52 protein-coding genes (2 of these 52 running past the window's edge) are annotated in these 57671 nt (G+C 58.5%); 26 read left to right on the top strand and 26 right to left on the bottom strand.

Features of this window, described 5'->3' with window-relative positions; translation table 11 throughout:
- The 4 genes in view from IPM20_08535 to IPM20_08520 are tightly spaced (at most 35 nt apart) and all read right to left on the bottom strand, a layout consistent with a single transcriptional unit that may run on beyond the window.
- On the bottom strand, nt 1-503 hold the 5' portion of the coding sequence (locus tag IPM20_08535) for a hypothetical protein (GenBank protein ID MBK9131661.1). 4 nt of this gene lie to the left of the window's left edge; the window shows 503 of its 507 coding nt (coding positions 1-503); the start codon lies at nt 501-503; its stop codon lies beyond the left edge, outside the window.
- Between the two features lie 8 nt (nt 504-511).
- A complete protein-coding gene (locus IPM20_08530; GenBank protein MBK9131660.1) occupies nt 512-2503 on the bottom strand; it encodes a cytochrome C in 1992 nt (663 codons plus the stop codon).
- A 35-nt stretch (nt 2504-2538) separates the two neighbouring features.
- Entirely contained in the window at nt 2539-4110 is a 1572-nt protein-coding gene (locus IPM20_08525; protein MBK9131659.1) for a cytochrome c3 family protein, read from the bottom strand.
- Between the two features lie 16 nt (nt 4111-4126).
- A complete protein-coding gene (locus tag IPM20_08520; protein MBK9131658.1) occupies nt 4127-5035 on the bottom strand; it encodes a hypothetical protein in 909 nt (302 codons plus the stop codon).
- Between the two features lie 437 nt (nt 5036-5472).
- Here IPM20_08520 and IPM20_08515 point away from each other — a divergent pair, with 437 nt between their 5' ends.
- The gene (locus IPM20_08515) at nt 5473-6771 is read left to right on the top strand and encodes an NAD(P)-binding domain-containing protein (protein MBK9131657.1); all 1299 of its coding nucleotides are present in this window, start codon (nt 5473-5475) and stop codon (nt 6769-6771) included.
- Nucleotides 6771-8810, top strand: coding sequence for an ankyrin repeat domain-containing protein (locus IPM20_08510; GenBank protein MBK9131656.1), 2040 nt, complete (start codon nt 6771-6773; stop codon nt 8808-8810). The genes IPM20_08515 and IPM20_08510 overlap by 1 nt, the downstream gene beginning before the upstream one ends.
- 20 nt (nt 8811-8830) lie before the next feature.
- Here the strand turns inward: IPM20_08510 and IPM20_08505 are convergent, their stop codons facing one another.
- The 4 genes from IPM20_08505 to IPM20_08490 all read right to left on the bottom strand — a co-directional run bounded on the left by IPM20_08505 (nt 8831) and on the right by IPM20_08490 (nt 13662).
- Nucleotides 8831-10315 (bottom strand): FAD-binding protein, encoded by a 1485-nt coding sequence (locus tag IPM20_08505; protein MBK9131655.1) that lies wholly within the window; start codon nt 10313-10315, stop codon nt 8831-8833.
- Between the two features lie 153 nt (nt 10316-10468).
- Nucleotides 10469-11686 (bottom strand): HDOD domain-containing protein, encoded by a 1218-nt coding sequence (locus IPM20_08500; protein MBK9131654.1) that lies wholly within the window; start codon nt 11684-11686, stop codon nt 10469-10471.
- A gap of 49 nt (nt 11687-11735) precedes the next feature.
- Nucleotides 11736-12824 carry a cyclic nucleotide-binding domain-containing protein gene (locus IPM20_08495; protein ID MBK9131653.1) on the bottom strand — a complete coding sequence of 363 codons (1089 nt, stop codon included), beginning with the start codon at nt 12822-12824 and terminating at the stop codon, nt 11736-11738.
- A 148-nt stretch (nt 12825-12972) separates the two neighbouring features.
- The gene (locus IPM20_08490) at nt 12973-13662 is read right to left on the bottom strand and encodes an alpha/beta fold hydrolase (GenBank protein MBK9131652.1); all 690 of its coding nucleotides are present in this window, start codon (nt 13660-13662) and stop codon (nt 12973-12975) included.
- A 162-nt stretch (nt 13663-13824) separates the two neighbouring features.
- Here IPM20_08490 and IPM20_08485 point away from each other — a divergent pair, with 162 nt between their 5' ends.
- The 4 genes from IPM20_08485 to IPM20_08470 are packed head-to-tail and all read left to right on the top strand — an operon-like array spanning nt 13825 to nt 17789.
- Complete coding sequence (locus IPM20_08485) at nt 13825-13971, top strand: lipoprotein (protein MBK9131651.1); 147 nt, start codon at nt 13825-13827, stop codon at nt 13969-13971.
- Between the two features lie 6 nt (nt 13972-13977).
- Nucleotides 13978-15225, top strand: coding sequence for a diaminopimelate decarboxylase (lysA, locus tag IPM20_08480; protein MBK9131650.1), 1248 nt, complete (start codon nt 13978-13980; stop codon nt 15223-15225).
- A gap of 22 nt (nt 15226-15247) precedes the next feature.
- The gene (locus tag IPM20_08475; GenBank protein MBK9131649.1) at nt 15248-15934 is read left to right on the top strand and encodes a class I SAM-dependent methyltransferase; all 687 of its coding nucleotides are present in this window, start codon (nt 15248-15250) and stop codon (nt 15932-15934) included.
- Between the two features lie 31 nt (nt 15935-15965).
- A complete protein-coding gene (locus tag IPM20_08470) occupies nt 15966-17789 on the top strand; it encodes a glycosyltransferase family protein (GenBank protein MBK9131648.1) in 1824 nt (607 codons plus the stop codon).
- Between the two features lie 18 nt (nt 17790-17807).
- On the opposite strand, the gene trmL is transcribed toward IPM20_08470, so the two are convergent.
- Nucleotides 17808-18272, bottom strand: a complete 465-nt coding sequence (gene trmL, locus IPM20_08465; protein MBK9131647.1) for a tRNA (uridine(34)/cytosine(34)/5-carboxymethylaminomethyluridine(34)-2'-O)-methyltransferase TrmL — start codon at nt 18270-18272, stop codon at nt 17808-17810.
- Between the two features lie 45 nt (nt 18273-18317).
- Here trmL and IPM20_08460 point away from each other — a divergent pair, with 45 nt between their 5' ends.
- Nucleotides 18318-19292: a dihydroorotate dehydrogenase gene (locus tag IPM20_08460; protein ID MBK9131646.1), complete on the top strand. Its 975-nt coding sequence runs from the start codon at nt 18318-18320 to the stop codon at nt 19290-19292.
- Between the two features lie 92 nt (nt 19293-19384).
- On the opposite strand, the gene ntrC is transcribed toward IPM20_08460, so the two are convergent.
- From ntrC to IPM20_08425, 7 genes are all read right to left on the bottom strand, one after another.
- On the bottom strand, nt 19385-20827 hold the full coding sequence (gene ntrC, locus IPM20_08455; GenBank protein MBK9131645.1) for a nitrogen regulation protein NR(I): 1443 nt from the start codon (nt 20825-20827) through the stop codon (nt 19385-19387).
- The gene (glnL, locus tag IPM20_08450) at nt 20814-21881 is read right to left on the bottom strand and encodes a nitrogen regulation protein NR(II) (GenBank protein ID MBK9131644.1); all 1068 of its coding nucleotides are present in this window, start codon (nt 21879-21881) and stop codon (nt 20814-20816) included. Before glnL ends, ntrC begins: the two co-directional genes overlap by 14 nt.
- 264 nt (nt 21882-22145) lie before the next feature.
- Nucleotides 22146-22709, bottom strand: coding sequence for a DUF4124 domain-containing protein (locus IPM20_08445; protein ID MBK9131643.1), 564 nt, complete (start codon nt 22707-22709; stop codon nt 22146-22148).
- Between the two features lie 96 nt (nt 22710-22805).
- Nucleotides 22806-24212 (bottom strand): glutamate--ammonia ligase, encoded by a 1407-nt coding sequence (gene glnA / locus IPM20_08440; protein ID MBK9131642.1) that lies wholly within the window; start codon nt 24210-24212, stop codon nt 22806-22808.
- A 184-nt stretch (nt 24213-24396) separates the two neighbouring features.
- Entirely contained in the window at nt 24397-24630 is a 234-nt protein-coding gene (locus IPM20_08435; GenBank protein MBK9131641.1) for a sulfurtransferase TusA family protein, read from the bottom strand.
- Nucleotides 24627-25673, bottom strand: coding sequence for a tRNA (5-methylaminomethyl-2-thiouridylate)-methyltransferase (locus tag IPM20_08430; GenBank protein MBK9131640.1), 1047 nt, complete (start codon nt 25671-25673; stop codon nt 24627-24629). The genes IPM20_08435 and IPM20_08430 overlap by 4 nt, the downstream gene beginning before the upstream one ends.
- A 132-nt stretch (nt 25674-25805) precedes the next feature.
- A complete protein-coding gene (locus IPM20_08425; protein ID MBK9131639.1) occupies nt 25806-26372 on the bottom strand; it encodes a hypothetical protein in 567 nt (188 codons plus the stop codon).
- Nucleotides 26373-26682: 310 nt separating this feature from the next.
- Here IPM20_08425 and glyQ point away from each other — a divergent pair, with 310 nt between their 5' ends.
- From glyQ to IPM20_08405, 4 genes are read left to right on the top strand one after another with little or no spacing between them, the layout of a single operon-like run.
- A complete protein-coding gene (gene glyQ, locus IPM20_08420; GenBank protein MBK9131638.1) occupies nt 26683-27615 on the top strand; it encodes a glycine--tRNA ligase subunit alpha in 933 nt (310 codons plus the stop codon).
- Nucleotides 27612-29705 (top strand): glycine--tRNA ligase subunit beta, encoded by a 2094-nt coding sequence (locus IPM20_08415; protein ID MBK9131637.1) that lies wholly within the window; start codon nt 27612-27614, stop codon nt 29703-29705. The genes glyQ and IPM20_08415 overlap by 4 nt, the downstream gene beginning before the upstream one ends.
- 20 nt (nt 29706-29725) lie before the next feature.
- Nucleotides 29726-30274 carry a D-glycero-beta-D-manno-heptose 1,7-bisphosphate 7-phosphatase gene (gene gmhB, locus IPM20_08410; protein MBK9131636.1) on the top strand — a complete coding sequence of 183 codons (549 nt, stop codon included), beginning with the start codon at nt 29726-29728 and terminating at the stop codon, nt 30272-30274.
- A 4-nt stretch (nt 30275-30278) separates the two neighbouring features.
- Nucleotides 30279-31013 carry a 1-acyl-sn-glycerol-3-phosphate acyltransferase gene (locus tag IPM20_08405; protein ID MBK9131635.1) on the top strand — a complete coding sequence of 245 codons (735 nt, stop codon included), beginning with the start codon at nt 30279-30281 and terminating at the stop codon, nt 31011-31013.
- Here the strand turns inward: IPM20_08405 and rsmA are convergent.
- From rsmA to lptD, 4 genes are all read right to left on the bottom strand, one after another.
- A complete protein-coding gene (rsmA, locus tag IPM20_08400; protein MBK9131634.1) occupies nt 30993-31784 on the bottom strand; it encodes a 16S rRNA (adenine(1518)-N(6)/adenine(1519)-N(6))-dimethyltransferase RsmA in 792 nt (263 codons plus the stop codon). The genes IPM20_08405 and rsmA overlap by 21 nt on opposite strands.
- Nucleotides 31785-31788: 4 nt before the next feature.
- A complete protein-coding gene (gene pdxA, locus IPM20_08395; GenBank protein ID MBK9131633.1) occupies nt 31789-32769 on the bottom strand; it encodes a 4-hydroxythreonine-4-phosphate dehydrogenase PdxA in 981 nt (326 codons plus the stop codon).
- Between the two features lie 54 nt (nt 32770-32823).
- Entirely contained in the window at nt 32824-34095 is a 1272-nt protein-coding gene (locus IPM20_08390) for a peptidylprolyl isomerase (protein ID MBK9131632.1), read from the bottom strand.
- Between the two features lie 64 nt (nt 34096-34159).
- On the bottom strand, nt 34160-36382 hold the full coding sequence (gene lptD, locus IPM20_08385) for an LPS assembly protein LptD (GenBank protein MBK9131631.1): 2223 nt from the start codon (nt 36380-36382) through the stop codon (nt 34160-34162).
- A gap of 560 nt (nt 36383-36942) precedes the next feature.
- On the opposite strand from lptD, the gene IPM20_08380 reads away from it, so the two are divergent.
- Nucleotides 36943-37743, top strand: coding sequence for an HDOD domain-containing protein (locus IPM20_08380; GenBank protein MBK9131630.1), 801 nt, complete (start codon nt 36943-36945; stop codon nt 37741-37743).
- A 67-nt stretch (nt 37744-37810) separates the two neighbouring features.
- Here the strand turns inward: IPM20_08380 and moeB are convergent, their stop codons facing one another.
- The 3 genes from moeB to IPM20_08365 all read right to left on the bottom strand — a co-directional run bounded on the left by moeB (nt 37811) and on the right by IPM20_08365 (nt 40935).
- Nucleotides 37811-38980: a molybdopterin-synthase adenylyltransferase MoeB gene (moeB, locus tag IPM20_08375; GenBank protein ID MBK9131629.1), complete on the bottom strand. Its 1170-nt coding sequence runs from the start codon at nt 38978-38980 to the stop codon at nt 37811-37813.
- Nucleotides 38981-39183: 203 nt separating this feature from the next.
- The gene (locus IPM20_08370) at nt 39184-39966 is read right to left on the bottom strand and encodes a HesA/MoeB/ThiF family protein (GenBank protein ID MBK9131628.1); all 783 of its coding nucleotides are present in this window, start codon (nt 39964-39966) and stop codon (nt 39184-39186) included.
- A 30-nt stretch (nt 39967-39996) separates the two neighbouring features.
- The gene (locus IPM20_08365) at nt 39997-40935 is read right to left on the bottom strand and encodes a hypothetical protein (GenBank protein MBK9131627.1); all 939 of its coding nucleotides are present in this window, start codon (nt 40933-40935) and stop codon (nt 39997-39999) included.
- Nucleotides 40936-41590: 655 nt separating this feature from the next.
- On the opposite strand from IPM20_08365, the gene moaA reads away from it, so the two are divergent.
- The 9 genes from moaA (at nt 41591) to IPM20_08320 (ending at nt 48590) form a co-directional block, all read left to right on the top strand.
- Nucleotides 41591-42712 carry a GTP 3',8-cyclase MoaA gene (gene moaA, locus IPM20_08360; GenBank protein ID MBK9131626.1) on the top strand — a complete coding sequence of 374 codons (1122 nt, stop codon included), beginning with the start codon at nt 41591-41593 and terminating at the stop codon, nt 42710-42712.
- Nucleotides 42713-42773: 61 nt separating this feature from the next.
- Nucleotides 42774-43265: a cyclic pyranopterin monophosphate synthase MoaC gene (moaC, locus tag IPM20_08355; protein ID MBK9131625.1), complete on the top strand. Its 492-nt coding sequence runs from the start codon at nt 42774-42776 to the stop codon at nt 43263-43265.
- A gap of 49 nt (nt 43266-43314) precedes the next feature.
- Nucleotides 43315-43548, top strand: a complete 234-nt coding sequence (moaD, locus tag IPM20_08350; protein MBK9131624.1) for a molybdopterin converting factor subunit 1 — start codon at nt 43315-43317, stop codon at nt 43546-43548.
- Nucleotides 43549-43551: 3 nt separating this feature from the next.
- Nucleotides 43552-44025, top strand: coding sequence for a molybdenum cofactor biosynthesis protein MoaE (locus IPM20_08345; GenBank protein MBK9131623.1), 474 nt, complete (start codon nt 43552-43554; stop codon nt 44023-44025).
- A gap of 294 nt (nt 44026-44319) precedes the next feature.
- The gene (locus IPM20_08340; protein ID MBK9131622.1) at nt 44320-45114 is read left to right on the top strand and encodes a DUF4198 domain-containing protein; all 795 of its coding nucleotides are present in this window, start codon (nt 44320-44322) and stop codon (nt 45112-45114) included.
- Nucleotides 45115-45153: 39 nt separating this feature from the next.
- Complete coding sequence (locus tag IPM20_08335) at nt 45154-45891, top strand: hypothetical protein (protein ID MBK9131621.1); 738 nt, start codon at nt 45154-45156, stop codon at nt 45889-45891.
- Between the two features lie 75 nt (nt 45892-45966).
- A complete protein-coding gene (cbiM, locus tag IPM20_08330; GenBank protein MBK9131620.1) occupies nt 45967-46611 on the top strand; it encodes a cobalt transporter CbiM in 645 nt (214 codons plus the stop codon).
- A gap of 42 nt (nt 46612-46653) precedes the next feature.
- A complete protein-coding gene (cbiQ, locus tag IPM20_08325) occupies nt 46654-47442 on the top strand; it encodes a cobalt ECF transporter T component CbiQ (protein ID MBK9131619.1) in 789 nt (262 codons plus the stop codon).
- A gap of 38 nt (nt 47443-47480) precedes the next feature.
- Entirely contained in the window at nt 47481-48590 is a 1110-nt protein-coding gene (locus IPM20_08320) for an ABC transporter ATP-binding protein (GenBank protein MBK9131618.1), read from the top strand.
- A gap of 83 nt (nt 48591-48673) precedes the next feature.
- On the opposite strand, the gene IPM20_08315 is transcribed toward IPM20_08320, so the two are convergent.
- Genes IPM20_08315 through IPM20_08305 form a run of 3 tightly spaced genes read right to left on the bottom strand, consistent with a single transcriptional unit; the run spans nt 48674 to nt 51658 of the window.
- A complete protein-coding gene (locus tag IPM20_08315; GenBank protein ID MBK9131617.1) occupies nt 48674-51151 on the bottom strand; it encodes a copper-translocating P-type ATPase in 2478 nt (825 codons plus the stop codon).
- 13 nt (nt 51152-51164) lie between these two features.
- The gene (locus IPM20_08310; protein MBK9131616.1) at nt 51165-51458 is read right to left on the bottom strand and encodes a metal-sensitive transcriptional regulator; all 294 of its coding nucleotides are present in this window, start codon (nt 51456-51458) and stop codon (nt 51165-51167) included.
- Nucleotides 51455-51658, bottom strand: a complete 204-nt coding sequence (locus IPM20_08305; GenBank protein ID MBK9131615.1) for a cation transporter — start codon at nt 51656-51658, stop codon at nt 51455-51457. Before IPM20_08305 ends, IPM20_08310 begins: the two co-directional genes overlap by 4 nt.
- A gap of 318 nt (nt 51659-51976) precedes the next feature.
- Between IPM20_08305 and nikR the strand changes: the two genes are divergently transcribed.
- The 5 genes from nikR to IPM20_08280 all read left to right on the top strand — a co-directional run.
- Complete coding sequence (gene nikR / locus IPM20_08300; protein ID MBK9131614.1) at nt 51977-52438, top strand: nickel-responsive transcriptional regulator NikR; 462 nt, start codon at nt 51977-51979, stop codon at nt 52436-52438.
- A 131-nt stretch (nt 52439-52569) separates the two neighbouring features.
- Entirely contained in the window at nt 52570-53193 is a 624-nt protein-coding gene (locus IPM20_08295; GenBank protein MBK9131613.1) for a histidine phosphatase family protein, read from the top strand.
- Nucleotides 53194-53482: 289 nt separating this feature from the next.
- A complete protein-coding gene (locus tag IPM20_08290; protein MBK9131612.1) occupies nt 53483-54436 on the top strand; it encodes a hypothetical protein in 954 nt (317 codons plus the stop codon).
- Nucleotides 54437-54692: 256 nt separating this feature from the next.
- Nucleotides 54693-55577: an outer membrane lipoprotein-sorting protein gene (locus IPM20_08285; protein ID MBK9131611.1), complete on the top strand. Its 885-nt coding sequence runs from the start codon at nt 54693-54695 to the stop codon at nt 55575-55577.
- A 534-nt stretch (nt 55578-56111) separates the two neighbouring features.
- On the top strand, nt 56112-57671 hold the 5' portion of the coding sequence (locus tag IPM20_08280; GenBank protein MBK9131610.1) for a hypothetical protein. 48 nt of this gene lie beyond the right edge of the window; only the first 1560 of its 1608 coding nucleotides appear in the window; the start codon lies at nt 56112-56114; the stop codon falls past the right edge of the window.

Genomic DNA, 57671 nt, shown 5'->3' with positions numbered 1-57671 from the left:
GGGGGCATACCGGCGGCCGGGTCAACACCCGGCAAACAGGGTTGCGCATCATCCTGCGCCGAGGCGCGCACCTGAATCGTCAGGCTCCTGAAATCGCTGTTTGGCCCCACGGTATAGGTGACCGGGTGCGTGAACTGGACAATAAGGTGCGGATCAAGGGCGTCGCCTTCGTAGGTGACGTCCACGAGCGGAGACCCGTGGGTGTGACTCGGTCGTGCCGATTCCCGGAAATTGTAGATGTCTGTAACTTCGGAGCCGGATAGTGCCGGCTTGAGTCGGATGCGAAGCAGGTCGGCCCGTTCCGGGGGAAAGTGGCTGATGTACTGCAGCGGGAAATTAAATGTGATGACAATGCCAAAGCATTCCGGCTGGCGCACGACTGTCACCTTGTCGAGCACTTGTCCGGTAGCCGGTTCTGCCTGTGCCGGCGGCGTCGACGGCAAACCGGCCAGCAGACCCAGGCCGAGAGCCGCTCCGAGGAGGCCTCGAGAAATGTTTCGCATATACGGGTTCAATCCCAGCTTCTGTCGCTGACGCGGTGTTCCGGCGTGGACTTGTGGCAAGTGCCGGCGCAGTTGCGGTTGGTGCTTACGGTGGCATTCTCATGCTTGCCGGGCCGGTAATCTCCCGCATGGCAGGCCGCGCAATCCGGCTGATAGGCCGAGTTTGGCCAGGGCACGATTTCGGCATTGGTCTTGTGGCAATCCACGCAGCTCAGGCTGGTACGATGATCGCCGGGATAGGCGGTGCTGCTGTGGCGGAATACGAGCGTGGTCCAGTTGTTGGTGTTGTGACAGATATTGCACTGCTGGTTGGTCACGAAGTGCCCCGCCGGTTTTCCGGTGGCCGAGCTGCCGTTATGGCAACTGGAGCAGGAACCGGTTACCGAGCTATGGTCGAATGAGGCCGGCGTCCAGGCAGTGGTCGTATGGCAGATGTCGCACTGGGCCGAGGTGGTGACGTGATTGTTCGGCTTGCCGGTGGCGGTGGTGCCGTTGTGGCAGCTGGAGCAGGTTCCGGTGACGCCGCTGTGGTCGAAGCTGGCGGGCGTCCAGGCACGGGTCGTATGGCAGGTATCGCACTGGGCTGAGGTGGTGACATGATTGTTCGGCTTGCCGGTGGCAGTAGTGCCGTTGTGGCAGCTGGAGCAGGTTCCGGTGACGGCGCTGTGGTCGAAGCTTGCGGGGGTCCACGCATTCGTTGTATGGCAGGTGTCGCACTGGGCCGAGGTGGTGACATGATTGTTCGGCTTGCCGGTGGCAGTAGTGCCGTTGTGGCAGCTGGAGCAGGTTCCGGTGACGGCGCTGTGGTCGAAGCTTGCGGGGGTCCACGCATTCGTTGTATGGCAGGTGTCGCACTGGGCCGAGGTGGTGACATGATTGTTCGGCTTGCCGGTGGCGGTGGTGCCGTTGTGGCAGCTGGAGCAGGTTCCGGTGACGGCGCTGTGGTCGAAGCTTGCGGGGGTCCACGCATTCGTTGTATGGCAGGTGTCGCACTGGGCCGAGGTGGTGACGTGGTTGTTCGGCTTGCCGGCAGCGGAGGTGCCATTATGGCAACTGGAGCAGGTGCCGGTAATGCCGTTATGGCTGAAGTTCGCCGGGGTCCAGGCCGTGTTCGAGTGACAGGTGTCGCAATCGTTTGACGTAGTGATGTGTTTGGCCGGTTTCCCGGTGGCAGAGGTGCCGTTGTGGCAGCTGGAGCAGGTTCCGGTGACGGCGCTGTGGTCGAAGCTGGCGGGCGTCCAGGCGCGGGTCGTATGGCAGGTGTCGCACTGGGCCGAGGTGGTGACGTGCTTGGCCGGTTTCCCGGTGGCAGAGCTGCCGTTGTGGCAGCTGGAGCAGCCGGCGGTGACGCCGCTGTGGTCGAAGCTCGCCGGTGTCCAGGCGCGTGTGCTGTGACAGTCATCGCACTGAGCGCTGGTGCGTATGTGATTGGACGATTGTCCGCTTGCCGTCCTTCCATTGTGGCAACTGGAGCAGGTGCCGGTAACCTGGGTATGGTCAAATACGGCGTTTGAAAATGTGCTGGTGGTATGGCAATCGTCGCAATTGTTCCCGCTGGTGATGTGGTTCTGTCCCTTGCCCGGTGCAGTGCGTCCATTGTGGCAGCTCGCGCAGGAACCGATGACCGAGAAGTGATCGACCTTGTAGGTCGGTTTCCAGCCGGACGAGGTATGGCAGTCCTCGCAGAAGTCCGTGGAGTCGATATGGGTTACAGGTTTTTTCGAAGCTGAAGAAAGGCCGTTGACGGTGTGGCAAGCGGCGCATTGGCGTGAGGTGCCCTTGAATATTCCGCGCATATGGCAGTCAGAGCACGCGGCCTGACGATGCCCGCCGGTCAGCGGGAACCCGGTCGAGAAGTGGTCAAATTTCCCGTCGGGCACGGTCGGGGCCGGTTGCGCGAAACAGGTCACGGTGACCAGAGATAGCACGATCAGGATCCATGCCGGATTCCTCCGTACTCCGGTGCGGGAAGTGGTTTTGGCGAATATTTGCTTCCACATGATTTTGGCCCCAATACGATCGGAGTACTGTTTGTCTAGTTGATGGTGATATGACTGAAATCATAGGTGTCGTGGCAGCGCTCGCAGCGCGACCCGAATCCACCAGAATGAATGTCATCTCTTTGGTGGCATGAACTGCATTCCCTGGATTGTTTTACTTCCTTTTTCATTCGCGTGGTGTGACAGGAATGGCAGTTCAGGTTTTCATGCTTCCCGACCAGCTTGAAATCTGTCTGCTTGTCATGATCGAAAATCCATAATGACCATCCGTTGGGGTTGTGGCAGTTCCCACATTCGGTTCCGAGCCGCCCCTTGTGCTCATCATTTTTTTCATGGCAGGAACTGCAGTCACGCTTTGTATCCTTGAAGCTTGCGGTGAGGTGGCATTCCTCGCACGATGTCACGGCGTGAGCCCCGATCAGGGGAAAATGTGTCACGTCATGATCGAACAAGATTTTCTCGCCCCATGAATTCTCGTTATGGCATCGGCTGCACTCTTTCCCCTGCTGTTCCTTGTGCACGTCGTCTTTTTTATGACATTCGAAACAGGCCGTTGGCAGCTTCTGCTTGTAGATATCGCCGCCGTGGCACTGGCTGCATCCGAGTTCCTTGTGTCTTCCGCCAAGCCTGAATTTGGTGTCCTTGTCGTGGTTGAAAGCGTTCTTGTTCCAGTTGAATACTGTGTGGCAGTCCGCGCATTTTTTGCCAAACTGACCCTTGTGGTTGTCGTCGCCAGAGTGGCAGTCCACGCACGCCGTGCTGGTCTTGTCCTTGTATAGATCACCTTTGTGGCAGCTGTCGCAGGCAACCTTTCGGTGGCGGCCTTCCAGCTTGTATTTGGTCGATTTGTCGTGATCGAACATGATCTCGGTCCACTTTTTTTCCGTGTGACAGTCATGACATTTTTCGCCGTAACGTCCCCTGTGAATATCGTTCATTCGGTGACAGGCGATACAGTCCCTCGCGATATTCTTGTATCGCTCATTGGGGTGGCAGCTATTGCAGGTCGCGTCACGATGTTTCCCCTTGAGCGGAAATTTTGTCTTGTCATGATCGAAGGCGGATCTTTTCAGCCAGGATTCCTCGTTGTGGCAGCTCTCGCACTTGGTGCCGAGATCTTCCCGGTGCGGGTTTTTACTCTTGTGGCATTCAATGCACTTGAGGCCGGCCTCGTGATATTTCTTGTCGCTGAGATGACAGGATTGGCAACGGGTCGAGGCATGCATTCCCTTGAGCGGGAAATCGGTCTGGGTGTGATCGAATGTCTGTGTGTCAAGGTGAACGATGTCCGCATCCCTGCCGAGATGGTCGCCATGGCAGCGCTTGCAATTGATATCCCCGGGCGTGATGACGCGCCCGTGATAGCCGGTCTTCTGCCTGATGTCGTCCGCGATATTCTTGTGATCATGACAGTCGATGCAGCGCTGGCTCTGGGTATGTTTGCTGAATGCCTCGTGGCAGCTCTTGCAGTCAGTTTCGAATTTCGCATGACCCTGGATCAGCTCGCCTGGCATCAGTATCGTCTCCAGCGTCGAGCCGAGAGCGGTTCCCAGCAGCAGCAAGGCGCTTAATCCAGTAGCCAGCAGCAGGCCGTGGCGGACGCGCATGCGCTGGCCGCCTTGGTCAATACATATGGACGGCGATCACATGGATGACACCGGTGATCACCATCATGATAAACAGGGGCATATGGAGCAGGTGCCAGAGCGAAAACATGCGTTCGAAGAAGCTGAAACCGGCCACCTTGCGGGTGGCGGCGAAGAATTCTCCGAGGTAACGCCGCATGATGAGGCGCTGCGCCCTTGTCCACTCGGCGGACTTTCCCGATACCTGGGCATGTGAGCTGATGGCCCGATTCGCCAGGATGAGCAATTTGAGCTGTAACCAGTGGCTGTGGAGCCCGAACAGGATGATCCTGATGCCCGCCACCACTACGCCGCGGTCGACGCGAGCCTCCCATGTCTGTATGGCCTGCAGCTGTTGCTTTATGCGCGGGAGCGAATCCAGCGTGTCCGCAAGGCGAATTTTCCGGAGCGCCTCGTTGTCCAGCAGTTCCTTGAGGCTGGCGCGGTTTCCATACAGCCCGTGATGGATCTTGCGGTAGAAATAACGTCCGATCAGACCGCTCGACGCAACGGTGAGCATGCAGATGAGGGCGATATTGCTGTTCATCGATCCCAGCTTGAAGCTGGCATGATAGAGAATGCAGATTGGACCCACTACGCCAAGGAGCATGTGGCTCCGAAACCAGAATTTGACCGGCCCCAGATGGCGCATGAACCGCACCCGTTTCCTCAGTGGATACAGCAGGAGCAGAAGCATCAGCGAGGCACCGATGATGCCGAGCGCGTAACCCGGCCCGGATTCTGCGGTCAGGTAGGTCTCGGACCGATTGCTCCAGCCCGCGTAGATCAGCAGAATCATCGCGGCGGCGAACACCGTCGTGGCGAGGTTCTCCACTCCGCCCACTCTGTTGCTGCGGCCGGCCTCCTGCAGCGTGCTTGCGGGGGCTTTGGGGGCGGGATTGCTCATGCCGGGATCCGTGCCGCCAGGCGAGGGCGCGGGTTCACGCTGGACAAGACTCGATGGTGAGCCCGTGCTTCGCTGTCTGTCAGCTGGCGTCGAGGTTTGACGAGATGGAGCCTGTCTAATGATCGAGCTATCTTTGTTGTTCGTAAGGAACATGTGCTCTGTGCGCCGTGATGTCCGGTTTGAATGAAGTAACGCCCAAGTTATCGGCGCCGGTCGGACACTAGACACGACAAAATCCACAATTTTTGCTTAAGGAAAGCTTAAGGGAAGCTTAAGGCACCAGATTCATCGAATGCGGCGGATTACTCAATTTCATTGATTATGTATATACGGCCCGATGTGCCGGGCCGATACAATCACGTCACCCGCCTGGCTGACAAGGCCTAATCCGGGCGAGATACGGAAATGATTTCAGAGAGAAGCAGATGTCCATTGGCATGACAATTCAGTTCGTGGTCTATGGCGCACTGCTTACTTTGATCATGGTGTATTTCTATAACCGGCGCATACGCAAGACGCAGACGGCGTTGCGTGCCCTGATGGAAGAGGAAAAGGCGGGCGGGGTGGGGCCGGTCTCCCTGCATCCGCTCATTAATGCCACCCGATGTATCGGCTGCGGCGCCTGTGTAAATGCCTGCCCTGAAAATCAGGTACTCGGGCTGATTGACAACAAGGCGGTACTGATTCGACCTTCCCATTGCATCGGTCACGGTGCATGCAAGGCCGCGTGTCCGGCAGACGCAATCACCCTCGTCTTTGGCAGCGAGACTCGCGGAGTGGATATACCGGTAGTGAGTCCCGACTTCGAGACCAACGTCCCCGGGCTCTATATCGCCGGGGAACTTGGCGGCATGGGCCTGATCCGGAATGCCGTCGAGCAGGGACGGCAGGCGATGGACTCTATCCGCCGGAAGCGTGGGCGAGGGGAAGGCGGTCAACTCGATGTCCTGGTCGTGGGGGCTGGTCCCGCCGGGTTTTCGGCGTCGCTGGCGGCAATGCAGCACAAGTTGCGCTGCGTGACGCTGGAGCAGGATTCTCTCGGCGGCACCGTCGCACATTTTCCGCGCGGAAAGCTGGTTATGACATCTCCAATGGATATCCCCCTGGTCGGCAAGGTACGAATGACTGAGACCAGCAAGGAGGCCCTGTTGAAGCTGTGGCAGGACATCGAACAAAAGACCGGTATCCGGATCAACTATCACGAACGGGTAGAGAGGATTGAGCCGGTTGCGAACGGATTCCGCGTCACGAGTTCGCGCACGACGTATCAGGTGCGGTCGGTGCTGCTCGCTATCGGCAGGCGCGGGACGCCGCGAAAGCTGGATGTGCCGGGCGAGGAACTTTCCAAGGTGGTTTATCGTTTGATAGATGCGGAGCAATACCGCGGGCAGCATGTGCTGGTGGTGGGAGGCGGTGATGCCGCGCTGGAGGCGGCAGCCAGCATTGCGGACGAAACCGATGCCAGGGTTACGCTTTCCTATCGTTCGGAGTCGTTCTCGCGGGCCAAGGAAAAGAACCGGCGCCGACTCGATGATCTCGTTGCAAGTGGCCGCATGCAGGTGTTGATGAAGTCGAATGTGAAGTTAATCCAGCCCGACAGGATCTTCCTCGATCAGGAGGGAAAGCTGCTGCAGTTACACAACGATGCGGTGATCGTCTGTGCGGGCGGGGTTTTGCCGACTGCCTTTCTTCAACAGGCTGGCATCGCGGTGGAAACCAAGTACGGTACGGCCTGATGAGGGCGCAGAAGTGGGTCCGCACAGTTGGCGCCACGATGATCATGGTGGTGATGAGCGTTGTCGCGCCGGTGAGCGGTAGCGCAGCAGACGATGCGGCGCGCATGGAGGAGGTAAACGCCGCGATTCGTGTCCGCGATTATTCCCGTGCGGCCGATCTTCTGCGGGAACTCGCCATGGCCGGCGATGCCGAAGCCCAATATCAGCTGGCATCGTTCTACCGGTCCGGACAGGGCGTCGCCAAGGATCACGCCGAGGCGGCCGGCTGGCTCAGAAAAGCCGCGGAGCAGGGACACGTCAAGGCCCAGTACAATCTCGGTGTTATGTACGAAAACGGGTGGGGCGTGCCTGTCGACGAAGCGCAGGCGCTTGTGTGGTTCAGGAAATCGGCGGCCCAGGATTATGACATGGCGAAAAAGCGACTGGCGGCAGCCGGTCCGCCTGCCGGGAATGACTCCCCCGTCGACGCCCGCGCGCAGGTGGAGGTTTTGCTGTCCGCCATTCGCAAACGCGATAGCTCGGGTCTTGAACGGCTGCTGCGGGGAGGGGCCTCGCCGGACGTTGTGGATGAGTTTGGGAACACCCCGCTGATTGAGGCGACGCGGCAGAATGAGCCAGATATGGTCAAGGTCCTGATCGGCGCCGGGGCCCATCCCGACACCGTCAACCGCTACGGTGACAATGCGCTGCTCATTGCTGCCCAGCACGGCTGGCGCGAGATCGTCGGCGTTCTTCTGGAGGCCGGCGCCAGGGTGGATGTCGAGGACCGAAACAGGAATACACCACTGTTGCTGGCCGCCATGGAGAATCACGAGCGCATTGTGGAAATGCTGCTGGCCCGCGGCGCGAATGTACACCACAGGAATCAGAAAGATTGGACGGCCGTGCACGCCGCCCGCGCCAGAGCTTATGGCGCGGTGGAGGAATTGCTGCTCGCGCACGGTGCGGAGCCGATTGACAATCAGCCGAAACGTGCGGTGTCCGGTCCATTTCCGATGGAGGATCCCGCTGCCGGCGCCGAAGGTGATACGCGACCCTATGCCGGTTGGTCTCCGCTGATGATCGCGGCCTGGCGCGGCCAGCTCGCGCTGGTGAACGAGCTGCTGGCACAGGGCGCCGATCCGGCAAAACGCGATATAGACGGACATGACGCCCTGAGTCGCGCCGCCTGGCGCGGCCATGGAGCCATCGTACAGCGTCTCCTCGCAGCCGGCGCCGATCCCGCTACTGAGGCGAGAAATGGCAAAACGGCGCTGATGCTCGCCGCCGAGAATGGCCATACCGAAGTCGTTTCACAGCTCCTTTCTGCCGGCGCCCCGGTGGATGCTGCGCGCAAGACTGACGGTCTGACGGCCTTGATGGCCGCCGCCCAGGCGGGCCATGACGCGGTTGTTACCAGTCTCGTGCTCGGTGGTGGCGACCCGAACCGTCCCGGGAATGACGGCAGGACCGCTTTGATGTGGGTGGCACAGGCCGGGAACGATGCCATCGTTACGACGCTGCTGGATCACGGTGCGCGCGTCGATGCCGCCGACAAGGTTCGCCGCACCGCGCTGTGGTATGCCGTCAGCCAGGGCCATGAAGACACCGTGCGCCTGCTGATCCAGCACGGGGCCCGCCTGGATCTGGCGGATGCTGATGGCACAACGCCACTTGCCCGTGCCGCTCAGTCTGGCAGGGTGGAGGGGTTCCGAATCCTGCTGGCAGCCGGAGCCACGCCCGATGTGCGCAGCCTGTCCGGGAATACCCCCCTGATGTTTGCCGCCGATGGCGGATTCGGCGAGATTGCGGTGGAACTGATTTCACGCAGGGTCGATCTGGATGCGCGTAACGATGTCGGTGATACCGCGTTGATCATCGCGGTCAAGCGCGGCCATATCGAGATCGCGCGCCAGTTGCTGGAAGCGGGGGCGAATCCCGATATCCGCAACAACCGGCGCGAACAGGCCTGGACGCTGGCGGAGCGGGCCGGCGACCGTGCCATGGCTGCACTCATCGACGGCTATCGCGGGAAGCGAAAGACCTTCGGTCTGTTCTAGCGGAATGGACCGCCGCGGGCTCAGAAACGCTCGAGCTCGGGGAAGGGTGTCTTCCCGGCATGCACGTGCATGCGCCCGAGTTCGGCGCAGCGATGCAGGCTGGGAACCGCCTTGCCCGGGTTGAGCAGCCGGCGCGGATCGAAGGCGTCCTTGATCAGATGGAATTGCCGCAATTCGTCGGCGCCGAACTGCGCACACATCTGTGGCAGTTTCTCCACCCCGACACCGTGTTCGCCGGTGATGGTGCCGCCGACGGCGAGACACAGTTCGAGGATCCGGCCGCCGAACTCCTCGGTGCGCTCCAGTTCTCCGGGTTTGTTGGCGTCGTACAGAATGAGCGGATGCAGGTTTCCATCGCCGGCATGGAACACGTTCGCAACGGCCAGCCCGTATTCCTCCGACCAGGCCGCGATCTGGCGGAGCACCTCGGGCAAGCGGCGGCGGGGGATGGTCCCGTCCATGCAGTAATAATCGGGCGCGAGGCGGCCCACGGCGGGGAAGGCGGCCTTGCGGCCGGCCCAGAACCGTTTGCGCTCGGCAGCATCGGTCGCGAGCCGGATTTCTTTTGCGTGGGCCGCCAAGAGACAGGCGCGCACGCGTTCGACCTGCGCGGCGGCCTCCGCTTCATTGCCGTCGAGTTCGCACAGCAGGATGGCGGCGGCATCGACCGGGTAGCCCGCATGGGCATAATCCTCGGCGGCGCGTATCGCCGGATTGTCCATCAGCTCGAGTCCCGCCGGGACAATGCCGGCAGCGATCACGGAAGCCACGGCGTCAGCCGCCGCGGTGACGCTGTCGAAGGCGGCGAGCAGTACCCGCGTGCTTTCCGGCGCCGGCAGCAGACGGAGCGTCACCTCGACGATGACCCCGAGCAGGCCCTCGGAACCCGACATGAGGGCAGGCAGGTCATAGCCGGGGCTGTCGAAGGCGCGTGCGCCGAGTTCCAGCAGGTGACCGTCGCAGCTGAGGATTTTCATCGCCGCGATGTTATGGACCGTGAGGCCGTACTTGAGGCAATGCACCCCGCCCGAGTTTTCCGCCACGTTGCCGCCGATGGTGCAGGCGATCTGGGACGACGGGTCGGGGGCGTAATAGAGTCCATACCGGGATGCCGCCTCGGTTACGGCGATATTGCGCACGCCCGGCTCCACGCGCGCGAGGCGATTGACGGGGTCGATTTCCAGAATGCGGTTGAATTTCGCCAGGCTGAGCAGGACTCCCTCAGCGAGGGGGAGGGCGCCGCCGGAAAGCCCGGTCCCCGCCCCGCGGGCGACCACCGGGACACCAAGCTGGTGGCAGGTACGCAGTACACCCTGGACCTGGTCGATGGTTTCCGGCAGGCATACCAGCAGGGGGCACTGCCGATAGGCGGTCAGGGCGTCGCATTCGTAAGGACGCAGAGATTCCGCTTCACTCAGCAGGCAATGTTCGGGCAGGAAGGCGCGCAGGGAAACGATCAGGGAATCCCTGTCCACGGCGATCACTTCGGTCGTTTCCGTATCCATATGATGTGCGGGGGCCGGGATCTTCCCCGGTCTGGCGGTCGGCCGGCGCCCGGAGGGATTTTACACGATTGTGCCGTCGCCGGTTCAACGGCGCCGGATGGGACCGTCGGTGATGCCGGCGTGAGCGCGGGAACTGGGTACGCGCGGCGCGGACTAGTGCGCCGATTCGACCTTGATCTCCTGCATGATGGCATCCGCCCAGTGCAGGGAATTCAGGTAGATCTCCGTGATGGTTTCCCTGCTGATGGTGGATTCGACCTTGTCCCATTCGCCGTGTTCGTAGGCGATGACGCTGTTCAGGATGGCCGCATACGGTCCCTTGCGGCTGATCAGGGCCTCCGTGATCTCCGGGCTCAACGGGAGGGAGCCGAGGATTTCTGGCAGCGGCAGATCCATCATTGCATCCAGGGTGGAGAATAACCCGACGATGAAGGCAGGATCCTTGCTCGCCGAGCCGCAGCTTTCCGCCAGCAGTTCGCACATTTTGCTGCGGATCAGCGAGGTTGTGATGAGCTCGTCCGGTTTGTCATCGATGCCGGTGAGGGCGATCAGTGTCGCCCAGCGCTTGATCTCCTTTTCACCGAGATAGACGATGGCATGGTGAATGGAGTCGACCTTCTTGCTCAGGGTGAAGGCCGCCGAATTGATATAGCGCATGAGTTTGTAGCTCATGGTCGGGTCGTGGGAGATCAGGGCTTCCAGTTCCTTGATGTTGATGGAGGGGTTCTGCAGCTCGGCCATCATGCGCAAGGTATTGACGCGGTTGGCGGGCATGCGGCGCCCGCTGAGTATTCGGGGTTTGCACAGGAAGTATCCCTGAAAATAATCGAAGTTGAGTTCCTTGCAGCGGTCGAACATTTCCGGCGTCTCGATCTTCTCCGCCAGCAGCTTGATCGGATATTTATTGAGTATCGAAACGTGTTCCGCGAGTTCAACGTCGTTGAGCGCCTGCACGTCGAGCTTGACGATATTGGCCTCATTGACCAGGGGCTTGAGGTCGGGATGGAAAATGAAGTCATCGAGGGCGATGAGGTGGCCCATCTGCTTGAGCTTGCGCACCGCCTTGATGATGGTTGGGTCGATCTCGATATTCTCGAGGATCTCCAGCACCAGTTGCGAGCTCGGCGGCGGCAACAGATCGATATTGGTGATGAATTGACGGGTGACGTTGATGAAGGCCTGGTGATTGCCGACCACCTGCTCCAGGCCCATCTCGAGAAAGCTGTTGATGAATACCTGTGAGGTCGCCTGATCGCCATCGATCACCGCGGCCTGGCTGGTCTGTTCCTGCCGGCGGTAAAGCAGCTCGTATCCGATCACGTTCTGCTTCACATCGAAAATGGGTTGTCGGCCTATGTAGTAATTCTGCATGGTCGTTTCTGGTGTGTGTGCGTCGGATTTTTATGCGTTCCCTGCTGGCTCAGACGTGCAGCGACCTGAAGCCGCGCGCACCAGCGACGGGATTGTCGCGCCGTTCCGTTCTGCCCGCATCGCCGAGCAGTCGGCCCTCGATGCCCTGGCAGGCGAGCAGGAATACCGCCGTGCTGGCGTCGCCGGGCCTGTCCGCATAGATGATGTAAGCGGGGCCGCGGTCGAGCAGGCAGGCGACCTGACGCAGGATCCTGAGCGGAAGGTTGATGCTGCCCGGTAACCGGCTACGCTGATAGGCACGGGCGGGGCGCACATCCAGAATCATGGTCCCGGCGCGCCGCTCGGGCGCGATATCGGAGTAATTGACCCAATGGAGCAGGGGTCTGACCAGCAGGGTTAGGAACTCTCCCTTGGAGAAACCCGCCACGCAACTGTCTTCCAGGGCGGATACCGTGGCGTCATGACGGCCGCTGGTGAGCAGACCGTATTCTCCGACGCCCGCGCCGGGACCGGCCTCCATCAGCAGGGTCTCGCGGCGTCGGCTCCGCCGGGTCAGGCGGAGGCGACCCCGCTCGATGAAATAGTAGGAGCGCGCCGGCTCGCCCTCGCGGACCAGTGTCTTGCCGGCGGGGATCTGAATCCGTGTCATGCGGTGTTTCAGCACCTGCCGGTGGGGTTGGGGCAGGCGTGCGAACAATGGGGCGCTGAACAGCCTGTCATCGGCGGCCTCATCATCGTACGGAGTCACGGGGGAGCCGCCTCCGGAGCCTGAGGGTTTCTCGCCGCGCTCCAGCAGGGTGGCGAGCAGTTCCGAATCCACGCTGAGAATGGTGACGCTGGTGCGCGCCAGCGCGGTCACCCGGCGGGGGTTGTGCGGATCGATGGGCGCGCTGGCCTCGCGTGTATCGGCGCGCAACATCCGCGCCTCCTGGCCGTCGGACAGTAGGGCGAGCTGACCGCTTATCAGAAACAGTGTGCGCGTGCTCATGTCTTCGCGTTGGAACAGGCAGCGCCCGGGAGGCAGCCGCTCAATGCTGGAGGCGCGCACGAGCTCCTCGCGGGATGCGAGATCCAATTGATTCAACAGTGAAAAATGGCTCAAACGGGTATCGCCGATGATTGGTTGTGTTACACCCATCGGAAGCTCCTTTGCCCGGACAGAATATCCGGCCCTCTCTGTAGCACTGTAACGGCGCCGGACGGCCGGTTCTTAAAGATTTATTTTTTGAAAAGATGGTCTTGCGGGTGCTTCCACTGGCCGGGCGGAGTGGCTATGGCAGTACGTTTTATGGGGAATCCGGGTGTCCAGGCAGGATCTTGGATCGCAGCCAGGCCGAGATATCGGTGATCTCCTCGGCGCAGAGGCTGTGTGGCATGGGGTACAGGCGCCAGTCCACCGGATACCCCAGTCGGATCAATTCCTCGCAGGAACGGCGCGCCCTGGGCAGCGGGATGATGGCATCCTCGGTCCCATGGGCCATCAGGATCGGGATGCCGGCGTTGGCGGGCTGGGCCTCCCGTTCCAGCGTCCCGGCGAGCGGAAGGTAGGTGGACAGGGCCAGCACGCCGGCCAGGGGTTCGGGGTAGCGCAGTCCGGTGTGCAGCGCGATGGCGCCGCCCTGGGAGAAGCCGGCCAGCACAATGCGCGTGGACGGGATGCCGGCCGCGATCTCGCGTTCGATCAGGAGCCGCAACGCCTGTTCCGATTCCCGGATACCCCGGTCGTCCTCGCGCGGCGGGGTCGCGCCGCTGATGTCATACCAGGCGCGCATCCGCATGCCGCCATTGATGGTGACCGGCCGTTGAGGGGCGTGCGGGAAGATGAAGCGCACCCCACTGTCCGCGGGCAGGCCCAGATGGGGGACCAGCGATTCGAAGTCATGGCCATCGGCGCCCAGGCCATGCAGCCAGAGGATGCTTGCCTGCACGGACGTCGACGGCTCCAGGACAACCGCAGGCAACAGGCCCGTATTCATACGTCGCCGCTGCGATCCTGCTGGGCGGCGCACGAATACTGGTGGGGGTCAATTAGCCTGTGTCGCATTAACCGATTATACTGGGACGAATTTCAACGTGGTCGATAACGCCCGCTGCGGGCGGTACCCATCCATCCTGTCTTCGCGGTTAAGCTAGCAAAAATGCATGGGATTGAACAGAAGCGGCGTGCCACGGGGCGCTGGGCGATGATCGGGATGTTATGCCTGTTACTGCTCGCCGCCTGCGGTCAGAAAGGCGACCTGTATCTGCCCACTCATGAGCGGGCGGATTCACGGCAAAGCGGATGAATCCAAATGGCTGATTTTTCCTATCAGGACGGCGTCCTGAATGCGGAGGGCGTCGATCTGCGCACGGTCGCCGCCGAGTTTGGCACCCCCTGCTACGTGTATTCGCGCGCCGCGATAGAGCGGCAGTGGCGGGCCTTCGACCAGGCCTTTCAGGCCCGCGAGCATCTGGTCTGCTTTGCCGTGAAGGCCTGCTCCAATATCGCCGTGCTGAACCTGCTGGCGCGCCTCGGCTCCGGGTTCGACATCGTTTCCCTCGGTGAGCTGGAACGGGTTCTGACCGCCGGCGGCGATCCCGGCAGGACGGTGTTTTCCGGCGTCGGGAAGACCCGGCAGGAGATCCGCCGCGCCCTGGAGGTCGGCATCGCCTGTTTCAACGTCGAGTCCTCCGCCGAACTCGATCGCATCGACGCCGTTGCGGGTGAGGCCGGTCGCCGCGCACCGGTTTCCCTGCGGGTGAATCCCGACGTGGATGCGCGCACACATCCGTATATCTCGACCGGGCTCAAGGAAAACAAGTTCGGTATTCCGGTGGCGGAGGCGGAGGCGTTGGCGGATCGCGCCGTTCGCCTGAAGCATGTCGATCTGATCGGGCTGGATTGCCATATCGGATCCCAGTTGACCTCGACCGCGCCCTTTGAAGATGCGCTGGATCGGTTGCTCATGCTGGTCGACAGGCTCGCCCGTCGGGGCATCCATCTCCATCACCTGAACCTGGGCGGCGGGCTCGGTGTGCGTTATCGCGCCGAACAACCGCCGTCGCCCGCGGAATACGCAGCCGCCCTGTTATCCCGCCTCGACACCCGGCCCGGCCGGCTGTTCATCGAGCCGGGCCGGGCCATCGTCGCCAATGCCGGCATCCTGCTGACGCGCGTCGAATACCTCAAGCCGGGCGAGGAAAAGGACTTCGCCATCGTCGATGCCGCGATGAACGATCTGATCCGGCCCGCCTTGTATGATGCGTGGCATGAGATCCTGCCCGTTGTGCCACGCCATGATGAGCCGGTCCGGACCTACGATATCGTGGGCCCCGTCTGCGAGACCGGAGATTTCCTGGGCAAGGGGCGCGCGCTCGCATTGCGATCCGATGACCTGCTGGCGGTGTGTTCCGCCGGCGCCTACGGCTTCGTGATGAGTTCAAACTACAATTCCCGTCCGCGCGCCGCCGAGGTCATGGTCGATCGCGGCCGCGTCCACCTGATCCGCGAGCGGGAGACCCTGCCGATGCTGTTCGCGGGCGAGCGCCTGCCGTTCTGAGCCGGGTTCGAAGGCCGCCGGCATGAAACGCGTGCCCGAACCCGAACTGATGGAAGACGAAGCGCAGGCGCGGGCCTATTCCGAGGCCGATTTCTCCGAGCCGCATGCAAGATTCGTCCGCTTGTGCGGCGAGGCATGGGAGGGAAGCGAGCCACGTGGTCGTATGCTCGATCTCGGCTGTGGCCCCGCCGACATCACGGTGCGTCTGGCGGAAAGTTTCCCGCGGCTCACCATCGATGGCGTGGACGGTTCGGCCGCGATGCTCAAGTACGGAGCCGGGCGTGTGCGCCGGCACGGGCTCGAGGGTCGCGTCCGGCTCATCCAGGGTCGCCTGCCGGCCTGTCCGCTGCCGGTGGATTACGATGCCGTCGTCAGCAACAGCCTGCTGCATCATCTGTCCGAACCCGACGTGTTATGGGAGGCGGTCAGGCGCTGCGCTCGTCCGGGCGCGGTGGTGTTTATCATGGATCTGATGCGCCCGGAGGACGAGACGCAGGCGCGCGCGCTGACGGAGCGCCACGCGGCGGATGCGCCCGCGGTCCTGCGGCGCGATTTCTTCCATTCCCTGCTGGCCGCCTATCGCCCGGAAGAGGTGCGTGCGCAGCTTGCGGAGGCGGGGCTGGAGGAGTTCGACGTGCGCGCGATTTCGGATCGCCATCTTGTCGTATGCGGCCGCATGTTGTCTCCGGTCCGGAACCAGAGTCGCTGATCAATCATCGACTGCCGTATCAGGGGGAGTGGTGTCGAAACGTTCGAAAGGGGCAGGCGCGGGACGCGGAGGCGGTGCGGAAGATGCCGCCGGCAGGGTTTCCCGGGCACTCCGCCAGGCGCGGTCGCTGCACCGGGCCGGCCGGCCGGCGGAGGCGGCGGCGCTGTGCCAGGATATCCTGCGGAGCGTGCCCGATCACCTTGAGGCCCTGCATCTGCTGGCCGCACTGGCCCTCCAGCTCGGACAGCCCGGTGTATCGGTCCGCCTCGCCGAGCGCGCGGCGGCGGTCGATCCGCATTCGGAGCGCGCGTTCATTGCCCGCGGCATCGCGCTGCAGTCGCTGGCCAGCTATCCGGAGGCACTGGCCAGCTACGATCACGCCCTTGCGCTCGCGCCGGAATGCGGCGAGGCCTGGTATCGCCGCGGCAATGTCCTGCATGATCTGGGTCGCCGTGAGGATGCCGTCGCCAGCTACGATCACGCCCTGGCACTGATGCCGGATTCCGTCGAGGCCGTGTACAACCGTGGACTGGTGCTGCAGGAGCTGCAGCGTCATGAGGAAGCGCTGGTGTGCTACGACCGGGCGCTCGCGCTGCGGCCCGATCTTGTCGACGCCCATTACAATCGCGGCCTGATCCTGCATGAGCTGCGGCGTTATGATGAAGCCCTTGCCAGCTATGCGCGCGCGCTCGATTTCCGACCGGACATGTACGAGGCGATGAGCAACCGCGGCAACACGCTGCGCCGGCTGAACCGCTACGGGGAGGCCTTGCGCAGTTTCGAACGGGCGCTGCGCTTGAAACCGGATTATGTCGAGGCGCTGATCAACCAGGGACTGGTCTTGCAGGACCTCGATCGCTGTGATGAAGCCTTGCAGAGTTTCGGCGCGGCCATCGCATCCAGGCCGGATTCGGCGGCAGCCCACTGCGGCGCCGCGCTCTGCCGACTGTCGCTGGGTGACTTCGCGGCGGGATGGCGGGAATACGAATGGCGCTGGAAAAATCCGCAGGCGAAGGCGACCCGGGGTCTTGCCGAACCGCTGTGGCTGGGACAGGTGCCGGTGGCGGGACGTACCCTGCTGTTATGGGCCGAACAGGGTTTCGGCGACACACTCCAGTTTTGCCGCTATGCGGGATTTCTGGCCGAGGCCGGGGCCACGGTGATCCTGGAGGTGCAGCCCGCCCTGAAATCCCTGCTGTCGCGCCTGGAGGGGCCTGTCCGCATCTTGGCGCAGGGCGAGGCGTTGCCCGATTACGAGCTGCATTGCCCGCTGCTGAGCCTGCCACTGGCGTGCGGCACGAGCCTGGCCGACATCCCCGCCGCTGGGGCTTATATTGTGGCGGCCCCCGGGAAGGTCCGCGACTGGCGAACCCGCCTCGGGGAGGCCAGGGGCCCGCGCGTTGGGCTGGCGTGGTCAGGGGATCCGCGTCACCCCAATGACCATAACCGCTCGCTCCCTCTGTCCCGTTTGCAGGCCTTGTTCGGCATGCAGGCGACGTTCATCAGCGTACAGAAGGAGCTGCGTGCGGAGGATTCGGACTATCTGGTTGCGCACCCAGAGATCCGGCACTTCGGTGACCGGATCGCGGATTTCGACGATACCGCGGCCATCATTGCCGGCCTCGATCTGCTGGTCACGGTGGATACCTCGGTCGCCCATCTGGCCGGGGCCCTGGGCAAGCCCGTGTGGATCCTGTTGTCACACAATCCGGACTGGCGCTGGCTGCGCGGGCGTGACGACAGCCCGTGGTACCCGTCGGCGCGGCTGTTCCGGCAGCCCGCGCCGGGTGATTGGGATCCCGTGATCGAGCGACTGGCCGGTTCCCTGCGCGAGTTTACGCGGTCGGACGGCTGATCATCGAGCCCCGTGATGCTAGCTGCCAGCGACAAAGCCCCGTTGCCGCCAGGCCTCATAGACGATCACGGCGACCGCATTGGAGAGGTTGAGGCTGCGACAATGCGGCGCCATCGGTATGCGGATGATCTGTTCGGGTGGATGGCTAGCGAGCAATTCCGCCGGCAGGCCGCGGGTCTCGGGTCCGAACAGGAACGCGTCTCCGGGCGCGTATTCCTGCTCAGTGTAGGGCGTTGCACCACGGGTGGAGCAGGCGAAGACGCGGCGCGGCGCGGCCGCGCGCAGGAACGCGGAGAAATCCTCATGCTCACGCACGGAGGCGTATTCGTGATAGTCCAGGCCGGCGCGCCGCAGCCGGGCGTCGTCGAGCGCAAAGCCGAGCGGGTGGATAAGATGCAGGGCGGTGTGGGTATTGGCGCACAGGCGTATAATGTTGCCCGTGTTGGGCGGGATCTCGGGCTGGAACAGGGCGACGTGAAACATGCGGCAGGCGGCTCCGGTAGATTCTGATGTAATAACCTCTGTGCGATGGGTGGTCAAGCGGTGAACCAGGATGACAAGCGGGCGCTCGAGCTCGATTTCTGCGGCATGCATTTCGCGACGCCGCTGGTGCTGTTATCCGGCTGTGTCGGCTTCGGCGAGGAATACACCCGTGTCGAGGGCTTTTCGAATCGCGATGTCGGCGCGGTATGTCTGAAGGGGACCACGCTCAATCCTCGTCTGGGCAACGCGCCGCACCGTGTCACCGAGACGCCGATGGGCATGCTCAACGCCATCGGCCTGCAGAATCCGGGTGCGCACCATGTGGTGCGGGAGATCCTGCCACGGCTCGATTTCTCCGAAACCCGCTTCATCGCCAACGTTTCCGGTTCCACCATCGAGGAATATGTCGAGGTGACGCGGATCTTCGACGATTCTCCGATCGACGCCATGGAGATCAACATCTCCTGCCCCAACGTCAAGGAGGGCGGCGTGCAGTTCGGCAACGATCCCGCCATGTCGGCGCGCGTGGTCGAGGCCTGTCGCGCCGTTACCGAAAAGCCGCTGATCACCAAGCTGTCGCCCAACCAGACCGATATCGCGGAGAACGCGCGCCGCTGCATCGAGGCGGGTACCGATGCCTTCGCCGTCATCAACACACTGACCGGCATGGCCATCGATATCGAGCAGCGCACACCGGTCATCGGCAACAACCAGGGCGGGCTGTCCGGGCCGGCGATCAAACCCATCGCCGTTCTCAAGGTCCATCAGGTGTATCAGGTGTGCCGGGCGCACGGCGTGCCAATCATCGGTCAGGGCGGTGTCTGCAGCGCGGAAGACGCGCTGGAGTTTCTGATCGCGGGAGCGACCGCCGTCGGGGTCGGGACCGGCCTGTTCTACGATCCGTTGCTGTGTCCCAAGATCAACAGCGGCATCGTCGCCTACCTAAAACGGCACGGACTCAACGAGGTCAGTCAGCTGACTGGTACCTTGATGCTCAACGGGCAGACGATATGCGCCTGAGCGCCCGGCAGGGCGTGAATGGTGATGGGTAACGGAAGATGAAGAGATCTCGAGTTCGATCTTTCATCTGACCATTATCTGGGGTCGCTCCCTCACGATTCGGCCCGTTCCTCCTCCGGGACGGTTTCGTCCTCGGCGATACCGAGTTCCTTGATCTTGCGCGTCAGCGTGTTGCGGCCCCAACCCAGCAACTTTGCCGCTTCCTGGCGCCGGCCGCCGGTATGGCGCAGGGTCGTCTCGATCATGATGCGTTCGAAGCGCGGCACAGCGTCCCCAAGCAGATCGGATCCGCCCTGAACCAGGCGGGTGTCGGCCCATTGCTGCAGCGCCGCTTCCCACGCGCTGGTCTCCCCGCCCGCGGGCAATTCGTGCCTGAGTTCCGGCGGCAGATCCTCCAGGTGGATGACGCGCCCGGGCGACATCACCGTTAGCCAGCGGCAGGTGTTTTCGAGCTGACGCACGTTGCCGTTCCATTCCAGCTGGGTGAGGAATTTACTGGCATCGGCATCAAGCGTTTTCGGTTCCACCGCGAGTTCCTGCGCCGCGCGATTGAGAAAATGCTGGATCAGCATCGGGATGTCCTCGCGCCGCTCGCGCAGGGCGGGGATATGGATGCGGATGACGTTCAGGCGATGGTAAAGGTCCTCTCGAAACAAATGCGCCTTGACGCGTTCCTCAAGGTTCTGGTGCGTGGCGGCGATGATGCGCACGTCCACCTTGATGGAGGAATGCCCGCCCACGCGGTAGAACTCGCCGTCCGCCAGTACGCGGAGCAGACGTGTTTGCAATTCGACGGGCATGTCGCCGATCTCGTCCAGGAACAGGGTCCCGCCGTCGGCCTGCTCAAAACGGCCGCGGTGCATGTTCTGGGCGCCGGTGAACGCCCCGCGTTCATGGCCGAAAAGGTCGGATTCGAGCAACTCGCGCGGGATGGCGGCGGTGTTGATGGCGATGAACGGCCCACCCGAGCGGGGGCTGTGGCGATGCAGCGCGCGCGCGACCAGCTCCTTTCCGGTGCCGGATTCACCCGTGAGCAGCACTGTCATGTTGGAACGCGCCAGGCGGCCGATGGCACGGAAGACCTCCTGCATGGCCGGCGCCTCGCCGACGATCTCCGGGGAATGCGTGTTCGCCTCGTGCGATTTGGCGCCGTTGCTGCGGCGGTGCTGGCGAATGGCGCGGTTGATCAGGTCGGTAGCCTCATCCACATCGAAGGGTTTGGGCAGGTACTCGAATGCACCGCCTTCATAGGCGGCGATCGCGCTGTCGAGATCGGAATGCGCGGTCATGATGATGACCGGAAGATCCGGATAGCTCGTCTTGATGAGTTCCATCAGGGCGAGTCCGTCCATGCCCGGCATGCGAATGTCGGCGATGATGGCGTCCGGCTGTTCGGTGCTGAGCCGATCCATGATGCCCGAGGCGCTTTTGAAGCTGGTGACCTGCATGTGCGCCTTCGTGAGCGCTTTTTCGAGTACCCAGCGGATGGAGCGGTCATCATCGATGACCCAGATATGATCGTTATTGCTGCTCATGATATTCCTCGAGTGGCAGTATGATGGAAAAAACGGTTTTCCCGGGCCGGCTGGCGCACTCGATCAAACCGCTATGCTGGTTGACGATCGACTGCGCGATGGGCAGGCCCAGGCCCGTGCCGCCGGGGCGGCCGCTGATCATGGGGTAGAAGATCTTTTCGATCATGTCGGGCGGGATGCCGGGACCGCTGTCGATGATGTTGATCTGCACCACCAGCTTGTGGGTCTTGGAGCCCAGGGTGAACTGGCGCTGGGTGCGCGTCTGCAGCGTGATCGAGCCATTGCCATTGATCGCCTGCAGCGCGTTGCGCGTGATGTTGAGTATGGCCTGGATCAGCTGATCGGCGTCGACGAACAGCTCGGGGATGCTGGGGTCGTAGTCGCGCAGGATCACGACATCCGGTCCCGCCTCGGCCTGGAGCAGGGCGCGCACGCGCTCGGTGACCTCGTGGATGTTGACCCTGCGTTTGAGCGGGATGGCGTTCGGGCCCAGCATCCTGCTCAACAGCGACTGCAGGCGGTCCGCCTCGCCGATAATCACGCGGGTATATTCCTTGAGGGTGTCGTCGTCCAGTTCGCGCTCGAGCAATTGCGCCGCCCCGCGCAGCCCGCCCAGGGGATTGTTAATCTCATGGGCCATGCCACGCATCAGCATCCGGGTGTTGTTGTATTGCGCGATGAGGTTTTCCTCGCGTGCGATGCGCATATGGCGGTCCACCTGCAGAAGTTCGAGCAGCAATTCATGCTCGTTGCGTTCCTGCAGCGGGGTTACAGTGACATCCACGGTTACCATGCGCTGGTCGGGCAGGCGCAGGCTTGCCCCTCGTTCCGTGTACGGGTGCCCGCTGTTCAGCGAGCGTCTCAGCGCCTGAATGAATTCCTGGGATTCGGGAAACAGCCGTGTGGCCGGCTGCCCCGTGATCTGGCGTGCGCTGGCCTCGAACAGGATCTCGCCCGCCGGGTTGATGTATTTGAGTTCGAGCGCGTCACTGAACAACAACACTGCCGTGTTGAGGTTTTCCAGGATTCGCTGGTCGGTGCGCGTGGATGTCATCGTATTTGTGAGCACGGGTTCATTTTTGCAAAAAGCAAACCAATCGCCGGCGGGCGGGTATGGCGGTGACGCAATTTTTATAGTGAATCGACAGGATGGCTAAAAAATTATCCAAAACAAATGGATAATGGCTTCCCGGCAAGCCGGGCCGGTGCGGTCGGAAGCGATCGTGCCCATAAATCAGGCAATGGCCCATCGATATACAACCCTTGAATGCCCTATTTTAGGGCAAATCAATGGGTGGTGCGATCATTATGGGGCCGATCAGCGGGGCGGGAGCAGTGCGGAGTGCTGTTTGAGGTGGAAGGTGACCGGCGCGGACCGGAGCAGGACCCGTCCGGCGATGTCGTGCACCTCCGCGGTGAGGGTATGCGAGCCACGGTCAACCTCGGTGAGCATGAGACGTGTCGCCTCCCCGGATTGATCCACCGGGCTGCCATCCAGCATGATGACCAGGCGATGGCCCTGCTGCACCTTAAGGGGCGGTGTCAGGGATACGCTGACCTCGATTTCCCGGGCATTGTTCCAGATGACCTGATCATCGACGGGTTCCACGATGTCGAGCCCGGTGTACGGGGGTGGAGCAGAGGCTGGAGTCTGTCCCTGCTGGCCCCCGTCGGCGGGTGGCTTCAGGGCCGGGATTACCTGGGGCTCTGGGGGGGTGATCTTTTCCGCGTTGGGGAGGGGTTCGCTTGAATAGCTGACCGTCCCGTCCGGCAACACCTTTTTATAGATTTCCGCCGGCACGTCCCTGGGCGCCAGCGCAGCCAGGCAAGCGAACACCGACACGAATACGGTTTGCAGCTTCTTTGAGGCTATCCCGGGCATTCTCTCTATGTAGCCGGGATCGAGGCGGATGTCAAAGAAAAAACCCCCGGTTTGCGGCCGGGGGTTTCAGGGAATGCAGTAAGCCGCAGGGCGGGATTACATGCTGTAGTACATATCGAATTCGACCGGATGGGCGGTCATACGAAGGCGCGTGACCTCGGACATCTTCAGTTCGATGTAGCTGTCGATGACGTCGTCGGTGAACACGCCGCCGGCCTTGAGGAAGTCGCGGTCCTTGTCCAGATAGTCCAGCGCCATATCGAGTGAATGACAGACGGTCGGGACTTCCTTGAGTTCCTCCGGCGGCAGATCGTACAGGTTCTTGTCCATCGCCTCGCCCGGGTGGATCTTGTTCTTGATGCCATCCAGTCCGGCCATCATCATGGCGGCGAAGGTCAGGTATGGGTTGCCGGAGGAATCCGGGAAGCGGACCTCGATGCGGCGGGCGATCGGATTGGAGACCCAGGGAATACGGATCGAGGCCGAACGGTTGCGGGCGGAATAGGCCAGCAGCACCGGCGCCTCGAAGCCGGGCACCAGACGCTTGTAGCTGTTGGTGCTCGAATTGGTGATCGCGTTGAGGGCGCGCGCATGCTTAAGGATGCCGCCGATGTAGTACAGCGCGAGTTCCGACAAGCCGCCGTACTTGTTGCCGGCAAACAGATTCTTGCCGCCTTTGGCGAGCGACTGGTGCACGTGCATGCCGCTGCCGTTGTCGCCGACCAGGGGTTTGGGCATGAATGTCACGGTCTTGCCGTAGGCGTGGGCTACGTTCCAGATCACGTACTTGAGGATCTGGTTGATGTCGGCGCGCTTGGTCAGGGTGCTGTACTTGGTGCCGATCTCGCACTGGCCGGCCGTGGCTACCTCGTGGTGGTGGATCTCGACGTCCACGCCCATCTCCTGCAGCGCCAGGCACATTGCGGAACGGATGTCCTGCAGCGAGTCGACCGGCGGTACCGGGAAGTAGCCGCCCTTGGTGCTCGGGCGATGGCCGATGTTGCCGTCCTCGAACACGCGCTCGGAGTTCCAGGAGGCCTCATCGGAGTCGATCTTGTAAAAGGCGCCGCCCATGTTGGCGCCCCAGCGGACGTCGTCGAAGATGAAGAACTCGGGTTCGGGGCCGAAATAGGCGGTGTCAGCGATCTTGGTGGACTTGAGGTAGGCCTCGGCGCGCTTGGCGATCGTGCGCGGGTCGCGCTCGTAACCCTGCATGGTCCGGGGCTCGATGATATCGCAGCGGAGGATCAGCGTCGTTTCGTCCATGAAGGGATCGAGGACGCTGGTCTCGGCGTCGGGCATCAGGATCATGTCCGATTCCTCGATGCCCTTCCAGCCCGCGATGCTGGAGCCGTCGAACATCACGCCGTCCTTGAAAGTGCCGGCATCGATCCGGTTGGCAGGGTACGATACATGCTGTTCCTTGCCGCGGGTGTCGGTAAAGCGGAGGTCGACGAACTTGACCTCATGGTCCTTGATCATTTTCAACACTTTCTGTGACATTTGAATCCTCCGAAAGACGCTGTGGACTATATTTTGATTACAGGGCCAGACTTCTTACCGGATAGCAGAAACTATGCCATGCCGGAATCTTCTTATAAAACATCAGGATAACTTATATTTTCGTTGGTTATCCCGTTATAATTGCACCAATATGGGGCTTATGAGGCCTGTTTTGGGGCAGTGCTCAGGCGGATTTGCACACTTCCAAGACAATACGGATCTGATCCTTGCCTTGTTCTGAATCAAGCAGCCGGTGACCGTGGATGCGACACCAGGCGGGAATGTCATGGAGCGTGCCGGGATCGGTGCAGAGGACTTCGACGACATCTCCGTCCGGCAGCCTGTTCACCATGTTTTGGGTCCGGATCACCGGAATGGGACACAGCTGATAGCGCACATCAAGGGTATGGCGATTCATGCTATATACCATTCGCTGGGAATTTCGTCCTGGCTGAGGGGGGGGACCTCAAGACTGCAGGGTTGTTGACCCGGACCCGTGACCTCCACGCTGACTGATGCGGCATCCCTTCCCTTGCCGAAGCGCGCCACCAGACGTGCTGACAGGCGCAAGTCCGCTTCATCTGCCGTGCCGTCAAGCAGGGCCAATGGACCGCTGTGACTGGTCGAGCGGATCGCAGTATAGCGATTTTTGTAGCCTTCAAGAAACCTGTTTTCGCCTTCTTCGCGTCCCACGATCAACTTGAAGTGCGGGCGCGGCCGGATATGGCGGCCAACCTTGAGGAGCATGATATCGTCCAGTTCGTAGTCGCGGCGGCCGCGCGCTTTCCACAAGTCCGTTATCTTGACGGCGTATTGTTCATTGGTCAGGAAACAGCAGCCACCGGCGGGCTGCGCGTAGTCGTGTAGTCCGTAGGACCGCGCCAGTGCAATCTGGGGTTTGCGGGAGCGGCCGTTGAAATCATGAAGGCGGGCGCGATCGACCCACCCTTCGCGCTCCGGCAGGGTTGGCGGCAGCAGCCTGGCGCACAGGGGGCGGAGCAGATGATCATTGGCTCCCGACTCGCGGGCGACGACGGGGAAGGTATCCCGCCGCTGCGACATGGGCCGCTGGCCCAGGACCTCGCCGGTGATAATGAAATCGAAACCGTTCTGTTCCATCCACTCGCGCGCCTTTCTGACCATGAATCCCTTGCAGTCCAGGCAGGGATTGACGTGCGCGCCATAGCCATGCTTCGGGTTGAGGACGATATCCTTGTATTCGTCGATTACATCGATGATGTGCAGCCTGATGCCGAGCTGCTCGGCGACCCAGAGCGCGTTATTGCGTTTCGGGCGGGCGGTATCCTTGCGGCGGATTGCGTGGGTGTGTCCCTCTACGCAAAAACCGGTATAGAAATTGATGCCTTCGACGTGAATCCCGTGATCCTGCATGACGCGCGCGGCGAGCATCGAATCCAGCCCACCGGAGATCAGGGCCACGGCTTTGCGCTGTGTCACCATGTCGTTCAGGGCCGTCGTCCGTTCCCGTTGGAGAGGGGGTGATGATAGCAAATCCGGACGGGTTTGAAAAAATGCGCCGCGGCGGCGGGCGCCGGATTTGAAGCGCCGGCGTCCTGCCGGGGGGGTGCCAAACTACATCAGCAAGCTGTCACTGTGCATTGGCGGTCTGATCGGGGTGGCATCCGTAAATGAGCGGATCACGCGCAGGGCATGCAGGCTGCCGGTATCGCTCCACAGATCGAAGGCGTGCAGTGGGGACAGGCGGGCGCGTTCGTCTCGCAGTTCGCGTATCGCATGCAGGAGGTCCATCAGGGTGACAAATCCGCGGGCGAGGTCGGCATACAGTCCGCCGGCTTCGAACGGCGCCGTTTCGTGTAGCTGATGGTAGGCGTTCTGGCCCAGTTCGACCATGTGTCCGAGCCGGATCTGGCGGCGTTCCGCATGTTGAGGAAACAGGCCGGCGAAGAGCAGGCAGTGATCGCCGATGTCCTTCAGGCGTTCGCCGCGGGATTTCGTCTGCAGCAGCGGATCATTCAGGTAGTCGAAGGCCAGTACCCGGGCCATCATGAGCGGCTTGGCCGAAAATTGCGCCAGCAGTTCGACCAGATAGCTCTCGGCCCGGTCCGTGATCACGCTGCCGGTGAGATGCTGGGCCTGATTGACGAGCGAATGCCATTGCGGGGCGGATGTCGGGTTCATGAGTCGCGAGCTGCCGGGTTGATGTTGCCAGATGCCATTACATCGGCACGCGCTTTCTACGCCTTAGCGACCAGGTCTCATTTTGCCCAAGCCGGTCCGGCGCGCTTGCGGGAAAAAGGCCGCAGTTGCTACCATGCGGCGTCCGAATCGGCCCAGCGGCGGGCTCAAGGCATGCCGGGCCTTGCGGGAGCAGGCGTCCCGTGCGGGCGGTTCTTGGCCGCGATGTCAATCCGCGCGGCCGAACGCTATACTGCGGGGGCGCCAGTGCGCCGGTATTTTCCGCTCATCAGATTCACTGACCGAGAGTATGATGCAAAGCCCTGACATATCGACCTTCCAGGGATTGATCCTCGCGTTGCAGCAATACTGGATCGCCAGAGGCTGCGTATTGCTGCAACCCTACGACATGGAGGTCGGCGCCGGGACGTTCCATCCCGCCACGTTTTTGCGCGCGATCGGTCCGGAGCCCTGGAGCGCGGTGTACGTCCAGCCCTCGCGTCGGCCGACGGACGGGCGTTACGGGGAGAATCCGAATCGCCTGCAGCATTATTACCAGTTGCAGATCATGCTCAAGCCATCGCCGCTGGACCTCCAGGAGCTCTATCTCGGCTCGCTGCGGGCGCTGGGGATCGATCCGCTGGTGCACGATATCCGCTTCGTGGAGGACAACTGGGAGTCGCCCACGCTCGGAGCCTGGGGGCTCGGCTGGGAGGTCTGGCTGAACGGCATGGAGGTCACGCAGTTCACCTATTTCCAGCAGGTCGGCGGACTGGATTGCCGCCCGGTGACGGGCGAGATCACTTACGGGCTCGAGCGGATCGCCATGTATCTGCAGGGCGTTGAGAGCGTCTACGATCTGGTGTGGTCGAAGAACGGCCCGGCCGGAAGGGTGACCTATGGCGATGTCTACCATCAGAACGAGGTCGAGATGTCCGCCTACAATTTTGAACATGCGGATATCGATATGTTGTTCTCCTGGTTTGATGACTGTGAATCCCAGAGCCGACGGATGATCGAGTCCGGTTTGCCGCTCGCAGCCTATGAGTTGATGCTGAAATCGTCCCACGTCTTCAATCTCCTTGACGCTCGTCGTGCGATCAGCGTGACCGAGCGGGCGCGTTATATCGGCCGTGTGCGCGCCTTGGCGGAGGCGGTTGCGGGCGCGTACTACGAACGGCGCGCGGCCCTGGGTTTTCCCCTTTGCGGTACGTCGTCCAGTAACGCTCCGGAGGATGGCGGGTGAGCGAACATTACGACCTGCTGTTCGAGATCGGCACTGAGGAGTTGCCGCCCAAGGCGCTGCGTTCGTTGAGCGAGGCGCTCGGCGAGGGTGTGCGCGCCGGGCTCCGCAAGCTGAACCTGGGATTTGAGGATATCAAGGTGTACGCCACGCCGCGGCGGCTGGCGTTTCTGGTGCTCCGGTTGGCCAGTGTGCAGCCGCACACCGTCGAGGAGCGACGCGGCCCGGCGCTGACGGCGGCCTTTGACGGGCAGGGTAACCCGACCCCGGCCGCGCTCGGTTTCGCCCGTTCCTGCGGGGTCACCGTCGATGAACTGGAGACGCAGGAAAGCGGCAAGGGCGCATGGCTGGTGTTTCGCAAGGAACAGCATGGCCGCCATGTGCGCGACCTGCTGCCTGATCTGGTTCGCCAGCAGATCGCCTCGTTGCCGGTGCCGCGGCGCATGCGGTGGGGTGATCTCGACGACTCCTTCGTGCGTCCGGTGCACTGGCTCGTCCTGCTCTACGGGGAAGAGGTCCTGCCCTTGCGCCTGTTTGGGCTGGAGGCCGGACGCGAGACCCGCGGCCATCGCTTCCATCATCCCGGCAAGCTCTATTTGTCCGCGCCAGCCGCGTACGCGCCGCTGCTGGAGACAGAGGGCCGCGTCATCGCCGATTTCCCCGCCCGGCGCGAGGCGGTGCGCGCGCAGGTATTGGAGGCGGGGATCGCGGCAGGCGCCGAGGCGGTAATCGACGCGGCGCTACTGGATGAGGTTACGGCGATGGTCGAATGGCCGGTCGCGGTGCGCGGCGGATTCGAGCGCCGTTTCCTCGAGGTTCCGGCCGAAGCCTTGATTTCCGCCATGAAGGGGCATCAGAAATATTTTCATCTCGTCGATGGCCGCGGCAATCTGATGCCTGCCTTTGTCACGGTAAGCAACATCGAGAGCACGGACAAGGGCGTGGTGCAGGCGGGCAATGAGCGGGTTATCCGTCCGCGGCTCAGCGATGCCATGTTTTTCTGGGAGCAGGATCGCAGGCGGACGCTCGCATCACATTACTCGGCATTGGAGCAGGTGGTTTTTCAGCGCCGTCTGGGCACCCTGCAGAAGAAATCTGAACGGGTCGCCGCGCTGGCCGCGGCGATCGCGCGTGATCTGGGTGGTGATGCGCGCCGCGCCGAGCGTGCCGGTCATCTGTCGAAATGTGATCTGATGACCCAGATGATCGGGGAATTCCCCGAACTGCAGGGCGTCATGGGCGGTTACTACGCGCGCCATGATGGTGAACCCGATGAAGTGGCGCAGGCGCTGCAGCAGCAGTACCTGCCTCGTTTCGCCGGCGACCACTTGCCGTCCACACTGACGGGACAGGCCCTTGCCGTGGCCGACAAGCTTGATACGCTGGTCGGTATCTTCGGTATCGGTCAGCCGCCGACAGGGGACAAGGATCCGTTTGCCCTGCGGCGGGTTGCCCTCGGCGTTCTCCGTATCATGATCGAGGGGAGACTGCCGCTTGACCTCGTTCGGCTGCTCGACGGGGCGCTGGAGATTTACCGCGATCAGGGCCAGGATCTGGATTCCCACGCAACGGTTGCCACGCAGGTCTATGGATTCATGATGGATCGTCTGCGTGCCTACTATCTGGAAGCGGGGATGAATATCGAGGCCTTCGAGGCGGTGTTGGCGCGCCGTCCGGCGCGGCCGCTGGATTTCGACGCCCGAGTGCATGCGGTCGTGCGTTTCCAGTCGATGCCCGAGGCGGCGAGCCTCGCGGCGGCGAACAAACGCATCGGCAATATTCTGCGCAAGGCTGAAGATGATATCCCGGGTGAAGTTTCCAGCAGTTTGCTCAGTGAGCCCGCGGAACAGGCGCTCGCGGTCGCCATGGCGACCTGCGAGAAGGTGATCGCTCCGCTCGCCGAGCGGGCGGATTACAACGGTGTTCTGACGCATCTGGCCGGTTTGCGCGGCGCGGTGGACGCCTATTTCGATCAGGTGCTGGTGATGAGCGAGAACGTTGCCGTGCGTCGGAACCGCCTCGCCCAGCTGAGCCAGCTGCGCGGGCTATTCATGCAGGTTGCTGACCTCTCATGCCTGTTCAACCAGGCATAAGCCCGGACGGACGGCTCGCGATGCGCCTGGTGATCCTCGGTCGCGACGGAGTGATTAACGAGAGGCGACCGGACGCCATCCGCAGCGCCGATGATTGGCAGCCGATTGCCGGCAGCCTGCGCGCCATCGGCCGCCTGACCGCCGCACAATTTCGTGTCGTGGTCGCCACGAACCAGCCGGGAATCGCGGGTGGAGCGCTTGATGGCGGCATGCTCGCGCGTATCCATGCGAAAATGAACGGTGAGGTTTCACGCGAAGGCGGCCGCATCGAGGCAATCTTCTATTGTCCGCATGGCGTTGATGAAAGTTGCCAGTGTCACAAACCAGGGCCGGGACTGTTGCTCGATGCCGCGAAACGCCTGGATGTCAATCTGGCTCATGTTTCCTTTCTCGGCGACTCAATAGATGATGTCGCTGCCGCGCGCGCGGCTGGCGCGCGCCCTGTCCTGTTGCGTACCGGCAATGGCAGGCGGGCGGAAAATGAGGTGGCGGGGGCGGCGGATGTCGAAGTGTACGATGACCTTGCGGCGGCGGCATCCGCTCTGATCGCGCGGCACGGCGCGGATTGATCCCGTGCTGTTTTTGCGCTCGCTGCTCTTCGCTCTTGGCATGTGGTTGTCGACGGTGGTTTTTGCGCCACTTGCCGTACTCACCTTTCCATTTCCATTCACCATCCGGTATGCCTTCATTACACGGTGGGCCCGATTCAATCTTTGGTGGTTACGGCTCACCTGCCAGCTCGATTACCAGGTGCACGGCCAGGAGAATATCCCCGCCGGAAACGCCATTGTCTTTTGCAAACACCAATCGGCCTGGGAGACCCTGGCCCTGCAGAAAATTTTTCCTCCGCAGGTCTGGTTGCTGAAACGGGAACTCCTGTGGGTCCCGTTCTTCGGCTGGGGGCTCGCGATGCTCGAGCCGATCGCGATTGACCGGGGTGCCGGGCGCAAGGCGGTGGAGCAATTGGTCAAGCAGGGCAAGGAACGACTGAACGACGGTCGCTGGGTCGTGATTTTCCCAGAGGGTACCCGCGTTTCCCCGCGACAGACCGGTCGTTATGGAATCGGTGGAGCCGTGCTCGCGGCGAAGAGCGGATATCCGGTCGTCCCGGTTGCGCACAATGCCGGCGAATTCTGGCCGCGGCGCGGTTTCATCAAGCGGCCCGGTAGGATCTCGGTGGTTGTGGGTCCCGCGATCGAATCCCGCGGGAAGACCGCTGAAATGATCAAGGAAGAGGCGAAAGAATGGATCGAGCGTAATACCCGGAAGCTGGAGTCGAGCGTCGGTTCAGGCGCTTCGGTCGCTTAATATCGCCTCGCTCAATCGGATGAAGTCCGCCAGTTGCAGCTGTTCGGCCCGCAGATTGGGATCGACGTCAGCCGCCGTGAAAGACGCGTTCGTCGCCAGTCCTTTGAGCGCATTGCGCAGGGTCTTGCGCCGATAGGCGAACGCGGTGGCGACCAGGCGTGAGAAGGCGAGGTAATCCCCGGCCACGATGTCCGGCCTCGCATGAGGCGTCAGCCTGACGAAGCTGGAGTCGATCTTGGGCTGGGGGTCGAATGCTCCAGGTCCGATGGTAAAGAGCCGCTGGACCTGGCAATGATACTGCACCATCACGCTGAGCCGGCCGTATTCCCGGCCGCCTGGTTCAGCCGCCATGCGATCGACGACTTCCTTCTGCAGCATGAGATGCATGTCTTTGATGCACTCCAGTTGATCAATGAGGTGGAACAGCAGCGGCGTGGATATGTTGTAGGGCAGATTGCCGACCACGCGCAGTTTACGGCCGTCGCCAGCCAGGGCGCGGACATCCATCTCGAGCGCATCGGCGTTGTGGATTCGGAAGACGGCATCGGCCGGGGCGTCGATCTGCTCCAGATTCGCGATCAGGTCACGATCGAGCTCGATTACGTCGAGATCGATGCCACGAGCCAGGAGCGGCACGGTGATGGCGCCCAGGCCGGGTCCGATTTCGACCAGATGATCGCCGGGTCGCGGGTCAATCACCCGGACGATCCGTGCGATCACATCATGGTCGCGCAGGAAATTCTGTCCGAAGCGCTTGCGCGGACGGTGCATTACCTTAACCTGCGGGCGCCGACCGGGCATTGCGCGCCATTTCGACGGCGGCAGATATCGCGGCATCCAGGCTGCCGGCGTCGGCGCGGCCTGTGCCGGCCAGTTCGAGCGCCGTGCCATGGTCCACCGAAGTGCGGATGATCGGCAGACCCAGGGTGACGTTGATCGCCTTGCCGAAGCCCATGTGTTTGAGTACGGGGAGTCCCTGGTCGTGGTACATGGCGACGACCGCATCGATCTCTGGGAGGTCGGCGGGGAGAAAGGCGGTGTCGGCCGGTTTCGGGCCGATGATGTGCATGCCCTCGTTTCTCAGGGCCGCGATGACGGGGTTTATGGTCTCGATTTCTTCCCTGCCCAGATTTCCGTCCTCTCCCGCGTGCGGATTCAGTCCGCAGACGAGGAGGCGCGGGGTATCGATGCGAAAATACCTGCGCAGGCCATCCCGGGTGATGCGTAATGTCGCCATGACCCGCTCGCGCGTGATTGCGCTGAATATGTCCTTGAGTGCGAGGTGAGTGGTGACCAGTGCGACGCGCAGGCCTGGGGTCGCCAGCATCATTACCACATCCTTCGTCCCGGTGATCTCGGCGAGGAATTCCGTGTGGCCGGTGAAGGGGATTCCGGCGCTGTTGATTGCGGCCTTATTGACCGGACCGGTGACCATGGCCGAAAACTCGCCCAGCGCGCATCCGTGGACCGCCCGTCTCAGGGTCTCCAGTATGTAGGCGGCATTTGCCGGGTCGGGCTGGCCGCAGACTTTGCTGCGCGCGCAGCGCAAGGGGAGTATTTCCAGCGTACCGGCCGTCATGGCGGGCGCAGCGGCGCCGGGCTGGTATTCTTTCAGAGTGAGGTCCAGTCCGAGCCGGCGCGCGCGCGCGCGCATGAGATCCGGGTCGGCGATGACGACAATCGGGATAGGCAGGCCTCGCTGGCAAGCCTGAAGGCAGATATCGGGGCCTATACCCGCCGGTTCTCCCGGCGTCAGGGCTATGCGGGGTGTTTCACTGTTCACGGTGCCGGGCGTGAATTACTTTGGAATCTATAAGCGGTATTCGACATAAGCTTCGTCACGCAGACGTCGCAGCCATTCATCGGTGCCTTCTTCGATCCTGCGCTGGTAGATCGCGTCCCGTGCCTTATCACGGGTGAATTCTTCCGTATCGTCGTATTCGCGCCGCTCCTGTACCTGGATCAGGTGCCAGCCGAAGCGTGTCTTGACCGGATCGCTGATCTCACCCGGGGAAAGCTTGTCCATCGCGGCCTCGAAGTCTGGAATCATCTGGCCCGGCTCGACCCAGCCGAGATCGCCACCGCTGGAGGCGGTGGCCTTGTCCTCGGAGATGTTCCGGGCTACAGCGGCGAAGTCTTCGCCGGCGACAATGCGCTGTCTTGCATCGGTGAGAATTTCCTTGGCCTTCTCGTCGGTCGTCAATGCGCTCAATCGCACCAGGATGTGGCGCGCCCGGGTCTGGGTGACGATATGCTGCTGGCCGGTGCGATGGTCGAACAGCTTGATGATGTGGAAGCCGCTGGGGCTGCGCGTCAGGTTGCTGATCTCGCCAGGTTTCATGCTGGGGACCAATTCGGCGAACAGGGTGGGGAGCTCGCCCGCTTTGCGCCATCCCAGGTCCCCCCCGTTTAAAGCCTGCTGTCCATCGGACGAGGAGATGGCAATCTGGTGAAAGTCAGCGCCCGATTTCAGCTGGTTCATAATCTCCTCTGCGCGGGACTGGGCGAGCTGTATCTGCTCCGGGGTGGCCGCTTCCGGCAGGGCGACCAGTATGTGGCCGATATGGTATTCGTCGGACCCGTTTCCCTGGCGACGCTGGGTAGCGAGGAAGCTATCGACCTCCTGTTCGGTGATGTTGATGCGGGAGTCTACGTATTGCTGCCTCAGGCGCCGCAGGGTGATCTCCTTGCGAATGTCTTCGCGGAATTTCACAAAATCGAACCCGTCGTTCTGCAAGGCGTTGCGGAATTCTTCCAGCGTCATGTTGTTTTGCGAGGCTATACCGCTGATTGCCTGATTGAGGGTTTCGTCGTCGATGCGAATACCGTTGCTTTCTGCGAGCTGGAGTTGAATCTGTTCCAGAACGGCGCGTTCAAGTATCTGCTTTTGCAACGTCGCTCCGGAGGGCATTTGCATCCCCTGCCGGCGTAATTGGAGTTTTACAGTCTCTATCCTGTCGTTGAGTTCGCTTTCCGTGATGACGTCGTTGTCTACGATAGCGACAATCCGATCAATGGCCTGGGGGGTGTGGTTCTCGTCGGCGCTCCAGCAAAATGCGGGGAGCAACGCCAGTAACAGCATGGAAAACAACGGGATCCGATATGTCTTCAGGACAGAATCGGGAGGTCTGGTGCCTGGCAATATTCTATTTTTCATATCCTAGGATGCCCTGTTCCAATACGCTTTCGAGGCTGTTGCCAATGCTGGTCAACCCCTTCAGCTCAAATTGAATATAAAGGTTCTTCCTGGTTTCACCCAGGTCGTCATTGACGTAGCGGCGGTTGACAATTTGGGTGCGCCAGCAGCAGCTTTGATATTCCAGTCCGGCCAAAGTTTCCAGAGCCCGGTGATCCAGCAGGGAATAATTGTAGCGGCCTATGATATTCCAGCGCCTGCCCACAGGCCAGAGTAAAGAAATGTCGGACTGCCTTATGGTCGGGTCCCGGTAGCGATAGGCAATATTGAAAATACTGCGTGAGTCTGGCGTGTATTGCAGCTGGATGCTTCCCTTGTCGATTTCGTGAGATTCCTCGTCCCAGCGCACGTCGAGTCTGGTGTCGAGGTTCGGTAAGAGTGATGCGACCGATTCCGCCACGAGATCCGATGTTTTGTTCTCTTCTGGTTGATTGTTCAGGCTGACCTCGCGATCCTCGAAATACAGGATGTGGCCTATGCTGGCGCGCAACCGTTCCTTGCCCGTTTCCTTCTCGAAGAAGCGCGTGGTCAGGGCCAGGGTCAGTTGGTCGGCATCTCCGATCCGGTCGCTGCCGGTGAATCTGTTGTCACGAAACAGTTGGCTGTAGCTGAAATCAGGCAGGGCGGTGTCGAACAGCGGGATATCCGCCTGGTCACGAAACGGACTGTAAAGGTAGAACAGTCTGGGTTCGAGCGTATGTATCATCGGCGTTATGCCCCAGCGGGTGTCTCTTTCGAGAAAGATTCCACTGTCCATAGTGAATGAAGGAACAGTCCGGCTGATATGGGTTTCGCCCGATATGCTGTCCTCGTTAAGGGAATATTGCGTATGCCGCAAACTGATCGCCGGTGTGACAAACGTGGCAGGTGATCGGAGCGGGTAATCGATGCTTGGCATCAGGTCGATCCTGCTGCCTGAAATCCGGGTGTCATGTCTGAAATCAACATATTCGCCGGAAAAGTTGTAATTGAGTGTGCCGTCCTCATCCGGTCGCGTGGTTCCGAGAAAAATCTGAGGCAGGCGCTGATATGGCCGGCTATTCTCGGAGATGGTGTCGTCTATTGTTTGGTAGTTTTCCAGTCGAAGGCTGGAGGTCCAGATGTCGCTCTGATAGTCGAGGCTTGCTATCTGACGCAGATGAGTAATGCTGGACAGACTCAGGCTGTTGCCAAGATCACGAAAATATCCAGTGTCCGATACGTGGGCGAAGCTGACGCTCGAGCTGAGTTGGCTAGTGTAGCGCGATCTATCCTGAAAGTTGACGAGATTGCGATTCCTGTTGGCGATGTTGTCGTCGGGGAGATACTCCAGGCCGAGCTGGCCGCGACCGATCGTGTTCAAATAACGCGCCTCGCTTTTTATCATGGTCCCGCGTTTGGATATGAACCGCGGTTCCAGCGTGGCATCGAATTGCGGCGCGATATTTATGTAAAATGGCAGGCTGACTTCCGTTCCATTATCATCCGAATGGGCGTAGCTGGGCGGGAGGAATCCGGTTTTTCTCCGCTCGTCGATTGGAAAGCTGAGATAAGGAAAATAGAAAAACGGAACACGCATGAATGAAAGGCGGATGTTTTTCGCGGTCCCTATGCCGTCTTCCTGGTTCAGGCGCAACGTGCTGGATCTGAGCAGCCAGGCATCATCTCCGATGTCACAAGTCGTGTATGTGACCCCGTGTAGAACAGTGATATTTCTGCTCTCTATCGTTGCCGATGTTGCAGTGCCACGGGCATGTCTTGAAGAAAGATCATAGCTGGCTTCATTGATGATTCCCGTGTTTCTGTCGAGGGATACTTCCGCCTCTGCGCCTCTGATGGCCAGATCTTGCCTGAAGTATTGGATATTTCCGTCCGCGTGCAGTTGGTCCGCACTCCTGTGATAAATTGCCGAATCGGCACGCAGATACTGGTCGGCCTGTCTGGCATGAATGTCCCCGTGCAGAATCACGGTGTCGCGGTCCGGCGTCTCGGCTTCGTCGGCGGTGATGACGGTGGCGTCATCATCCCGTGCGTCGGGGACATCGGATGGTAATGCGATATCGCTGCGTGGCCTGCAGAGTGACCACTGATCTTCATCTGCAGCCGCGTCGCATAATGCCGGGATCAGCGTTACAAGAAGCAGGAGGCAAATCCGGGTGGAAAACGTTTTGCGCGCATGGGGCGATGAGCGCATGAGCTCTTTGGTACACCGGGCTCGATACATGATTAAGGTTGTGGTCGTAGCATTGCTCTGAGCTGGATAAGAAGTTGAATCCGGCGCCTGGAGATATTGTTAACTTATTGTCTGCCTGAAATTTATTATTGATTCGGCAGTTATTTTTTATGATTTGGTGTGGGGTGTCAAACTGTCATGCGTCGAATACGGGGATGTGCCGTGCAAGGGTCCGCGATTTCCCGTGCGGCTTTGTGACAGGGATCTCATGCAAGTCGCGACCCGGATCAAAAATCACAGAATGATTTTGGATTTCACGCGCTCTTTAACCGATACTCTCCTATAGAATTTTGTGTGCCAACGTTGATGCGATACAGGCTAGAGGGCTCAATGCCGGAAGAATTTTCGAATCAGGAATGCCTGGAGGAAGGGGCGATATGAGCATGCCTACCGCACGAGTGAGGCCAGCGGATAGCACGCAATCCGTGCCATCCAATTCCGTTCCAGCGAGAGATAACGAGCCGTTGTTGGACATTCGGGCTCGTATCAGGCGGTTGGAAAAGCTGCCGCCGATGCCGGAGATGACGCAGAAGATTCTGCGTCTGAGCGCGAAGCCCGATGCCGACGTCAAGGAGCTGGTGGAGGTCGTCGAGCTGGACCCCAGTCTTGCGTCCCAAGTGATGCGTTATGCCAGTTCCCCGTTTTTCAGTTATCAGGGAAAGGTTGATTCGGTACATACTGCTATAACCCGGGTGCTTGGGTTTAATACGGTTATGAATCTCGCTTTGGGCGCGACCGCGGCGCGGCCGTTCAAGGTAGCCCGAAATGTGCCGCTCGGACTCGATGCCTTCTGGCGCCATGCAGTGTACAGCGCGGCCTTGGTGCAGGCCCTGAGCAGTGCGGTGCCGAAGGAGATGCGCCCCCCGGCAGGCATGGCGTATCTTGCCGGGCTTTTGCACAATTTCGGACATTTGCTGCTGGGCCACCTTTTTAAACAGGAATTTCTGATTCTTAATAAATTCATCAGTAAATATCCAGACAAGCCCGTCGAACTGATCGAGCAGCGGGTGTTGGGCACGGATCACGGTATGATCGGGGCCTGGCTGATGGAGGCGTGGCAGTTGCCTGAAGAGATCGTGATTGCGGTTCGCGAACATCACAACGAGAATTACCTGGAGATCCATGCTGTCTATCCCCAGTTGGTCTTCCTCGCGGACAGGTTGCTGAAGGGATACGGCATCGGCGATGCCGTGGACACCCAGGTGCCACCGGCATTGCTTGATGTTCTTGGAATAGGCGAGTATCAGGCTATGACGATAACGGCGAAAATTATGGAAGGAGGCGAGGGGCTCGATCACATGGCCTCGGGCTTTGCCTCATAAAGCCCTGGTTCTTTCGTTAAGGGTCGGGCCGGGACCGGTTACAGACATGGTCCCGGCCCTTCGCATTTCAGGCGTTAGAAGCGCATACCTCCGCGTAGTCCTGGTATCCGGGGAAGACGGCGCCCTCACTGCAATACCGGCATTTGGGGTTCTTCTTGACCTTGAGCTCTGTAAACCGGCCCGACAGGGCATCGTAATGCAACATGCGGCCGACCAGCGGGTCGCCGAGGTCGAGTAGTATTTTGATCGCCTCGATTGCCTGGAGCAGACCGAAGATACCCGGCATGACTCCGAGTACGCCCGCCTCTGCGCATGACGGAGCGAATTCCGGCGGCGGTGGTTCGGGGAACATGCACCGATAACAATTGCCGTGCTGTTTATCGTACGCGGGCCAGAAAACGGTAATTTGCCCTTCAAATCGATAGACTGCCGCATGGACATTTGGCTTGCCCAGCTTGACGCATGCGTCATTGATCAGGAAGCGGGTGGCCAGGTTATCGGTCCCGTCAACGACCACATCGTATCCGGACAGGATTTCCTCCACGTTGCTGCTGTCGAGATGGGTCCGGTAGCCGATGACTTCGATCCCGGGGTTCAGTGCCTCAAGCGCAACGCGGGCTGATTCGACCTTTGGCATGCCGACGCGGGCATCGGTGTGCAGGATTTGCCTTTGCAGGTTGCTGCGGTCGACGACATCGTGGTCGACCAGGCCGATAGTGCCGACGCCGGCCGCAGCAAGATAGTACGCCGCGGGCGAGCCGAGCCCTCCCGCGCCAATCAGCAATACTTTGCTATCGAGCAGTTTGAGCTGACCGGCTTCGCCGACATCAGGCATCAGTAAATGGCGCGAATAGCGCTCGCGCGCCTCGGTGTCCAGAATGCGTGGGATTTCGAATGGCTGCCCCAGATTTTTCCAGCGGCTGAAGCCGCCTCCGACGGAACGGACATCCTTGTAGCCAAGGCGCTTAAGGGACTCTGCCGCGAACAGGGAGCGAACCCCGCCCGCGCACATGACGAGCATGGTCCGATCCAGATCGGGGATCATATCCTCGATTCTCAATTCCAGAAAACCCCGCCCGAGACGGTAGGCGCCGACCGGGCTACCTTGGGCCACTTCCTCCGTATCACGCACGTCTACGAGGGCGGCGCCGTTTCGGCTAAGAGTAAGGGCTTCTTCGGGGGATACTTCCGGGATAGCGTCGCGAAGTTCTGCAAGTCTTCGATCTTTGGCCTTCATCTAAACCTCCAGCCCGTGATTGATGGGATCGAACCGGGAATGCAATGCAATACGATACGTATGGACCCGTATGTGACGGTTCTAAGTCGGGTTTATGCCTGATGCAGCGTCAAAATTATAACTCAAACGGATCAGGTTCGCATCAGGACACCGGGTTCCCCGATAGCAGGGTATCGACCTTTCGGTTATGAGAGTTAACTGGATTACTGCATTTCAGCCCGGATTAGCGGGGCTACAGCGGGTGTACAGCTTTCGCACAGAGGGTCCCTGGTGAATCGGGATTGCCGACATTCCAGGGTGGCGGCGTTAATTTGTAACAGCCGACCCTGAAGCGTGAGTCCTGTTCCGACCAGAAGTTTCAATGCTTCGGCGGCCATGATGCTGCCGATAATACCTGTCAGTGGGGCAAATACCCCGATTTCACTGCATGAATCCATGCCATCTCGGGCTGTCCGATGCGGGTAGAGGCAATTCAGGCAAGGCCCCTCTTCGTGATCGTTCCTGAAGGTCGTTGCCTGGCCATCGAAGCGGGTGGCGGCTCCCCACACAAGGGGGGTCCGCGTATCAACGCAGGCGCGGTTGATAGCGTAACGGGTAGTGAAATTGTCACTGGCATCGATGACCACATCGACGCGGTCGGCATACTGCGCGAGTTCGGCAGCGGTTAATCGGCGTTCGATTGTATGGATGTCGATGCCAGGATTGATTGCATGCAGGTGTTCGCGCGCGGATTCCGTTTTCTGCCGGTTCTGATCGAGCGTGGTATGAACGATTTGCCTCTGTAGATTGCCGAGATCAACGGTGTCATGATCGTTGATGATGATCTCACCGATCCCGCTGGCGGCAAGGTACAACGCAGTCGGCGAGCCCAAACCCCCGAGTCCGACAAGCAACACCTTGGAAGCGATCAGTTTTTCCTGCCCGGAGAGATCAATCTCCGGTAGCAGGATATGTCGACTGTAGCGTTCTAATTGCTTGTCGTCCACGCACGGGTTCGCCGCGGCAGGTCAATCGTATCAGGCGAATGTGTAAGCATAACAACAAGACTGCGGAGTGCGCCCGTCGTCAGCCCAGCCGCCCAGCAGATATATGGAGTTATTGATGACGCCTATCCCGGTGGCTGCGAGTGGCTGGGGTATCGGCGGCATCATCCGCCATTCATTTTGCGAGAAATCGTAACAGGCGCAGTGATCGCTGATTCCGTCACCGCTATATCCACCGAAAATGAAGAGGTGATCGGCGACCTGGCATGCGGATGCTCCCGCCGCAGTCCATGGCAGGGTCATTTCCTCGCGCGACCATTTGCCGGTGGAGGGATCGTAGGTCTCGATGTGATCAAAATTGTTGAAACCCTGCGGCGTGAAGGCGACCCCCCCCATCGTCATGATACGGTCATTTACAACGACAGCATCAAGGGCAAATCTTGGGGTGGGCAGTGAGGCAATCTGCTCCCATTTGCCGGTACGCAGATCCAGCCGTTCGCAGAAATCAAAGCCAGGATCGGTTTTGGGTCCCGATAGGGTGGCGTCCGGGTGGTGACCCCCAAGTATATAAATGTGGTTGTCGAGCAGGGCTCCCGCCGGATAATCATGCGGCATGATCATGTCCGGGCCCAACTCCCACGCATTGGTGTCAGGATGATAAATCTCAGTTGTTCTGAGGAATCGGAAGGTTCCATTTTCCTGTTTGAAGCCGCCACCGATGATATAGATGGCATCACCTACCGTAGTGGCAATCGCGCCGGAGCGCAGGCTGGGCATGTCGGCGCCTCTTTCCCAAGTGTTTGTCTTGGGATCAAAGATGATGACGGAGTTCTGGCTTTTGAAGTTCGGTCCACCGCCTCCAAATCCATAGATCTTGTCACCATAGCTGGCCGTGGGGCAGTGTGAGCGGGCGGTCGGGAGAGACGGTTTGGCTTCCCATTTGCCTTGGTGATATGCAACTGATTTTTTCATGTGGGGTTCTCGTCGAGGGATGGAGGCGACTTCAATTCCGGAGTGTTAAGAATTACAGGTCGTCTCGGATGAATGTGACGGTTTAAGTTCTTTTAGATGGTCATACAAAAGATCTCGTGCGTTGGTCCGATAATACTAACTCAAGCCAGAAAAACCAAAACCGCAGTTATTCCTATTTTTTAGATTATTTGTATGAATTTGTTGCGATATGGAAGGTTAATGCCGGGGTTTAATGTATGCCAAAACCGGGCGCACGGTTCTGACCCAGAATTTCGTATTATGTAAATTTATGTTATTCTTTTACAAGTCTTACAGGTCTGTCGAAGCAGGCGCGCACAGCGGGTGTAACCGCGTTAATTGTACCTGATTCGAGGATCTCGCTATGCAAGGGCATGCAACATGGGGCGCATATTGGCCGTCAGTGCTTCGACCTGCCCCACTCACCTCGTCAAGGATGGCTCTGTTGTCTGTTGTAACAGACACGGTATTCAACGTTTTTCGAACTACTCAGGGACGGATTTTAGAATAACGCTTGCGGATGCCATCCAGGAGTATGCGACCAGTGCTCCTGATTTCAGTGCTTTAAGGTGAATGACAGACGATAAAACTGTTTGGATACTCCAAAATAAGCAAAAGCCGTCGAGGAGATATAGGTATGCTCAACAACTCTCTGAACCAGAAAAAGTCGTATGGGGCATTCGCCGGTGAGCCTGCATCGTTACCACAAGAAAATCCGCCTCTGAATCCGCTTCCTCCTCTCCAAGATCGCCATGGCCGCACATTCGACTATGTGCGTATCGCTGTCATCGAGCAATGCAATCTGCGCTGCACTTACTGCATGCCGGAAGAGGGCGTGAAGTTTAAAGAAAAGGATATGGTGCTTCGCACGGATGAGATTCTGCGCGTTGTCGAGGTGTTGGCGCGCATGGGTGTCAGGAAGATCCGCTACACCGGTGGTGAACCCACTGTCCGTCCGGATATCGTGGATATCGTGGCGCGCACAGTCAAAACCCCGGGTGTCAAGGCGGTACATTTGACGACGAATGGGCTCTTGTTCCCCAAGTATGCGAAAGATCTGCGTAATGCTGGTTTGACGGGGGTCAATATCAGTCTCGATTCCCTGCAGGCCGATAAGTTTGAATCAATCACGCGGCGTTCCGGTCTTGAGAAAGTGCTGGAGAGTATCGATCTTGCCGTTGAACTGGGCTTTCCGAGAGTCAAGGTCAACGTTGTGCTGATGCGTGGTTTCAATGAGGATGAACTTATCCCCTTCTGCGAACTGACCAAAGATCGTCCGATCACGGTGCGCTTTATCGAATTCATGCCCTTCGATGCCCATCAGATTTGGGAGTCGGGCGAGCATTTTGCCAGCGCTGCTGATCTATGCGGACAGATCGAAACCTACTACAAGGGGAACGGGCTTCAGCCTTCGAGCGGCACCAGAACAGAGCATCATGTATACCAGGTCCCTGGGTATGCGGGAAAAATCGCGGTCATCCCGGCATTTACCCGCAGCCTTTGCGGCAACTGTTCACGTATTCGTGTCACCGCGGACGGAAGCATCATGAATTGCCTCTATTCGGAAGAGCCGTATCTATTGAAAGACCTGATCCGCAATGGCGCCTCCGATGATGATGTGGTAGCGCTGTTCCGCAAGGCGTTCGACGAGAAGCATAAAGACGGGTTCGAAGCGAAAAAGGCGGCAAGTGTTGCGGCAAAGATCAACGTTTCGGATATTTCGCGTTCACGGGCCAGCATGACACAAATTGGCGGCTAGTTTTCTGGTCGGCAGAACACACTGTAGCGTAGACATCGAAAACGAGGGAAGAAAGACAGCCATGAGCTATAACGATCTGACACACTTTAACGCCAGCGGCGAGGCCCACATGGTCGATGTGGGAAACAAGAACGTCACAGTCAGGGAGGGTGTTGCCGAAGGTCGTATCTACATGCAGCCAGAGACCCTGAAGAAGATCATGGAAGGGTCCCACAAGAAGGGAGACGTACTGGGTATCGCACGCGTCGCAGGCATCATGGGGGCAAAGAAGACGCCCGATCTTATCCCCCTCTGCCACCCCATCCTGATCACGGCGGTAGATGTCGAACTTGTGCCGGAACCCGAGAAGAACGCGGTGTATTGCAAGGCTGTTGTCCGTTGTGGCGGGCAAACTGGTGTCGAGATGGAGACTTTGACTGCGGTTCAGGTCGCCCTTCTGACCATCTATGACATGTGCAAAGCGGTGGATCGTGGAATGGTGATTTCAGAGGTTGGGCTGCTGGAGAAATCCGGTGGCAAATCGGGCCATTGGCGTCGTTCGGCCAATGCCTGACAGACGGCTTCCTGTTACTCAAATCGATTTATGAATTAGGGGTATCGATATGGATCTGAAGGTACGGTATTTTGCGAGCCTGCGTGACCGCATGGGACGCTCGGAAGACAAGGTCAGCATTGATCAGGGCAAGGTAACGGTGGCGGATCTGTGGAAAAAGGTTTCGAATACCCCTTTGCCGGAAACTATTCTGGTCGCTGTGAACATGGAATACACAGATGCGGCTCATGAACTCAAGAGTGGTGATGAAGTCGCGTTTTTCCCACCGGTTACGGGAGGATGATGTATGAAGGTTTTTATAACCAAAGACGTCTTGGATCCGTACAAAGAGATCTCTGATTATGAAGCAACCGCCTTGCCTCCCGGTAAACACGGCGGTGTAGTTTCCTTTGTCGGCACGATGCGCGATTTCAACGACGGGCAGGATGTCCGGGCGATGAATCTCGACTACTACCCGGGAATGACCGAGCACCATATCGAGCGGGTTTGTCAGGAAGCGATGCACGAGTGGGATGTGATGGACTGTCTGGTTGTGCACCGAGTTGGTGAAATGGTACCCACTGACCCGATTGTCCTGGTGGCGGTCTGGTCCGCGCACCGCAAGGATTCGTTCGATGCCTGCCGTTATATCATCAATTATCTGAAAGAGAGCGCCCCGTTCTGGAAGTGTGAAGTTACCACTGAAGGAAAGAAGCACTGGGTCGAGAAAAACTCGGATGACCCCGGAGTCGCCAAGCGGGTGGTACGTAAATCAGCGTAAGCTTACGCTGATATTTTTATCTTGTGACTTCGCCCCCTTATAGCGGGCGAAGTCTCTTCCTTCCTCAATTTTTCCTTGGTTCTCGGAAGTGCATAACCAAATACAGCTTGACTGGTGATTTATAGCGGTTAAAATATTAAATGTTATCCGTAAATAATACGGATTACTTCATATCCTCAGGCTTTATCAATAAAACCATAGAGTTGGGCCGTTGTTAAATATACCATCACGGACCAAGATCCACGCGCTGCAGATCCAGTAATCAAAAATCCTTCTATTCAGGAGCACACTCTAATGAGAGATAAAAAAATGAAATTGAGCCTTTTCATGGGCGGTTTGGTGGCTATAGGGGTTGTCGGTACGGCCTCTGCTCACTTTCAAATGATCATTCCGTCGGACGACATGGTTCGCCAGGATGAAAATCGCAACCTGGATATCGACGTGATGTTCTGGCATCCCTTTGAAGGTCATGGGATGGACATGGTCAAGCCCGCCCAGTTCGGTGTGCTTGTCGGCGGCGAGAAAAAAAATCTGCTGGATAGCCTGAAGGCAACCAAATACAAAGGACTGGACGGCGAGTCGCATGACGGATTCAAGGCGTCCTACGCACTGAAGTCCCCCGGCGACCATACTTTCTATATCGAGCCAAAGCCTTACTGGGAGCCGGCCGAGGAGTCATTCATCATTCACTACACCAAGGTCGTGGTAAATGCCTTCGGATTAGAGGAAGGCTGGGGTGATGAGGTCGGGCTCAAGACCGAGATATCCCCCCTGACACGTCCATACGGCATCTACGCCGGTAACGTATTCCAGGGCGTCGTCAAGGTCAACGGGAAGCCGGTTCCCTTCACCGAGGTAGAGGTCGAGTACTACAATAAGGATGGCAAGCTCAAGGTGGAGGCCGATCCCATGATTACCCAGGTGGTCAAGGCAGATGCCAACGGTGTGTTCACCTATGCGATGCCTCGGGCCGGCTGGTGGGGCTTTGCTGCGCTGAACGAAGATGAGAATACCATGAAGCATGACGGCAAGGACTATCCGATCGAGATCGGTGCCGTGCTGTGGGTTCGCGCCCATGACATGAAGTAGGTTTTATGTAATAATTCTCACATGTCGTATGAGGTTCTCATGTCTACTTTCACCGATCCGATGAAAGGAGCAGGAGTCGATGACGCGCCCCGGCAACTGGGCGCGTCCTTCAGTTCATTTGATCTCCGCTTCCTGTTGGTGCTTTCCGGGATTTTTATCCTCAGTCTGGCCTCCAGTCATGCCTATGCGCACAAGGTGAACATGTTTGCCTATGTCGAGGGCAACAAGGTCATGATGGAAGGGTATTTTGCTGATGGCAACAAGCCGATGAACTGCGATGTCATCGTTACCGATCCCGACAAGAACGTTCTAGTCAAGGGTTTGACGGACCATAATGGGAAGTTTTCTTTCGATATCCCAAAGATCACGGATCTCCGTATCGTTCTCAATGCCGGGATGGGGCATCGCGCGGAATTCCTCATTTCGCGCGATGAGCTGAGCGGGGTCAGCCCGACTGTTGTTTCGGAGGCGGATTCGAAGACATCGGAGGGTCACAACGAGGCACCCGTTATAGGTGAAGCGGCGACGGAGGAGGCTGCCCCGTCACCACCCGGATCCGTGAGCGCCAGCGAGGCGGTGGTTCGCAAGGCGGTTGCGGAGGCCAATCTGCCCCTGATGCGAGCGATCGAAGAGCTGAAGGAGCGCGCGGGATTCGCGAACATCGTTGGTGGCATAGGCTTTATCTTCGGCATTGTTGGGATATTGTTCTACGTCAAGGCCCGGAAGATGCTGGACGGGACTGGCTCCCGGTCTTCGTCTTCAACTGCAGCGAAGTAAATTTTTCCTCCGTTTCACACTGGAGTTGCCGATAGACTCAGAATCCAACCTTCACCACGGCACTGGCAGGATCCTATGCATATTTCAGAAGGTGTATTGAGCGCCCCGGTATTGATCACCGGATTTGTCGGTACCGCTGTGCTTGCCGCAGCTACCATGCGCAAGATGGACCTGGAGGAAATTCCCAAGATCTCCGTGATTACCTCAGTGTTCTTCGTTTCGTCCCTGATCCATGTACCCATCGGGGTAACCAGCGTGCATTTGATCCTGAACGGGTTGGTGGGCGTGATCTTGGGCTGGCGGGCCTTTCCCGCAGTCTTGGTCGGTCTGGTGTTACAGGCCATCCTGTTCGGTCATGGCGGAGTTACCGTCATCGGCGTGAACAGCCTGATGATGGGTGGAGGAGCGTTGGTTGCCTATATCGTATGGCAACAACGTTATCGCTTTTCATTCAAGCGCAGGGAATTCATCTTCGGGGCGCTGGCGGGAGCCACTGCAGTTGGAGTTTCCGGCATTATTCTTGCGCTGGCGCTGGCGACCACCGGCGAGGCTTTCCACGCGGTGGCGGGTGCGGTGCTGTTAGCGCATATTCCGATCATGATTATTGAGGCGGGTGTCGTGGGTGCCTGTGCCGAGTTCTTGAGTCGTGTCAAACCCGATATCCTGGCCGGTCAACGGTTAGCTCAGAGCGCTTCGGCTGGTCCGGATGCGGCGACCTGAAGAATCCGCGCTTCCATATCCTGACTTTTCTCCGGGGATCATATGGCCTTAGATATAGATCGATACTCAAGTATTGATTCATCGATCAGTCGTTGGGACCCCCGCTTCAAGGTTTTTTCCCTGGGGGTACTGATAATTTCCATCGCGCTACTAAAAACCATACCCATGGCCTTTGTCGCGCTGATCATCGCTGCGATTGTCATCGGGATGAGCGCCTTGCCGCTGCATTTTATCTCGAATGGCTTATCGTTCATCCTGGTTTTCCTCGTCCCGTTCTTTTTTATCATGCCCTTTAGCTATCCGGGTGAGGCAGCATTCCACGTCTTGGGCCTTCCATTCGCATGGGAAGGCTTGAGATATGCGACGCTGATCTTCACGAAAGCCCTGGCGATCGTTCTCATTTCATTCTCCATCTTCGGGTCAAGCAGATTTGATGTCTCGATGATCGCGCTGCAAAAATTGAAATGCCCCAAGATCTTCGTTCAGATGCTGCTGTTCACGTACCGTTATACACATGTCTTTTTGGAAGAGATGCATCGCATGCATACCTCGATGCATTCCCGCGGTTTTGTCGCGGGCGCTAATGCTCAGACATTGCGGATTTACGGGAATTTCATCGGGACCTTGCTGGTGCGCAGCTTTGAACGTACGGATCGGGTGTATAAGGCCATGTTATCCAAAGGCTATCAGGGTGAATTGCACTCCATGGTCAAGTTCCATTCCTCTTTCCCGGACGTTCTCAAGGGATTGATTGTGGTAGGATTGTCATTGGTCTTGCTGCTTTCGGATTATGGTGGGATCTTCAAGGTCGCTGAACGGGGCTGGTATTAGCATAACAAGCTCATCCATTTTTATTTTGTGAGGATAGGATGTCAGAACGCGTCCTGATTGAAGCCGATAATGTGCACTTTGCCTACCCGGATGGGCATAAAGTCCTGAAAGGGATTTCCTTTCGGATCAGAAAGGGCGAGAAGATCGCTTTGATTGGTCCGAATGGCGCGGGGAAGTCCACCCTGATGAGCCATCTGAACGGGGTGCAATTGGCCAGTTCGGGACGTATCGTCATCGACGGGCTAACGGTCAGCAAGGACAATCTGAAAGAAATCCGCCGCAAGATCGGGATTGTGTTTCAGGATCCCGATGACCAGCTCTTTTGTCCGACGGTATACGATGACGTCGCATTTGGCCCCTTGAATCTCGGCTTGCCGGAACACGAGATCGCCTTGCGTGTCCAGGAGGCATTGTCCGTGGTGGGCTTGGAAGGATTCGAGGAGCGTTCCTCGTTTCATCTCTCTTTCGGCGAGCGCAAACGACTGGCTCTGGCAACGGTATTATCCTATCAGCCCGAGATCCTCGTGTTTGATGAGCCGTCGACCAATATGGATCCGATGAATCGCAGAAATCTTATCAATTGGCTCAAGAACACGGATAAAACCCTGCTGTTGTGTACACATGATCTCGATATCGCCCTTGAAGTATGCAGCCGTTGCCTGTTGCTCACGGACGGCCGCATTGAAAGCGATGGCCTGACTCAGGAGATCCTCTATGATCGGGGCCTGCTCGAGAAGAACAAACTCGAGATGCCTCTCGCGCTTATGACCCATGAGCTTCTGCATGATATCCTGGCAGAACAAGAGATGGACGAGGAACACCGCAATATCATCGGGAAATTCCTCCATGCCCATCGTCATGTCCATGGATCCGATGCGCATATCCACGTGCATCTACATGCACATGAACACGGCCATGAACATTTGCATGAAAAAGTCGATGAGTCACATTTCCATGAGGTGGATGCGCATTCTCACGCGGACCCCCATGATCATATAGCTGTACCTCACTCCCATAGGGACGAGCATGAGCATCACACACATGATCATGGTCATCACCATCACCACGATCACGATCACGATCACCAACACGACCACGATCATGACCACCAGCATGGCCATTCCCATGGCCACGATCATAAGCGGTGAGTGAGGCTGGTGTTAGGGTAGTCGTGGCGTGTGGTTGATCGTCCGGGACCCGTGGACGCCGGTTCCCTGCCTGAGAAGCCCTCTCAGTGAATCGCCAGGGTTGGTTTGAAGCTCCGCAGTCTCAGGCTGTTGCTGATAACGAGCAGGCTGGAGAAGCTCATCGCCGCGGCAGCTAGCATGGGATTGAGCAGTTGGCCAGCGACCGGATATAAGGCCCCTGCCGCGACTGGAATCAAGGCTGCATTATAGGCGTATGCCCAGAACAGATTCAGGCGAATTGTGCGCAGAGTCCGGCGCGAGAGGGCTACGGCATTAGCGATTGCGCGCGGATCGCCACTCATCAGGATGGTTTCTCCCGTTTCAATAGCCACATCGGTTCCCGTCCCTATCGCGATGCCGATGTCCGCTTGGGCAAGTGCCGGCGCGTCATTGATTCCATCCCCGACGAACGCTACACGATGCCCATCGGATTGCAGCCGTCGTACTTCTTGCGCCTTGCGATCCGGGGGGACTTCCGCCAGGATGCGCTGAATTCCCACTTGTCTTCCAATGGCACTGGCGGCGAGTTGATTATCGCCAGTAATCATGGCGGTCTGTATACCCATGGCGTGAATAGCCTCGATGGCCTCAGGGCTGCCGGCTTTGAGCGGGTCCGCGACGGCAAAGACTCCGGAGAGTCGTCCGTCTATGGCGATGTACAGCGGTGTTTTCCCTTGTGCAGACCATTCGTCGGCCATTTGCGCGGAGTTGCAAGGGACGCCAATCAGTTCCATGTAGCGTTCAGCCCCGATTTGAACCAATTTGCCGGCTACGCCTGCCGCTATGCCGAATCCAGGTTGCGCGGTAAATGAATCGGGCTGCGGGAAGAGGATTCCGCGTTTCTTCGCTTCGGAAATGACGGCGTAGGCAAGCGGGTGTTCGCTATGGGATTCCGCCGCCGCGACAAGCATGAGCAGATTCTCCTCATCGGTGTCGATGGCGAGAATATCAGTCAATTCCGGTTGTCCCCTGGTTAGGGTTCCGGTCTTGTCCATGAGCATGACATCAATGCCGGCAAGGGTTTCCATCGCGGTTCCCTTGCGAAAAAGAATCCCGAGTTCCGCAGCCTTTCCGGTGCCGACCATGATCGCGGTAGGAGTAGCCAGGCCCATAGCACAGGGGCATGCGATAAGCAAAACGCTTATTGCGGAGACAAAGGCATAATTCAAGGAAGGCTGCGGTCCGATGGAGAGCCAGACAAGAAAAACCACGGCTGATATTGCTAGCACGGTCGGGACAAAGATTCCGGCTATTTTGTCAGCCAATTGCTGGATAGGTGGCTTGGACGACTGCGCCTGCTCAACCAGTTTAATGATGCGGGCGAGCGTGGTTTCCGCGCCGATACGGGTCGCCGTGAACGTGAAGGAGCCCGTCTTATTAATTGTGCCACCGACGACTTCGCTGCCGACATGTTTCTCGGCCGGTATCGGCTCGCCAGTGATCATCGATTCATCGACGTAGCTCCACCCGCTTTCTATCACCCCGTCGACGGGAATGCGTTCGCCTGGACGTATCAGGATTTGATCCCCTTTGATAACTGCGTCGATGGCAATTTCGACTTGCTGGCCATCGCGGAGTACCAGTGCCTTCTTGCTCTGAAGTTGCGCAAGTTTCCTGATTGCGTCTGATGCCTTGCCCTTGGCCTTGGTTTCCAGGAACCGGCCGAACAGTACGAGGGTTATGATCACTGCAGATGCCTCAAAGTACAGATGCCGGGTGCCAGAAGGAAATATATCCGGTGTCAACAACACCAGCGTGGAATAGATCCAGGCCGCGGATGAACCCAGCATGACCAGTGAGCTCATTCCGGGATTGATATGTTTCAGCTCCGCCCAACCCTGCCGGTAAAATCTTCGGCCGGCGAGGAACTGTACTGTCGTCGCCAGCATCAGTTGAATCCAGTTAATGATGCTGCCGCCAAGGTTATCCATATGTCGGGCCTCATCGAGGCCCGGGAATATCATGGGTCCCATGGCGATAAATGCCAGGGGAATGGTAAAGCTCGCTGCTGTGGTGACTTCCATTTTCAACGATCTCATCTCATCTTCAAGGAGATGATCGTTGATATCATTGCCGCCCGCCTTCGTCGTGTCCTTATCCTTGAGGTGGTAGCCAATGCCGAAAATCGACTTGCGCAGGCGCGCTTCATTAGTCATTTCGGGGAGAAAACTGACATTGACCTTGCCCGTCGCGAGATTGGCGCTGGCGGAGAGTACCCCGGGGATAGCGGTGAGTGTTGATTCGATACGCCTTACGCAGGAAGCGCAGCTCATGTCAGTGACCAGTAGCTCAGTCTCTGCGGTAACCGGAGTGTATCCAGCATCGGAGACTGCGTTGATAATATCTGCCAATTCAACGGGTGTGCCGGGAGTGATCAGAACCTTCTCTGTAGCCAGATTGACCGTGGCATCCACCACCCCCGGCTGCTTTTTCAGGACATTCTCGACCCGACGTACGCAAGAAGCGCACGTCATGCCCCTGACGCCGAGGGATATTTCTTGCCTACTGTCGGAATGATTCATAGCTTGCGATTGGTCAGCGGTATTTCAGGATTTCCATAAGTTCGTCAATGATCTCGTTGGCGTCCCCTCTGTTTTCCGCTGTTACCACATGATCATGCAGGTGGCTGCGTAGGACGATATCTCCGACCTTGACCACTGCGCCGTCAACCGCCCTGATCTGCTTGAGCACGTCGATACAATAGGCCGAATCGACCTCCAGCATGCGGATGATTCCTTCTACATGCCCTTTGATGGAGCGAAGCCGTGCAACCGCCTCTGCTCGAATCGCGGGATTCAACTGTAAGTTCTGGTGGCAGGTTGCTGTCATATGACCTCGGCTGAATAGCCTGCCTCGCGCACGGCGGAGATGATGGCCTGGGGTTTTGGGGAGCCTTCTATGACGGCGGTTCCATCCTCGATACGGACTTCTTTGACTCGCTGTACGCCGGGTACCGCGCGCAGAGCTTTTTCAACCGAACTGACGCAGTGATTGCAACTCATACCGGTAATTTTGATGATCATGGTCATTTCCTTTTATATCACCCCGGGTGGGGTGGGGTATAAATCATTTTCCCGATTTTCCTGGGATAGGACAAGACATTATATTTATCTTTTAATAATCATTTGGTTATATGCAGCTATCCCCTGGGGAGATGTCGAGATTAGGTATTCATGGAGGCGAGGTCTGTGCGCGCGCTTATTTTTATGGTCCTGAGAGTTCATACTATGTATGCCATTCTTGATTGAGATATTCTTACCTGATCAGTAACCTTTGTGCGGGAATCTCGTGCAGGCGTTTTTGCAAAGCCAAAACATCAACTTAATTAACTATTAGGAAGACCGATAATGGAACGCATCACGATGTCGCTCGATTCTGTACTGGCAGATTTGTTTGATAATTTCATTGCTGAACATGGTTATACCAACCGTTCAGAGGCGATGCGGGACCTGATCCGACAACAGCTCGAAAAGGAACAACTGGAAAAATCGGGGGACGGGTACTGTGTCGCGACCCTGAGCTATGTGTATAACCACCACGAATTGGAGCTTGCCAGCCGTATTACGCGAGTTCATCACAACCATCATGAGCTTACGCTTTCCAGCATGCATGTCCACCTGGATCATGACAATTGTCTGGAAATCACGATCATGCGCGGACCAGTCAGTGTCATCAGGAATACCGCAAACGCGATCATGGCGGAACGAGGCGTTCGGCACGGCAAATTGAACATGGTGCCGATCGATATCAGCGAGATCAGCCATTCTCATGGCGGGCAACCGCATGTCCACAGCCGACCTTTGACCTGAGACACGGATACGCGCATAGAAATTTTGTGTTTATGCGCCTTTATGGCGCAGAATTTGCGTAATCTTATCCGGTCTGGCAATGAGTGCCAGATTGCCATTTCCGTTATTAAACTGAAGGCACTGCTGGCGGTATGAGAGAAAAGGAAAAAACCACAACTGTCATATTCGTCCGTCACGGACAGGCGGACTTTCCGCATGACAGACTTTACTGTGATGAGCGTGAGGATCCGCCGCTAACCCCTGAGGGGTTGTCGCAGGCCCAGCGCGCCGCCGCCCTGCTCGAAGGGCAAACAGTCGATCTCATTTACAGCAGCCCGATGCTGCGAACTCGTGCGACGGCGGAACAGATAGCCGCTCGATGTGGTACCCAAGTGATTTTTGACCCGAAGCTCAAGGAGCGCCCGTTTGGAATCTGGGACGGACTGTTTTTTGACGAGATCGCCAGAGAGTATCCGGAACAGTTCCAGTCGTGGAAAAAGGATCCGGTGTCGTTTGTCCCTGAAGGCGGGGAGCCCATCCATGCGCATATGGAGCGCGTGAAAAGCGCTCTTCAGCAGATAATCGACGCTCACCGAGGACAGCGCATCGTAGTAGTGTCACATGTCGGCCCGATACGGATGTGCCTCACGGACGCCTTGCAGATGCCATTGACCTCCTACCGACGCCTGACGATCGATTATGCCTCCGTGACGAGGGTCGATTATGGGAGCAGGCAGAACAACCTCGTTTATATGAATATCTCAGGGAAGGTATGAAGTAGATTGTCGATGACTGTCGAGATCTGGTGGGGAGTCGGTTTTTGGGTTTTGAGTTGTTTTTCCGATTTCATGACCGATATATGCAGTAGTGGAGTGAGCTGCCGGCGTCCACAAATGGACATGGCGATGTGTGTGTGTTAGCATCAACTCATTGGTTTTATTATGTCTATTCAGACTTGAGGGGCTTTTTGAGCGATTTGTTCAAGGCCTCTCCGGAAATGCTGGATAGAGAGCTATTGAGCGCGTACGTACGTTGACAGGCCGCGGTGCTTGGAGGAATCAGAAGATGGTTAATCGTGCAGCTATGAATGTGGTGCCGAGGCTTTATCAAGCCGGCGGTGCGGTTTTGTTCATGCTGGGAGCAGGGTCAGTGCAAGCGCTGCCAGTCTTCGACAGCTGGACGGTCGCTGGCGGTAATGTCAGCGTGAGCTGCCCCGCGGGCTTTACCTGTGAAACCTTGACCACCGGGGACGGATTCGCCCAGGTGCAATGGGTAGAAACCGCGACGGGGGACACTTTCATTCAGACGATCATCACGGATCAAGGCGCAGCTGGTAACTCGTCAACACTGCCCTACAGTGATGAAAGTTTTATCATGCTGGGCGGCTCCAACGGCATCTCTTCCCGTCAGCACTACTTCCAGGATGATACCGCGACTACCGGTACGATCTTCGAGAACACGACCGCGCTCAACACCGGCTGGGCACAGACGAATCCGACCGATCCCGATATGGACGTGACCCAGACCTTGACAGTCGATTCAACGCCCGCCGTTACGGGAGATGAATTTTCCAGCGCCTTTGAAATGCACCTCATTCACGATGCCGGCGGCACTACCACCGGCAGCAGCATATCGATTACCCAGGATTCGGGGCTCGGAAACGGTGTCGATACATCTACCGACGCCCAGAAATTCCAGCTCGTTCACCTTCAGGGGAGCTACGTCGCTACGGGGTCAAATATCACGCTGGATGCCACTACCACAGCGAGCGGCGGGACGGTTGCCTGGAGCGCGGGCGATGACATCATGATTCGATGGATCGGCCAGGAGATCGATCTTGGCGCGCAAGGAACCGCGGTTTTCGGGTTCGAGGGTATTACAAACAATACAACCTCCGACGAGGCCACAACCTTCTCTACAACCAGCGCCGGTATCGCAGTGGATGGATCTGATGCGCAAGGTTACGGTACTCCATTCGATTGGGATACCATCTTTGGGGCGACGCCGCCCCAGTTGTAAATAAAGTGCAACTGGCCATCCTCAGGCCATTGCCGAGCGTTTTGTCTATATGAGAAGAGAAGGGCGAGTCCCTTCTCTTCTTTTTTTATTTCACAACAGATCATCACGTCGTTAGGCATATTGTAAATGTTGTGTACTGACGCACCTGGCTTGTGTAACATTGTTATACGGTTTCATGTGGATGCTTGGTAGCACCACAAGAATCTGAACAGATGAAATCTTGTGCCGGTTTTGAGGGTGTGGATTACAGATCAATATGGCTAAACATAAGCTGGATGAGGGCGGAATGAGTCTTCTCAAGCATCGCTTGCATTTATGCATGCGCACGGTGATCTGTGCGGTCGTGGTTGCCTTTCTGGGTGCCTCCCTCGCAGCCGCTGAGGAAGCCGAGCCGGAATTGACGGGCAGGCAGATCTTCGAGCGCTGCGGTAACAAATATCCGGGCGACGATCAGCAGGGGAAATTCACCGTGATCCTTCAGGACAAGGAAGGCAAGGTGATGAAGAGTGAGTACCTGAGGTTCTGGAAAGATTACAGGGGAAAGGATGATGTCGCCGACAAGATGCTGCTGTTTACGACATATCCCCCGGAGGCGAAAGGTTCCGCCTTCATGCGGGTGGCTTACAGCGATCATGACAAGCCGGTGGATCAATGGATATACCTCCCTGCTCTCAAGAAGATCAGGAGGGTTTCTATCCGCGATCTCGGTGACAGTTTTCTGAACTCCAATCTTACATATGCTGACGTCAGCCGAAGGGCATTGGAAGACGATGATCACAAGTACATCGGTACGCGACAGGTGGACGACGCAGTATTTTATATCGTCGAAAGCACGCCCAAGGAAGCCAATCCGATCTATGGCAAGAGAGTCTTCTGGTTCCTGAAGACCAAGAACTGGGATGAGTGCGTCAATAGTCGGATCGACTATTACGATCACAATGGCGAGTTGATCAAAGAGCAATTCATCAAGTGGCAACGGATGGGTGACGCCTGGGTATGGGATCGGGTGCTGGTGAGGAGTCGACGCACGCTCAGCGCCTCGATCTTTCAATTGAGTGAAATCAAGATCAATGCCGGTGTCGATGACGAAATGTTCTCGGCAAGAACCTTGGAGCGTGGTCCAGCTGAGATTGTGAAATAGATGCCAATATGGAATGCCCCGGGCGGATTTCCCGTCCCCTCGGGGTTAGCGGTTTTTCCTGTATCGATGTTCCAGCGCCCATCGCCGGCGTAGTCAATACAATACGCGATTGTCGTGTACTGCTGGCCGATTGTTTGACTATGTATAACTTTTGTTATACATTTTAATGCGTCACAACGATCATGGTCAGAGGGGAAATTTTATGCAAGATTTCGCGAGGCAAATGAGAGAGTTCGGAAGAAAGCAGGCGAGTGCGATGAGGGAGCAGGCACGAAGCACTGCAATGAAGCGGAAAGAAGAATATTTGGGTGCACGCGTGCCCAAGGATCTGCGAGAAAAGGTCATCGCAAGGGCGGATAGCCTGGGAATTCCGGTTTCCATTCTCATCAGGAATATCCTGGAAGATGCCTTCAATACCCAGGTCGCGCGTGAGCGCGCTCAGGCAGGCCTCGATGGGGGGGCGTCTGTCGGATTGAACGAGAGATTTCCCAATGTCATAGGCTGGGAGAGGATTACCTTGAATAAGGATGTGGCATGTTCAAGCTGCTCGAAGATTTTGCCCGCTGGAAGCGTCGCCGCATGGGGGGTATCGGGAGCGAGAGAAGACCGCGTGATATTGTGCGAGAAATGCAGGGAGTCAACCTGATCCGGGGGGCAACTCTCGGAAAGATGGCATGGGTAGCGGTATCGCTTCTATTTTCATTGTCCGGGAAGGCTGCGGATGATGCGCAGGAAATAACGAATATCGATGAGCTGTTTCACGGGGAGCCCCCCGTTTCACTCGCCAGCCAGGCGGAATCCGCGAGCTGGCGAGACAGACTTTCAATAGGCGGTTACGTGAAAAACGAAACTGCCTACCGGTTGGATGAACCGAGATCGATAACAAAAATCCGAAATATACTCCAGGTAAACGGGGATTATGCCTTCAGCCCGAACAGCAAGCTGGGGTTCTCCGCGTGGGCGTATCACGATCTTGCCTATGACTTGTTCGATTATGAGACGATCACAGGCAGGTTTGCGCGTGACGACGACAAGCCCCTGGTGTTCGTCAATGATCTTGACCATGATAAAGATTCTCCGGTCGCGGAGCTGAGAGAGTTCTATCTCGACATCACCACGAGCAAGGTCGATGTCCGCCTGGGAAAACAGATCGTAGTATGGGGTGTGCTTGAAGGGATCAGGATCACTGACGAGATCAATCCTCTGGATTTCAGGGAGCTCATTCTGCCTGACTTGCTCGATTACAGAATTCCGCTCTGGATGGCCAAAGTGGATGTCTATAGGGGCGATGATAGTTATCAGCTCCTCTGGATACCCGACGTCAGGTTCCACAAGCCGGCACCGCCGGGCTCCGAGTGGGAGTTGCTTCAGGATGTTCCGAATACGAAAGAACCAAACTCGTTTACCCTGGGGAATTCTGAATTCGGGCTCCGCTATTCAACCAGCTTCCTCGACACGGAGATTTCCCTGAGTTATTTCTATACTTGGGACGATTTTCCTGTCGTCTATCGTTCAGCAGCCATCAACTCCGCGCTGGACCCGGTATTTTTCCCGACCTATACCCGCATAAACATTTACGGTTTTACCGGAGTCAGACAGCTGGGTTCCGGAATCGTGAAGGGTGAGCTTGCCTACATTCCGGACAAATTCTTCGGGCTGCAGAATGATACCGACCGGGACGGCGACGGCTATCTTGACAGCCAGGGCGAGTTGCAGAGAAAGCATATCCGGTGGGGGTTGGGTTATGATTTCACCAAGTTTGGCGCAGACTTCTCTCCGGCCATTTCACAATGGATCATCCTGGACCATGACAGCAAACTTATCCAGGATGAGTTCGATACCTCCCTAACACTGTTTATTCGCAAGCCCCTGCCCGAGCAGGCGGCGGTGCTTCAACTTCTCGCCATAGGCCTCGTTAATCTGCACGAACTCTATCTGAAACCCGAGGTTATTTTCTCGATAACGGATCATTTCCAGATTACCGCGGGATTCGATATTTTTACCGGATCAAAATCCAAGCTGGGTTCGACGGGCGGGGCCAATGCCATTACCAGTGCCGAGGCCCTAGAGCAGAGCGCGCAGTTCTTCGGAAAT

Source organism: Gammaproteobacteria bacterium (genome assembly GCA_016716465.1).
Taxonomy (GTDB): Bacteria; Pseudomonadota; Gammaproteobacteria; order SZUA-140; family SZUA-140; genus JADJWH01.
This window is presented reverse-complemented; position numbering and strand designations above follow the sequence as displayed.

What these genes read in the sequence shown, in the direction of transcription:
- IPM20_08505 (MBK9131655.1), bottom strand. Translation starts at nt 10,315, where the DNA reads ATGGATACGGAAACGACCGAAGTGATCGCCGTGGACAGGGATTCCCTG.
- nikR (MBK9131614.1), top strand. Translation starts at nt 51,977, where the DNA reads ATGGAACGCATCACGATGTCGCTCGATTCTGTACTGGCAGATTTGTTT.
- moeB (MBK9131629.1), bottom strand. Translation starts at nt 38,980, where the DNA reads ATGAAGGCCAAAGATCGAAGACTTGCAGAACTTCGCGACGCTATCCCG.
- moaA (MBK9131626.1), top strand. Translation starts at nt 41,591, where the DNA reads ATGCTCAACAACTCTCTGAACCAGAAAAAGTCGTATGGGGCATTCGCC.
- IPM20_08530 (MBK9131660.1), bottom strand. Translation starts at nt 2,503, where the DNA reads ATGTGGAAGCAAATATTCGCCAAAACCACTTCCCGCACCGGAGTACGG.
- lysA (MBK9131650.1), top strand. Translation starts at nt 13,978, where the DNA reads ATGGCTGATTTTTCCTATCAGGACGGCGTCCTGAATGCGGAGGGCGTC.
- IPM20_08290 (MBK9131612.1), top strand. Translation starts at nt 53,483, where the DNA reads ATGGTTAATCGTGCAGCTATGAATGTGGTGCCGAGGCTTTATCAAGCC.
- IPM20_08500 (MBK9131654.1), bottom strand. Translation starts at nt 11,686, where the DNA reads ATGCAGAATTACTACATAGGCCGACAACCCATTTTCGATGTGAAGCAG.
- IPM20_08310 (MBK9131616.1), bottom strand. Translation starts at nt 51,458, where the DNA reads ATGACAGCAACCTGCCACCAGAACTTACAGTTGAATCCCGCGATTCGA.
- glnA (MBK9131642.1), bottom strand. Translation starts at nt 24,212, where the DNA reads ATGTCACAGAAAGTGTTGAAAATGATCAAGGACCATGAGGTCAAGTTC.
- IPM20_08315 (MBK9131617.1), bottom strand. Translation starts at nt 51,151, where the DNA reads ATGAATCATTCCGACAGTAGGCAAGAAATATCCCTCGGCGTCAGGGGC.
- moaC (MBK9131625.1), top strand. Translation starts at nt 42,774, where the DNA reads ATGAGCTATAACGATCTGACACACTTTAACGCCAGCGGCGAGGCCCAC.
- IPM20_08305 (MBK9131615.1), bottom strand. Translation starts at nt 51,658, where the DNA reads ATGACCATGATCATCAAAATTACCGGTATGAGTTGCAATCACTGCGTC.
- IPM20_08365 (MBK9131627.1), bottom strand. Translation starts at nt 40,935, where the DNA reads ATGAAAAAATCAGTTGCATATCACCAAGGCAAATGGGAAGCCAAACCG.
- IPM20_08425 (MBK9131639.1), bottom strand. Translation starts at nt 26,372, where the DNA reads ATGAACCCGACATCCGCCCCGCAATGGCATTCGCTCGTCAATCAGGCC.
- IPM20_08430 (MBK9131640.1), bottom strand. Translation starts at nt 25,673, where the DNA reads ATGGTGACACAGCGCAAAGCCGTGGCCCTGATCTCCGGTGGGCTGGAT.
- IPM20_08445 (MBK9131643.1), bottom strand. Translation starts at nt 22,709, where the DNA reads ATGCCCGGGATAGCCTCAAAGAAGCTGCAAACCGTATTCGTGTCGGTG.
- IPM20_08490 (MBK9131652.1), bottom strand. Translation starts at nt 13,662, where the DNA reads ATGAATACGGGCCTGTTGCCTGCGGTTGTCCTGGAGCCGTCGACGTCC.
- cbiM (MBK9131620.1), top strand. Translation starts at nt 45,967, where the DNA reads ATGCATATTTCAGAAGGTGTATTGAGCGCCCCGGTATTGATCACCGGA.
- IPM20_08495 (MBK9131653.1), bottom strand. Translation starts at nt 12,824, where the DNA reads ATGGGTGTAACACAACCAATCATCGGCGATACCCGTTTGAGCCATTTT.
- IPM20_08435 (MBK9131641.1), bottom strand. Translation starts at nt 24,630, where the DNA reads ATGAATCGCCATACCCTTGATGTGCGCTATCAGCTGTGTCCCATTCCG.
- IPM20_08320 (MBK9131618.1), top strand. Translation starts at nt 47,481, where the DNA reads ATGTCAGAACGCGTCCTGATTGAAGCCGATAATGTGCACTTTGCCTAC.
- IPM20_08390 (MBK9131632.1), bottom strand. Translation starts at nt 34,095, where the DNA reads ATGCTGTTACTGGCGTTGCTCCCCGCATTTTGCTGGAGCGCCGACGAG.
- IPM20_08295 (MBK9131613.1), top strand. Translation starts at nt 52,570, where the DNA reads ATGAGAGAAAAGGAAAAAACCACAACTGTCATATTCGTCCGTCACGGA.
- glyQ (MBK9131638.1), top strand. Translation starts at nt 26,683, where the DNA reads ATGCAAAGCCCTGACATATCGACCTTCCAGGGATTGATCCTCGCGTTG.
- IPM20_08380 (MBK9131630.1), top strand. Translation starts at nt 36,943, where the DNA reads ATGACGCAGAAGATTCTGCGTCTGAGCGCGAAGCCCGATGCCGACGTC.
- moaD (MBK9131624.1), top strand. Translation starts at nt 43,315, where the DNA reads ATGGATCTGAAGGTACGGTATTTTGCGAGCCTGCGTGACCGCATGGGA.
- IPM20_08460 (MBK9131646.1), top strand. Translation starts at nt 18,318, where the DNA reads ATGGGTGGTCAAGCGGTGAACCAGGATGACAAGCGGGCGCTCGAGCTC.
- IPM20_08510 (MBK9131656.1), top strand. Translation starts at nt 6,771, where the DNA reads ATGAGGGCGCAGAAGTGGGTCCGCACAGTTGGCGCCACGATGATCATG.
- cbiQ (MBK9131619.1), top strand. Translation starts at nt 46,654, where the DNA reads ATGGCCTTAGATATAGATCGATACTCAAGTATTGATTCATCGATCAGT.
- IPM20_08340 (MBK9131622.1), top strand. Translation starts at nt 44,320, where the DNA reads ATGAGAGATAAAAAAATGAAATTGAGCCTTTTCATGGGCGGTTTGGTG.
- IPM20_08475 (MBK9131649.1), top strand. Translation starts at nt 15,248, where the DNA reads ATGAAACGCGTGCCCGAACCCGAACTGATGGAAGACGAAGCGCAGGCG.
- IPM20_08520 (MBK9131658.1), bottom strand. Translation starts at nt 5,035, where the DNA reads ATGAGCAATCCCGCCCCCAAAGCCCCCGCAAGCACGCTGCAGGAGGCC.
- glnL (MBK9131644.1), bottom strand. Translation starts at nt 21,881, where the DNA reads ATGACATCCACGCGCACCGACCAGCGAATCCTGGAAAACCTCAACACG.
- IPM20_08525 (MBK9131659.1), bottom strand. Translation starts at nt 4,110, where the DNA reads ATGCGCGTCCGCCACGGCCTGCTGCTGGCTACTGGATTAAGCGCCTTG.
- IPM20_08515 (MBK9131657.1), top strand. Translation starts at nt 5,473, where the DNA reads ATGACAATTCAGTTCGTGGTCTATGGCGCACTGCTTACTTTGATCATG.
- IPM20_08335 (MBK9131621.1), top strand. Translation starts at nt 45,154, where the DNA reads ATGTCTACTTTCACCGATCCGATGAAAGGAGCAGGAGTCGATGACGCG.
- IPM20_08345 (MBK9131623.1), top strand. Translation starts at nt 43,552, where the DNA reads ATGAAGGTTTTTATAACCAAAGACGTCTTGGATCCGTACAAAGAGATC.
- rsmA (MBK9131634.1), bottom strand. Translation starts at nt 31,784, where the DNA reads ATGCACCGTCCGCGCAAGCGCTTCGGACAGAATTTCCTGCGCGACCAT.
- IPM20_08485 (MBK9131651.1), top strand. Translation starts at nt 13,825, where the DNA reads ATGCATGGGATTGAACAGAAGCGGCGTGCCACGGGGCGCTGGGCGATG.
- ntrC (MBK9131645.1), bottom strand. Translation starts at nt 20,827, where the DNA reads ATGAGCAGCAATAACGATCATATCTGGGTCATCGATGATGACCGCTCC.
- trmL (MBK9131647.1), bottom strand. Translation starts at nt 18,272, where the DNA reads ATGTTTCACGTCGCCCTGTTCCAGCCCGAGATCCCGCCCAACACGGGC.
- lptD (MBK9131631.1), bottom strand. Translation starts at nt 36,382, where the DNA reads ATGCGCTCATCGCCCCATGCGCGCAAAACGTTTTCCACCCGGATTTGC.
- IPM20_08285 (MBK9131611.1), top strand. Translation starts at nt 54,693, where the DNA reads ATGGCTAAACATAAGCTGGATGAGGGCGGAATGAGTCTTCTCAAGCAT.
- gmhB (MBK9131636.1), top strand. Translation starts at nt 29,726, where the DNA reads ATGCGCCTGGTGATCCTCGGTCGCGACGGAGTGATTAACGAGAGGCGA.